We start from the raw sequence: 55522 nt of genomic DNA, 5'->3' as shown, positions 1-55522 counted from the left end.
CGTGCTGCACAACCCGGCCAAGCAGGGCTCGTTCCCGGTGGAGCGGCGCCTGGACCTGGTGCGCCGCTCCCTCGAGCCGGACCTGGCCGACCGCGTCCGGGTCGAGGCCTTCGCCGACACCCTCCTGGTCGACGTGTGCCGTCAGGTCGGGGCCGGAGCCGTCGTCAAGGGGCTGCGCGGCGGCACCGACTTCGCCTACGAGCTGCCGATGGCCCGGATGAACCGGCACCTCAGCGGCGTGGAGACCGTCTTCCTCCCCGCCGACCCGACCCTGGAGCACGTGTCCAGCTCCCTGGTCAAGGAGGTGCACCGCTACCGGGGCGACGTCGCCGGGCTCGTCCCCGACGTGGTCCTGGCTGCCCTCGAGGAGCTCGCGCGCGCCGCCGACGGGTGAGCACGGCCCCCGCTGCGGGCCTGGTGACCCGGCCGGCGTCACGTGCCTGGCAGACTTGGTCGCACGGGCGCCGCTCCGCTAGTCTGGTGCGTCGGTCCGTGTCCACGTCGTGGAAACCGGGCCGTTCCCACCACCGCGAACGAGGACGAAGGATCATGGCTGCGCACGAGCAGGACGGCCCCTGGGTGCTGGACACCCGCGAGCTGGTCCGCCGCCCGGGCACCATGCGTCGGGCCTCGTGGACCGTGGAGGCACCCGAGCGCATCGGCTCCGACGTCGTCGCGATCCCGCCCGGCCGTGAGGTCGAGCTGGACCTGCGGCTGGAGTCGGTCGTCGAGGGCGTGCTGGTGTCGGGGACGGTCAGGAGCTCGACGAGCGGGACGTGCGTGCGGTGCCTGGACCCCGTCGAGGAGAACCTCGAGGTGGAGCTCCAGGAGCTGTTCGCCTATCCCGAACGGGCGGCCCACCACCAGCAGGTGGCCGGGACGTCCGGACGGGACGACGAGACCGAGGACGAGGAGCAGTACGTGCTCGACGGCGACCTGATGGACCTCGAGGAGGTCGTCCGGGACGCCGTCGTGACCGCGCTGCCCTTCCAACCGGTGTGCCGGGACGACTGTCCAGGACTGTGCTCCCAGTGCGGGGCGCGCCTGGCGGACGACCCGGACCACCATCACGACGTGATCGACCCCCGGTGGTCGGCGCTGGCCTCCCTGGCCGCACCGACCGACGACGACGAGAAGAGGAACTGACGTGGCCGTCCCCAAGCGGAAGATGTCGCGCTCGAACACCCGGAGCCGCCGCTCCCAGTGGAAGGCCGCGCCGATCGCGCTGAGCACCTGCCCGCAGTGCGGTTCGGTGCGCACCCCCCACCAGGCCTGCCCCAGCTGCGGCACCTACGGCGGCCGCCACTACGCGGCTGCCGAGCGCACCGAGCACCAGGACTGACGATCCTGCGCCGACGCATGCGCCCCGTCGCCGAGCTCAACGACTACCTCGCGCAGGTCGTCGGGCAGCCCTGCGACGAGGCGCTGCTTCTGCGTGCCCTGACGCACCGGTCCTACTCCTACGAGAACGACGGGGAGCCGCACAACGAACGCCTGGAGTTCCTGGGGGACGCGGTGCTGGGCGTCATCGTCACCGACACCCTCTACCGGACCCACCCCGAGCTCCCCGAGGGGCGGCTGGCCAAGCTCAGGGCCGCGGTCGTCAACTCCCGGGCGCTCGCCGAGGTCGCCCGGGTCGTCGACCTGGGCGACTTCGTGCGCCTCGGCAAGGGGGAGCAGAGCACCGGTGGCCGGGACAAGGACTCGATCCTGGCGGACACCACCGAGGCGGTCATCGGGTGCGTCTACCTCTCCTCCGGCATGGTCGCGGCCGACGCCTTCGTCCACCACCTGCTCGACCCGCTGCTGCGGCGCAGCGCCGCTCTGGGGGCGGCCCTGGACTGGAAGACGAGCCTGCAGGAGGTCGCGGCGACGGCCGAGCTCGGCATGCCCGAGTACCGGGTGCAGTCCGAGGGGCCCGACCACGACAAGAGGTTCACCGCCCGGGTCCTCGTCGACGAGGAGGTCGTCGGCACCGGGGAGGGCCGCTCGAAGAAGGCCGCCGAGCAGCAGGCCGCCGAGGCCGGGTGGCGCACCCTCACCGAGCGGGCGGCCCGCGTGGTGGAGGTGGCCCCCGCCGCCGGCGGCGCCCCTGCGGCCGACGGGAACGACCCCGACGGCAGCGGTGCCTGAGCTGCCCGAGGTCGAGGTCGTCCGGCGGGGGCTGGAGCAGCACGTCCGGGGGCGCACGGTCGCCGAGGCCGTCCTCTCCGGGTCCCGGGTGGCACGCCGCCATCCGGCCGGCCCGGCCGACCTCGCGGCCCGGGTGGCCGGCGCGCGGGTCGAGCAGGTCGACCGCCGGGGCAAGTACCTGTGGCTGGTGCTCCGTCCTCCGCACGACGACCCCCAGGCGCTCGTCGTGCACCTGGGGATGAGCGGGCAGCTGCTCGTGGAGGCCCCGGACGCACCGCGGGAGAAGCACCTGCACGCCACCTTCGACTTCACCGACGCAGGGCCGCAGCTGCGGTTCGTCGACCAGCGCACCTTCGGGGGCCTGGCGCTCGCCGAGCTGCACCCGGACCCGCACGGGGGTCCGACCCATCCCCACGGCATACCCGCGCCCGTGCTGCACATCGCGCCCGACCCCCTCGACCCCGTCTTCGACCGGGCAGCGGCGGTGCGGCGGATGAAGGCCAGCAGCAGCGAGGTCAAGCGGGTGCTGCTCGACCAGCGGGTCGTCAGCGGGATCGGCAACATCTACGCCGACGAGGCGCTGTGGCGCGCCGGGGTCCACGGCCGTCGACCGGCCTCCGCCCTCACCCGTCCGGCGCTGGGCCGGCTGCTGGACCACGCCACCGACGTGATGCGAGCGGCCCTGGGCCAGGGCGGGACCAGCTTCGACGCGCTCTACGTCAACGTCAACGGCGCCAGCGGCTACTTCGACCGGTCGCTGGACGCCTACGGACGCACCGGTCGCCCGTGCCGCCGGTGCGGCACGCCGATCGTGCGCGAGGAGTTCATGAACCGCTCCTCCCACTCCTGCCCCCGGTGCCAGGTCCGGCCGCGCAGCCCCCGTCCCTGACCGTCGACAGGGCTGAGCGCCTGAGAGCGCCGCGCGGGGGATCCTGCTCCGACCCGCGTGCCCGCCTCAGGGTGTGGGTCCACCGTCCTGCGACGCGTCCGTGCCCCCGTCCGTGCCTCCGTCCCGGGGCGGCCGCCGACGGCGCGACTGCTCGTCCACGGCCCGTCCCAGCCGGTCCGCCCGCTCCCGGCCGGCCCCCAGGAACAGCCCCAGCCCGGCACCGACGCGGTCGAGGAGGTAGACGGGCGTCCAGCGGCGCGGGGGGAGCCGGTCCACCGGCGGGGTGGCCAGATGGCCCAGCAGGGCCAGCGCCAGGACGGCGCCGACCGAGAAGAGGAGGAGCTCGGTCATCGGCCCAGTCTGCCCCACGCTCAGGTGTGCAGCGGTTCGTCCTCCTGCGGGTAGCGCACCCCGAGCTCGCGCCGGGCCGACTCCAGGATGGTCATGACCGCCACCGTGTCCGCGTGCGGCACGACGGGGGACTCCAGCAGCCCCGCCGCGAGGCAGCGGTGCACCTCCTCCACCTCGTGGACCAGCCCTCGCCGGTCGCCGGTCACCAGCTCGCCCTCGGGCTCCCGGCCGCGGTAGACGGTGAAACCCTCCGGGTCGTTCACCGGCCCGTGCACCTCGATCCACCCCTCGGTCCCGCGCACGACGGTCCGGCTGGCGCCGCTGCTGCGGGAGTCGCACAGCACCTGGGCCACCGCCCCCTCCCGCGTCATCCACTGCAACCCCACGAGGTCGTCGGCACCGGTGGGCACGCGCGAGCCCAGCACCTGCACGTCCGTGGGGTGACCCAGGAGCAGGTGGGCCAGGGTGACCGGGTAGATCCCGATGTCGAGCAGGGCGCCACCGCCGTTGTCCAGGTCGAAGACCCGGTGGCCCTCGTCGTACTCGAACGGCACGGTGAAGGCGGCGGCGAGGCTGCGGGCCGTGCCGATCTGCCCGTCGCGCACCCGGCCCACGAGGTCCTGGACCAGGGGCATGCACCGGGTCCACATCGCCTCCATCGCGAACCGTCCGCTCTGGCGGGCCGCCTCGAAGACCCGCTCGGTGTCCCTCACCGTCAGCGCGGTCGGCTTCTCCACGACCACGTGCCGACCGGCCCGCAGGGCGGCCACGGCCTGGTCGGCGTGGAAGGGGTGGGTGGAGGAGATGTAGACCACGTCCACCTCCGGGTCCGCGAGCAGCTCGGCGTAGTCGCCGTAGGCGCGCGGCACGCCCAGGTCGTCGGCGAACGCCTGGGCACGGCCCGCGTCGCGGGCGGCCACGGCGACGACCTCGCCCCCCTCCGCGGCCGCCACGGCCTGGGCGAACGCCCGGGCGATGCGTCCGGCGGCCAGCAGGCCCCAGCGGACGGGACGGTCGGTGATCGGGGGGTATGCGGTGCTGCTCGGCTCGCTCACGGGTCCCACCGTAGTCTCGGAGCCATGGAGCGTGCACTGGTCTACGTCCGCGGCCGCGTCCAGGGGGTGGGGTTCCGCTGGTGGACCCGGGCCCGGGCCCTCGAGCTGGGGCTCGTCGGGCACGCCCGCAACCTGCCCGACGGTCGGGTGGAGGTGCAGGCGCAGGGGGAGCGGGACGACGTCGACCGCCTCCTGGAGCTGCTCTCCGAGAAGGTCTCGGTGCGCAGCCGCCCCGGCCGGGTCGACACGGTCACCGTGCAGTGGCACACCCCTCGGGACGGGCTCACCGGCTTCTCCGAACGCTGAGCCTGCCGGGCCCGCGACCGGCACGCGGGTATCGTGACGGCACCACCGCCCGTCGACCGTGAGAAGCCTGCCCGCGTGTACGTCAAGAGCCTGACCCTCAAGGGGTTCAAGTCGTTCGCCTCGACGACCACGTTGCGCCTCGAGCCGGGGATCACCTGCATCGTGGGCCCGAACGGCTCGGGCAAGTCCAACGTGGTCGACGCGCTCGCCTGGGTGATGGGGGAGCAGGGGGCCAAGAGCCTGCGCGGCGGCAAGATGGAGGACGTCATCTTCGCGGGCACCTCCGGCCGTCCGCCGCTGGGACGGGCCGAGGTGTCGATGACGATCGACAACACCGACGGTGCGCTGCCGATCGACTACTCCGAGGTGACGATCACCCGGACGATGTTCCGCAGCGGGGGCTCGGAGTACGCCATCAACGGCACCGGCTGCCGGCTCCTCGACGTCCAGGAGCTGCTCTCCGACTCCGGGATCGGCCGCGAGATGCACGTCATCGTGGGCCAGGGCCAGCTCGACGCCGTGCTGCGGGCCACGCCCGAGGAGCGGCGTGGCTTCATCGAGGAGGCGGCCGGGGTCCTCAAGCACCGCAAGCGCAAGGAGCGCGCCCTGCGCAAGCTGGAGACGATGGAGGGCAACCTGACCCGGCTGGCCGACCTCGTCGCCGAGATCAGGCGCCAGCTGGGACCGCTGGGACGGCAGGCCGAGACGGCGCGGCGGGCCGCCACGATCCAGGCGGAGGTCCGGGACGCCCGGCTGCGGCTGCTGGCCGACGACCTCGTCCAGCTGACGAGCGCCCTGGAGCAGGAGCTGGCCGACGAGGAGGCCCTGCTGCGCCGCCGGGAGGCCGTGCAGCAGCAGGTGGGTGACGCCGAGCGCGAGGTCGCCGGCCTGGAGGAGACCGTCGCGACGGCGGCGCCGGTGCTGCAGCAGGTGCAGGACCGGTGGTACACCCTCTCCTCCCTGCTCGAACGGGTGCGGGCGCTGGCCGAGCTCGCCCGGGAACGGGTCCGCCTGCTCGGCGCCGAGGAGGAGGACCTGCGGGGCGAGGAGACCGGCTCCGGGCGGGGCCGCGACCCCGAGCGGCTGCGGGACCAGGCCCGGCAGGTGCGGGTCGAGGAGGACGCGCTGCTGGCCCGGGTCGCGGAGCTGACCGAGGCGCTCGCCGCCGCCGAGCAGGCCCGGGCGGAGACCGAGCAGGCCCACGCCCGGGAGCAGGACCGCCTGGCGCGGCTGGCCCGGGCCGCCGCGGACCGGCGGGAGGGGCTGGCCCGGCTCTCCGGCCAGGTGGCCGCGCGCCGCTCCCGGCTCGAGGGAGGTGAGGAGGAGATCGCCCGGCTCACCGCCGCGGCCGCCGCCGCGGTCGAGCGCGCGTCGGCGGCCGAGCAGGAGTATGCCGCCCTCGAGGGCACCGTGCTCGACGTGGAACGGGGGGGAGGAGGACCTCGACCAGGCTTCGAGACGGCGGAGCGGGGCCGTGACGAGGCGCGTGCCGAGGTGGAGCGCCTGGCCGAGGAGCTGCGGCAGGCCCAGTCCGAGCAGGGCGCGCTGGAGGCCCGGGTCGAGGCCCTCGCGCTCAGCCTGCGCCGGACCGACGGAGCCTCCGCCCTGCTGGCCACCGACGAGGTCACCGGGCTGCTGGGACCGCTGACCGATCACGTCCAGGTGGAGCCGGGACGCGAGGCCGCGGTCGCGGCCGCCCTCGGCTGGGCGGGGGAGGCCCTCGTCGCCGACGGGCACACCACCGCCGCGGAGGCCCTGGCCTGGCTGCGCGCCCAGGACCAGGGCCGGGCAGGCCTGCTGGTGCCCGGCCAGGGGCAGGTCCCCCCGGCCGGGCGGCCCACGCTGCCCGCCGACGCCGTGTGGGCGGTCGACGTCATCGGCCCGGCCGAGGAATCCGTGGGGCTCCTGCCGGCCCTGGCCGCCCTCCTCGACCGGGTCGCCCTGGTCGACGACGCCGACGCCGCGCTGCGGCTCGTCGAGGAGCTGCCCCCGACGACCGCGGTCACCCCGGAGGGGGACGTCTACGGCCCCGGGTGGGTGCGAGGCGGCTCCAGCGCGGCCCCGAGCCTGCTGGAGCTGCAGTCCGCCCTGGACGAGGCCCGGGCGGGGGCCGGCGCGGCGACCGGCCGGGCGGAACGGCTGACCTTCGAGCTCGCGGGCGCCCGGGACCGGCTCTCGGCCGCCGAGGCGGAGGCCGAGGCCGCCCTCGACGCCCTCCACGACTCGGACGCGCGGATGACGGCCGTCGCCGAGCAGCTGGCCCACCTGGGGCAGGTCGTCCGGGCGGCCCGGGTCGAGCACGACCGGCACACCGCCGCCGTGCGGACGGCGGAGGAGGCCCTGGCGGCCACCCGGGCCGAGCTGGCCGAGCTGGAGCAGCGACTGGCCGACGCGGAGGCCACCACCGAGGGGCAGCCCGAGGAGCCCGACACGGGGGAGCGTGAGCGGCTGGCCGAGGCGGCCGCCCGGGCCCGCAGCGCCGAGACCGAGGCGCGGCTGGCGCTGCGCACGCAGGAGGAGCGGGCCCGGGCCCTCAGCGGCCGCGCGGATGCCCTGGAGGCGGCCGCCCGCAACGAGCTGGCCGCACGCGAGCGGGCCGCCGCCCGTCGCCGCCGCCGGGCCCAGGACCGGGCGACCGCCGACGCCGTCGCCGCGGGAGCGGCATACCTCTCGGGTCGGGTGGAGCACCTGCTCGCCGGGGCCGCCGAGGAGCGCGACCGGATGCGGACGGAGCAGGCCGACCGGGAGCGGTCCCTGGCGCAGGCCAGGGCCAGGGCGCACCAGCTGGTCGGGGACCTGCGTGAGCTGACCGACTCGGTGCACGCCGACGAGATCGCCCGGGCCGAGCAGCGGCTGCGGATCGAGACGCTGCAGGCACGGGCCATGGACGAGCTGGGCGTGGACCCGGCCGTCCTCGTCGACGAGTTCGGCCCCCACCTGCCCGTGCCGGTGCTGGACGACGCCGTCGCGGACGGGGGGAGCGGGCAGGACACGGACGAGGACGCCGGCCCCCGCACGGTCCCGTTCGTGCGGGCCGAGCAGGAGAAGCGCCTGCGGCGGGCCGAGCGTCAGCTCTCCGCCCTGGGGCGGGTCAACCCCCTGGCCCTGGAGGAGTTCGCCGCGCTGGAGGAGCGCCACCAGTTCCTCACCGAGCAGGTCGAGGACCTGCGCCGCTCCAAGGCCGACCTGCTCGAGATCGTCAAGGAGGTGGACGAGCGGGTGGAACGGGTCTTCTCCGAGGCCTTCCGGGACACCGCCGCCCAGTTCGAGCGGGTCTTCGCCAGGCTGTTCCCCGGCGGCGAGGGCAGGATCACGCTCACCGACCCCGACGACATGCTGACCACCGGCATCGAGGTGGAGGCGCGTCCGCCCGGCAAGAAGATCAAGCGGCTCTCCCTGCTCTCCGGCGGGGAGCGATCCCTGACCGCCGTGGCCCTGCTCGTCGCGATCTTCAAGGCCCGGCCCAGCCCGTTCTACATCATGGACGAGGTCGAGGCCGCCCTGGACGACACCAACCTCGGACGGCTGATCACCCTCTTCGAGGAGCTGCGCGACTCCAGCCAGCTCATCGTCATCACCCACCAGAAGCGCACCATGGAGGTGGCCGACGCGCTCTACGGGGTGTCCATGCGCGGGGACGGCGTCACGACGGTCGTCAGCCAGCGCGTGCGGGACGTCGCCCCCGCCGGTGCCACCGGTCCGGAGCACGTCGACGCCCCGGCCTGAACGGGTCGCCCCCGACGCAGCACGGCCGTCTCCGGGGACCGCGGGCCGCCGGTTGTGAGACCGGTCACGATCGGCACCCTGCGTGCGGACACGCGCGCCGCCGGTTGGGTCGTCCCGCCCCGTGCACGGCACACTGGGAGACATGTTCGCTCTCGTCCTCGCCATGCTCATGTGCGTCGCCCTCGGCGCCGGGGTCGTCGGCTACGTCATGCTCGAGGCCCGTCGGGAGGGCCGGGGCGAGTTCTGGACGCCCGAGGGCGAGGAGCTGCTCGCCGGTGCGCGGCGCACCGGCCAGAAGGTGGTCACCCGCAGCGAGCAGCTCGCCGGGTCCGCCTCGCAGCGGACCCAGGCCCTCCGGTCCCGGGTCGGCGAGCGCGAGGTCCGCACCGCCCGTCAGGCCCCGGCCCGCGGGTCGTCGGACGGGTCGGACCGCGAGGACGACGACCGCCTGCGTCCCGCCAGCTGACGGTCGGGACCTCGGCGCCGCCCGTCGGTGCCGTTCGGTCGGCGGCCCGGCGTCTGGGAGACTGGCCGGGTGGGACCGATCAATGAGCTCTGGGAGATCCTGACCCTCGTCAGCGTCGTCGTCATCGGCGCGCTCGTCGCGCTGGTGGCGCTGGTCCGTGGCCGCGGGGGAAGGTCCACGACCCTGCCCCGCACGCCGGGGCGTGCGGGCGAGCGGCGCACCGAGGGGGACGTCCTCACCGAGGAGCCGCCCGCCGGCACCGAGGTGGAGGACCGCGGTGGCGGTGTCGCGGTGGAGCCCGGGGCGGGCCCCGCCGCGCCGACCCTCGAACGGCCCGAGTCGGCCCGGGGCCGCCTGCAGCGGCTGCGGGCCCGGCTGGCGAGGTCCAACACGGCCATCGGCAACGCCCTGCTCGCCCTGCTGTCCCGCGGAGGGCTCGGCGAGGAGGACTGGGAGGAGGTCGAGGACACCCTGCTGGCCTCCGACCTGGGCGTGGAGGCCACCGAGGAGCTGGTGGCCTCGCTGCGCCGTCAGGTGGCGGTGGACGGGACCTCGGACCCCGTCCAGGTCAAGCAGTGGCTGCACGACGACCTCCTGGCCCTCGTCGACCCGAGCATGGACCGGCGGATCGCCGCCAGCCGCACGGACGGCCTTCCGGCCGTGATCCTCGTCGTCGGGGTCAACGGCACGGGCAAGACCACCACCGTCGGCAAGCTCGCGCGCGTCCTGGTGGCCGAGGACAAGGACGTGCTCCTGGGGGCGGCCGACACGTTCCGGGCCGCCGCCGCCGACCAGCTGCAGACCTGGGGCGAGCGGGTCGGCGTCCCGGCGGTCCGCTCCGACCAGGAGGGTGCGGACCCCGCCTCGGTGGCCTACGAGGCGACGAAGGCCGGCATCGAGATGGAGTCCGACGTCGTCATCGTCGACACGGCCGGCCGCCTGCACACCAAGCGTGGGCTGATGGACGAGCTCGGCAAGATCAAGCGGGTGGTCGAGAAGCTGGCCCCCGTGGGCGAGGTCCTGCTCGTCCTGGACGCCACGACGGGGCAGAACGGCATGCGCCAGGCCGAGGAGTTCGCCCGGGAGGTGGCCATCACCGGCATCGTGCTGACCAAGATGGACGGCACCGCCAAGGGCGGCATCGTCGTCAACGTCCAGCGCAAGCTCGGCGTCCCCGTCAAGCTCATCGGCCTCGGCGAGGGACCGGACGACCTGGCACCCTTCGACCCGGAGGCCTTCGTCAGCGCCATCGTCGGCTGACGCACCGGCGAGGACCCGCAGCGCGGCGAGGACCGGAGCCGGTGGCGGAGGCCGACCGAGGTGATCGTCGGCTGAGACCCCTCAGGACCGCGAGCCGGCCGGGACCTGCGAGCTGCCCGCCCGGTTGCGGGGGTCTGTCGGGTCCCCGAGCGCCCACCGGACCGCGGCCGTGCCCAGCCGGCCCAGGGGCGCGGCGACGAGTCCCAGCACCAGGTCGTCCGCCCGGCGCAGCGGCCCGGGCAGATGCAGGTCGAGCATCCCGCGGGCGTACGGCGGCAGCAGCTCCACCGCCCCGGCGGCCAGCATCCAGAAGCCTGGACGTGCCGGCCACGGCAGCGGTGGCTCGGCCAGCAGGAAGCGCGCCACGTCGCGCGCCCCCGCCGTGGTGCGCAGCTCGGGGCGGAAACGGTCGAGCTCGGCCCGCAGCTGCGCCGTCGTCGTCGGCGGGTCGACCACGCCCAGGCGGGCGGCGACGCTCCCGGCCTGGGCGACGTAGCGGTCGGCCTCCGCGGGGGTCAGCGGGCGACGCGCGTAACGCTGGTGGGCGACGAGGAAGCTGTCGATCTCGGCGACGTGCACCCACCGCAGCAGGTGCGGGTCCGTGGCCGCGTACGGCCGCCCGTCCGGGGCCGTCCCGGCGACGGTGGTGTGCACGCGGTTGATCCGCTCGACCACGCGGTCGGCCAGCTCCACGGGGCCGAAGGTCGTCGCCGCGAGGAACTCGCTCGTGCGCTGCAGCCGCCCCCACGGGTCGCCGCGGTAGCCGGAGTGCTCCCCGACGCCGGCCATGGCCAGCGGATGCAGCGACTGCAGCAGCAGCGCCCGGATCCCGCCGACATACATCGCGGCGTGCCCCTGGACCCGGCAGATCGGGTCGTCGGGCGCGAAGCGACGGGGTCCCGGCGCCAGCCAGATCGCCTGCGCACGTCGCTCGGCGTCCGGCCCGGCGACCCGGTCGCGCAGGGCCCTCGCCAGCCGGCGGCGGGCTGGTTCGAGCGCGGAGGGCAGGTGGTCCACGCCGCCAGTATGGCGCGGGCCGGGAGCCCGCCTCAGCCGTCCCGTCGGGCGGTGGTCCCCGGGGCCGGCCCGGCCGCACGTATCCTTGCGGGGTGTTCAACTCCCTCTCCGACCGACTGACGCTGACCTTCAAGAACCTCAAGCGCAAGGGCACCGTCACCGAGTCCGACCTCAACGCGACGATCCGGGACATCCGGATCGCGCTGCTGGACGCCGACGTCGCGCTGCCGGTGGTCAAGCAGTTCACGGGGCGGATCCGTGAGCGGGCCCTCGGGACGGAGGTGCACCAGGCGCTCAACCCGGCCCAGCAGGTCGTCAAGATCGTCAACGAGGAGCTGGCCGGGATCCTCGGCGGGGAGACCCGCCGGCTGCGGCTGGCCAAGAACCCCCCGACGGTGATCATGCTGGCCGGGCTGCAGGGCTCGGGCAAGACGACCTTCGCCGGGAAGCTCGGCCGGTGGCTGGCCGACCAGGGGCACACGCCCATGCTCGTGGCCGCCGACCTGCAGCGCCCCAACGCCGTCACCCAGCTCGAGGTCGTCGGGCAGCGGGCCGGGGTCCCGGTGTTCGCCCCGGAGCGGGGCAACGTCCACGGCCACGACGCCGCGCTGGCGAGCGGGGAGGGGACCCGCTCCTTCGGGGACCCCGTCGACGTGGCGGTGGACGGCGTCGAGGAGGCCCGGCGCAAGGGCAACGACGTCGTCATCATCGACACCGCGGGGCGTCTGTCCATCGACGTCGACCTCATGCGTCAGGCCAGCGACATCCGGATCGAGACCAACGCCCACGAGGTGCTGTTCGTCATCGACGCGATGATCGGTCAGGCCGCGGTCGAGACGGCCAAGGCCTTCTCCGACGGCGTCGGCATCACCGGGTCCGTGCTGACCAAGCTCGACGGCGACGCCCGGGGTGGCGCGGCCCTGTCGGTCGCGACCGTGACCGGGCAGCCGATCCTGTTCGCCTCCACCGGTGAGGGCGTCAAGGACATCGAGCTGTTCCACCCCGACCGGATGGCCTCGCGCATCCTCGACATGGGGGACGTGCTCACCCTCATCGAGCAGGCCGAGCGCGCGTTCGACCAGGTCCAGGCCAAGGAGATGACGCGCAAGTTCCTCTCCGACGAGGACTTCACGTTCGACGACTTCCTGGACCAGATGGCCGCCATCAAGCGCATGGGGTCGCTCAAGCAGATGCTCGGGATGATGCCGGGCATGCAGGGCATGCGGGCCCAGCTCGACTCCCTCGACGAGCGCGAGTTCGACCGGGTCGAGGCGATGGTCCGGTCGATGACCCCGTTCGAGCGCAACCACCCCAAGCAGATCAACGGCTCCCGCCGGGCCCGGATCGCCCGCGGTTCGGGCACCTCGGTCTCGGAGGTCAACCAGCTGCTGGAGCGCTTCGGCGAGGCGCAGAAGATGATGCGTCAGCTCAAGAAGGGCGGCGGCATCCCCGGGATGCCCGGGATGCCGGGAGCGGGTGGCCCCGGCGGCGGCAGGCGGGGCAAGCCGGCCCCGAAGAAGAAGAAGGGCAAGTCCGGCAACCCGGCCAAGCGGGCCCAGCAGGAGCAGGAGGCGGCCCGGAAGGCGCAGGAGGCCCGGACGGCGTCCTTCGAGAACGCCTTCGGCGCGGGCGCCCCGGGCATGGGGGAGGGGCAGGCCGACCCCTCCGCCGACGACCTCGCGGGGCTCAAGCTGCCTCCCGGCTTCGAGAAGTTCCTGGACGGGGGCAAGAAGTAGCCGGGGAACAGTCCGGCTCCTCATATCGTTGACGGTTCAACAAACGATGGAGGAGGACCCGGGATGACCGTGGAGCTGGGGCTGGACACCTTCGGCGACGTCAGCGTGCGCGAGGACGGCACGCCCGAGACGGCGGCGCAGGTGCTGCGCCACGTCGTCGAGCAGGGGGTGCTGGCCGACGAGGTCGGGGTCGACGCCCTCGGGGTGGGCGAGCACCACCGGCCGGACTTCGCGGTGAGCGCCCCGGACGTGGTGCTGGCCGGCCTGGCGACCAGGACCACGCGGATCCGCCTCGGCTCGGCGGTGACCGTGCTCAGCTCCGACGACCCGATCCGGGTCTTCGAACGGTTCTCCACGATCGACGCCCTGTCCGGCGGGCGCGCCGAGGTCGTCCTGGGGCGGGGGTCGTTCACCGAGTCGTTCCCGCTGTTCGGGTACGACCTGCGGGACTACGAGACGCTGTTCAGCGAGAAGCTCGACCTGTTCAGCCGTCTCCTCGAGGAGCGGCCGGTGAGCTGGGAGGGCACGACTCGCCCGCCCCTGGTGCAGCAGGAGGTCTGGCCCCGCACCGGGTCCGGCCGGCTGGCCACCTGGATCGCGGTGGGCGGCTCGCCGCAGAGCGTCGTCCGGGCCGCCTCCTACCGGCTCCCGCTCATGCTGGCGGTCATCGGCGGACCCGCCGAGCGGTTCGCTCCCTTCGCCGACCTCTACCGACGCCTCCTCGCCGACGGCGGAGGCCCCGTCCTGCCGGTCGCGGTGCACTCGCCCGGCCACGTCGCCGAGACCGACGAGCTGGCCGCGACGCAGCTCTACCCGCACTTCAAGGCCAACCGTGACCGCATCGGGGCCGAGCGCGGGTGGGGCCCGCTGACCCCGCAGGACTACCGCGCGGAGATCGCGCAGGGCGCGCTCTACGTCGGTTCCCCGGAGACGGTCGCCCGCAAGATCGCCGCGACCGTCCGGTCCCTGGGTCTGTCGAGGTTCGACCTCAAGTACGCCAACGGGCCGATGCCGCACGGGCAGCTGATGCGCTCCATCGAGCTCTACGGCACCCAGGTCGCCCCCCGGGTCCGCGAGCTCCTCGCCGAGGGCTGAGCGCTCCGTCCCACCGGCGGGGTGTCGGTGCGCCGTGCCAGGGTGCGGGTATGTCGTTCCCGCGCTGCTCGATCATCCCGCCCCACGTGCTGCAACGGCTCCTGGCGGCCGAGCCCGGGATGCGACCGGCCGTGGAGTTCACCCTGCGGGACAGCACGCAGGTCCGCCACCGGCGCGAGGTCCTGGCCACCCGGTGGCCCGGGGGACACCCCCCGGCCGGTCAGGGCATCATCACCAGCCCGCTCCAGCAACGGGCTGCGCCCACCGCGCCGGCCACCGACGCCGTTCCCGCCGGGGTGCCCGCGGCGGCGACGCCCCGACGGTCGGTGCACGACGCGGGGCACGGCACGTCCCTGCCCGGGACGCTCGTGCGGTCCGAGGGTGAGGACCCCTCCGGGGACGTCTCGGTGGACGAGGCGTACGACGGGCTGGGCGCGACCTGGCAGCTCCTCGCCGACGTCTACGACCGGGACTCCCTGGACGGCCGCGGTCTGCCGCTCGTGGCCACCGTGCACTACGCGCGCGACTACGACAACGCCTTCTGGGACGGTCGGCAGATGGTCTTCGGCGACGGCGACGGGGTCTACTTCGACCGGTTCACCCGCAGCGTCGACGTCGTCGCCCACGAGCTGGCCCACGGGCTCACGCAGTACACCGCCGGTCTGACCTACGTGGGCCAGCCGGGCGCGCTCAACGAGTCCGCCTCCGACGTCTGGGGCTCGCTGGTCCGGCAGTGGGTGCGGGGTCAGACCGTGGACGAGGCGGACTGGCTCATCGGCGCCGAGCTGTTCACCGACCGGGTCCAGGGGGTGGCGCTGCGGTCGATGGCCGCACCGGGCAGCGCCTACGACGACCCGGTCCTGGGCCGCGACCCGCAGCCGGCGCACATGGACGACTACGTCGTGCTGCCGCACGACGCCGACAACGACAACGGTGGCGTGCACGTCAACTCGGGGATCCCCAACAAGGCGTTCCACCTGTTCGCCACCGCCCTGGGCGGTCACTCCTGGGAACGGGCGGGGCAGGTCTGGTACGACACCATGACGACGCGGGGCCTCGTGCCGCGCGACGTGGACTTCGTCCGGTTCGCGGACGCGACCCTCGCCGCGGCCCGGCGACGCTACGGCGACAGGGCCGAGGGCGAGGAGGTGACGCGGGCCCTGCAGGCCGCGTGGGCCGGCGTGGGGGTGCCGGTCGGATGACCCGACGGTTCACCCGCGCCGAGCTGGAGGGCTTCCGGGACGCCGAGGTCCCCGACCTGCTGCCGTCCGACGGTCGCGTACGGCTGCTCTTCGTGGGCATCAACCCGGGACTGTGGACCGCGGCCACGCAGACGCACTTCGCCCACCCCGGCAACCGGTTCTACCCGGCGCTGCACCGGGCGGGGATCCTGCCCGGGCCGGTCGACCCCGCCGCCGGCCTGGACGACGCCCAGCGCGAGACCCTGCTCCGTCGAGGGCTGGGGATCACCAACCTCGTCCGCCGCGCCACCGCCCGGGCCGACGAGCTGACGGCGTCCGAGCTGCGGGAGGGCGGCGCCCGGCTCCGTGCGCTCGTCCGGCGCGCGCCGCCCGTCGTCGTGGCGGTCGCGGGCATCACCGCCTACCGGACCGCCTTCGGCGAACGCCGGGCGGTCGTCGGCCGGCAGCCGGAGGACCTCGAGGGGGCGCAGCTGTGGGTGGTGCCCAACCCCAGCGGGCTCAACGCCCACGAGACGGTGGACACGCTCGCCACCGCCTACGCGCGGGCCGCCCGGGCCGCGGGGGTCCTCCCCGCCTAGACCACGGGCCGCAGGCGCGACGGCTTCCACAGCTGCTCGCTGCCCAGCGGTACGAACCCGTGCCGCAGGAAGAACCGCAGCGAGCGGGCGTTGCCCGGCGTGACGGAGGCCACGAGGACATCCCCGGCGGGCAGCCGGCCGAGGATGCCCTCCAGGAGGACGTCGGCATCACCGCCCTGCGCCTGGATGCCGACCTCGGGCAGCCCGCCGATCCCCAGGGACAGGGTCGCCAGCGCCGTGCTCGCGGGGTCCGGAAGTCCGTAGACGTCCACATGGTCGCGCCACTCGCCCGCATGGACGGCCCGGTCGGTCTCGGCGAGGTCGGGCCGGTGCACCAGGGGACCGCCCCGACCGGTGCCCCGGCCCACCAGGAGCACGTCGAGCACGTTGATCGGCCCGTCGCCGGCCAGGGCGACGGCGACGCGAGGGTCGTGCGCACCGCCGAACCCGTGGACGCCCAGGGCGGCCAGCTGACCGTCGGTGACGTGCTCGTCCACCACCATCACCGCGTGGCCGGTCAGGGCGACCGCGGCCTCGACCCCCGGCACCCAGGGCGTCGACCGGGAGAAGCCGCCGTCCGCCGCCGGGAAGCGACCCTCCGCCGCGTCGCGGATCAGCTCCCCCAGGTCGACCCGCGGGACCTCCAGGGAGGCACGGGAGGGCGGCGGCTGGGCGGGCTGGTGGGGTCCGGGCACGAGGGTCCAGTCTACCCGGGCCGGGTGCACCGATAGCCTGACCGCACGGCATACCCGCGAGGAGGCGAGGCGCAGATGAGTTCACCGGTGCTGCACGTCAAGGGCCAGGTCCTGGTCGGACCCGAGGAGGTGCTGGACGAGGTCTGGGTGGTCGACGGGCGGTTCAGCCTGAGCGCGCCCACCGGCGGCGACGTGGAGACGGTGCACGGGTATGCCGTCCCCGGGCTCGTCGACGCGCACTGCCACGTCGGGCTCGAGGCGCACGGCGCCGTGGACGATGCCCGCGCCGAGGAGCACGCGCTCGCGGAGAGGGACGCCGGGGCCCTGCTGCTGCGGGACGCCGGCAGCCCGGCCGACACGCGGTGGGTCCAGGAGCGCGAGGACCTGCCGCGCCTGATCCGTGCGGGCCGGCACATCGCGCGCACCAGGCGCTACCTGAGGAACTTCGCCTGGGAGATCGAGCCCGAGGACCTGGTCGAGTACGTGCGGCAGGAGGCCCGCAACGGCGACGGGTGGGTCAAGCTGGTCGGCGACTGGATCGACCGCGAGACGGGCGACCTCGGCGTGTGCTGGCCGGTCGACGTCCTGACCGAGGCGATCGCCGCGGCCCACGAGGAGGGGGCACGCGTCACGGCGCACTGCTTCGGGGAGCAGTCCCTCGTCGACTTCGCCGCCGCCGGGACCGACTGCATCGAGCACGCGACGGGTCTGACCGACGAGACGATCGAGACCTTCGCCCGGCAGCAGATCGCGATCGTCCCGACCCTGGTCAACATCGACAACTTCCCGGCGTTCGCCGAGGCGGGACGGGGCAAGTTCCCCACCTACGCCGACCACATGATGGACCTCTACGAGCGACGCTACGAGACGGTCGCCAAGGCCCGGGAGGCGGGCATCCCCGTCTACGTGGGCACCGACGCCGGCGGGCAGCTGCCCCACGGCTGGTGGCCCAGGAGGTGGAGGCGCTGACCCGGACCGGGATGACCGCCCTCGAGGCCATCGGGGCGGCCACCTGGTCCGCCCGCGCCTGGCTGGGCCGCCCGGGCATCGAGGAGGGCGAGTCGGCCGACCTGGTCGTCTACCGCGAGGACCCGCGTGCGGACGTGCGCACGATGGCCGCGCCGGACAAGGTCATCCTGCGGGGCGTGAGCCACCGGCACTCCGGCGCACGCGGCTGACCGGCCCGACGCCGCCGGTCGCCCCGGTCGGCCTCAGGCGGCCGACCCGCCCTCGAGAGACCCGGCGGACCGGGAGACGGCGAGCAGGACCTCGTAGGCCTGCACGGACAGGAACGCGGGCGGCTCCTCGGCGACGACGGCGTCCCGCAGGAGCCGCACGGCGTGCTGGAGCAGGTCCTCCCGGGCCCCCCGCCGCCGGATCAGCGCGACCTCGTCCTCGAGCACGCGGTCCAGCAGACGGGTCGACATCGTCGGTCCCTCGGCGAACCGGGTCTCGTGGGCGAGCCACTGCCACAGCTGCATGCGGGCCAGCTCGACGGTGCCGAAGTCCTCGATGTGGCCGGCGATCACGGCGGTGCCCTCACCCGCGAGCCACCCGGTCAGGTACGTCAACGACGAGCGCAGCGCCGTCCGCATGCCGGTGAGCGTGGCCGTGCCGGGCAGGGCGCTGACGTCGCGCAGGGCCTCGGGGTCCACGACCACCTGGGGCTCGTCCTCCCCCTGCGCCCGCCACCGGCCGGTCGCGTCCGCGCCCGCCAGACGGTCCCGTTCCTCGAACGGCGCCCGGGCCACCGGCACGAGGGCCGGGTGGAGGGTCCAGGCGCCGTCGAAGCCCTGCTTGGCCTCGCGGGCCTTGTCCCGGTGGACCCGGGCGTGGGTCATCGCGACCGACTCGTCGAACGGACCGCTGGCGGCCAGCGCGATGGGGCCGCCGATGGCCTGCACGCCCCGCCGGTGGCAGGTGCGGACGATGACCTCGGTGTAGGTCCGCAGGAAGCGGGTGTTCATCGTGAACGCGTCCCGGTCGGGCAGCGTGTGGTCCGGGCGGTGGCCGTAGGTGCGCAGGTGGGAGAAGACGTAGTCCCACCGGCCGGCGGCCAGCCCGGTGACCCGGTGGCGCAGCGCGTGCAGGATCTCCTCGAGCTGGTAGACCGCCTGCACGGTCTCCACCAGCACGCTGACCCGCGTGCACCCTGGGGGCAGCCCGAGGGCCCCCTCGCTGCGGGTCAGCAGGTCGTCCCACCAGGCGGCCTCCTCGCCCGTCTCCAGCTTGGGCAGGTAGAGGTAGGGGCCGGTGCCGTTGTCCAGCAGGCCCTGCCCGCACCGGGCGAGGAAGGTGACCACGTCGGCGACGGGTGCGCTCACCGGCTCGTCGTCCACCAGCAGGTGCGCCTCGGGCAGGTGCAGGCCGCGCGGGCGGACCATGAGGGTCGGCACCCTCGGCTCGGGGTCGCCGGCGCGGGAGCCGGCCACCTCGGCGATGACCTGGTGGGCGGCGGTCAGCCGGGCCGGGGTGGGGACCAGCATGTCCTCCAGGTCGGCCACCCAGACGTCGGTACCGGCACCCAGGGCCCCCTTGGCGGCCTCGGCGGTGGCGGGCGTGGCCAGCTCGACGAGGCGGTAGGTCAGGTCGGGCGGAGGGGGGGAGACCCGCCAGGTGGAGTCCTCCCGCACGGCCCGTGTCGCCTCGTCCAGCGCCAGGTCCTCCCCGGCCTGCACCCGCCGGCTGAGGTCCTTGCGGGTCCTCATCAGACGCAGCCGCTCGGGCCGGGTCGAGCGCTCCACGGCGGCCAGCGCCGTCAGTCCGTCGTCGTCCAGCAGGTCGGTGAGGTAGCTGTCCATCGGGCTGTCCTTGCCTCCGGGGCGGTTCTGCGGTCGGGGACGGTGGGCACCGGCCCGTCGAGGTCACGACGGTCCGGCGTGGCCCCGCGGGACGGCGGCACCCGGTGGCCGGCGACGAGGTCGCCGTCGGCCACCGGGTGCACCGTGGTGGGGTCGCTCAGTGCTGGAACTGCTCGGTCTCGGTGGAGCCCGACAGCGCCGTGGTCGAGGACTCCGGGTTGACCGCGGTGCTCACAGCGTCAAAGTACCCGGTGCCGACCTCGGACTGGTGACGCACGGCGGTGTAGCCCCGCTCGGCGTCGGCGAACTCGGCCTCCTGCAGCTCCACGTAGGCGCTCATCCCGGTCCGGGCGTAGCCGTGGGCCAGGTGGAACATCCCGTGGTTGAGCGAGTGGAAGCCCGCCAGGGTGATGAACTGGAAGGCGTAGCCCAGCTCGCCCAGCTTGTCCTGGAACTCGGCGATCTCGGTGTCGGACAGGGCGGCCTTCCAGTTGAAGGAGGGCGAGCAGTTGTAGGCCAGCTTCTGGTTCGGGAACTCCTTGTGCAGCTCCTCGGCGAACTCCCGCGCCAGGCCCAGGTCGGGCGTGCCGGTCTCGACCCAGATCAGGTCGGCGTAGGGGGCGTAGGCCTTGGCCCGGGCCAGCACCGGCTCGATGCCGTTGCGCACGCGGTAGAACCCCTCGGAGGTGCGCTCCCCGGTGATGAACGGCTGGTCGACCTCGTCCACGTCGCTGGTCAGCAGGTCGGCGGCGAGGGCGTCGGTGCGGGCGATGACGACGCTGGGCACGTCCAGGACGTCGGCGGCCAGGCGGGCGGAGTTGAGGGTGCGCACGTGCTGGGAGGTCGGCACGAGGACCTTGCCGCCCAGGTGGCCGCACTTCTTCTCGGAGGCGAGCTGGTCCTCCCAGTGCACGCCGGCGGCGCCGGCGGCGATCATCGACTTCATCAGCTCGAAGACGTTGAGGGGGCCGCCGAAACCGGCCTCGGCGTCGGCCACGATCGGCACGAAGTAGTCGGTGTCGGTCTCGCCGTCCATCCAGGCGATCTGGTCGGCCCGCTTGAGCGCGTTGTTGATCCGGCGCACGACGGCCGGCACCGAGTTGGCCGGGTACAGGCTCTGGTCGGGGTAGGTCTCGCCGGCCAGGTTGGCGTCGGCGGCCACCTGCCAGCCGGAGAGGTAGATCGCCTCGAGGCCGCCCTTGACCATCTGGACCGCCTGGTTGCCCGTCAGCGCGCCGAGCGCCCGGGTGAACGGCTTGGTCTCCAGGGCCTCCCACAGACGCTCGGCGCCACGGCGGGCCAGGGTGTGCTCCTCCACGACCGACCCGCGCAGCCGGACCACGTCTTCGGCCGAGTAGCGCCGCTGGACGTCGGCCCACCGGGGGTCGGAGGCCCACTGCTGCTCGAGCTCGACGGCCATCTCGGCCGGGGAGAGGCGGGTGTCGTTCGTCCGGGTGGTGGTGGTCATCGTTGAACCCCTGTCTGTCGTGGTGATCGGTCCGTGTTGACAACTGTGCCGCACCACTGGCCCCGCTGCACCCCCGAGGTGGTGTGAACTTTCGCACTTCTTTCGCTATCGTGCACAGATGACTACCGTGCACGAGCGGGTGCTGCCGTTCACCCCGTCCGCCCGGCTGGAGGGGACCGCGGACGGGTCCACGGCCGGCTCGGGGGATCCCGTGGCCCTCGGCCGACGCCTGCGCCACCACCGGCGGGAGGCCGGCCTGACCCTCGCCGCGCTGGCCGGGCGCACCGGGCTGTCGGCCTCGGCCCTGTCCCTGATCGAGAACGGTCGGCGCGAGGCCCGGGTGTCGACCCTCACGGCGCTGGCGCAGGCCCTCGGGGTCGAGGCCGACCAGCTGCTGGCCGGAGCGCCCCCCAGCAGGCGGGCGGCCCTCGAGGTGCGGTGGGAGCGGGCCCAGCGCTCGCCGGGCTTCGAGAGCCTGGGCATCCCCGAGGTGCGGGTCGGCCCGGGACTGCCGGACGACGCCCTGGAGGCGCTGGTGGGGATGTACGAGACGGTGGTCGGCCTGCAGCACCACCGGACGGCCACGCCCGAGTACGCGCGGGCCGCGAACGCCGAGCTGCGTCGGCTCATGCGGGAGGCGGACAACTACTTCCCCCTCATCGAGGAGCGGGCCGCCGAGCTGGCGGCGGTGGTCGACCACACCCACGGCCCCGTCACCCGGGAGGCGGTCAACCGCATCGCCCGGCACGTCGGCTTCACCATCGAGCCGGTCACCGACCTGCCGTCCTCCACCCGCACCGTGACCGACCTGGAGCACCGGCGCATCTACGTCCCCGTCCGTGGCGGCCACGACCTCCGGCGACCGCGCTGCAGGCGCTGGGCCACACCGTGCTGGGGCACGAGCCCCCGCGCGACTACGCGGAGTTCCTCGCCCAACGGGTGGAGATCAACTACTTCGCCGCCGCGGTCCTGCTCCCGCGCTCCAGCGCGGTGCCGTTCCTGCAGCGGGCCAAGCAGGACCGCGACATCGCCCTCGAGGACCTTCGGGACGCCTACGGGGTCTCGTTCGAGACGGCGGCCCACCGGTTCTGCAACCTGGCCACCCGCCACCTGGACCTGCGGGTGCACTTCATGCGGACCAGCGCCGACGGGGTGGTCTACAAGGCGTACGAGAACGACGGGATCCGCTTCCCGATGGACGCCTCGGGCGCATCGAGGGTGCCCGGGTGTGCCGGTCCTGGACCGCCCGCGTGGTCTTCGAGCAGCCGACGGGGGAGGTGTACCACCAGTACACCGACACCGGTCGCGGCACGTTCTGGTGCACGGCCGTGGCGGAGCAGACCCCTGCCGGCCGGTTCTCCGTCGCCGTCGGCGTGCCCTTCGACCAGGTGCGCTGGATGCGTGGCCGGGACACCACCCAGCGGCGGGTGTCGGGGTGTCCCGACCCGCGCTGCTGCACCCAGCCACCGCCGGAGCTCGCCCGGCGCTGGCAGGGCAAGGTGTGGCCCAGCGCCCGGGCCCACTCGCACCTGCTGGCGGTCATGCCTCCCGGCGTCTTCCCGGGGGTCGACGACACCGAGGTCCTCGGGTTCGTCGCCGAGCACGCCCGGCAGTGAGGTCCCGCCGGGCGGTTGGGGAAGACGTCGGTGTCTGGCACAATGGACCGCTGTACCCGTCCGGTCGCCCCGGCTGGACCGGACGCCTACACACCGGGCCACGACTCCCCGCAGTGATTCGCCTGCGGTCTCGCCGTGCCCACAACCCAGAACAGGAGACACCCCACACGTGGCTGTCAAGATCCGCCTGAAGCGCATGGGCAAGATCCGTGCACCGTACTACCGCGTCGTCGTCATGGACTCGCGCACCAAGCGCGACGGCCGTGCGATCGAGGAGATCGGCAAGTACCACCCCACCGAGGAGCCCTCGCTCATCGACATCGACTCCGAGCGGGTGCAGTACTGGCTCGGCGTCGGCGCCCAGCCGACCGAGCAGGTCGCCGCCCTGCTCCGGGTGACCGGTGACTGGCAGCGGTACAAGGGTGAGCCCGGCGCGGAGGGCACCCTGAAGGTCAAGGAGCCCCGGCCCGACAAGAAGGCCCTGTACGAGGCGGCCCTCGCGGCCGCCGACCAGGACGACGCCGACGCCCCGGCCACCAAGCGCCGCAGCAAGAAGGACAAGGCCGAGGAGCCCAAGGCCGACGAGGCGAAGGCCGAGGAGCCCAAGGCCGAGGAGACCGCGCCCGCCGCGGACACCGACTCCTCGGCGGCGTCCACTTCCGGCGACGAGGCGGCCGAGCAGACCGAGCAGGCCTGACCGTGCTCGAGGAGGCGCTGGAGCACCTGGTCAAGGGCATCGTGGACCACGACGGCGACGTGACCGTCCGGACCCGCGGCGCCCGGCAGGGGGACATCCTCGAGGTCCGCGTGCACCCGGACGACCTCGGCCGCGTCATCGGCCGCCGAGGTCGCACCGCCAGCGCGCTGCGCACGGTGGTGGGCGCCCTGGCCGGCGGTCAGAAGGTCCGGGTCGACATCGTCGACACCGACCGTCAGCGCTGAGCCCACGCCCGCTCCAGCACGGCCCGCCCGGCGCACCTGCGCCCGGCGGGCGTGCTGCGTCCGGCCCCACCCCATACCCTGCAGTTCCCCCACAAGGGAGGTAGCCCATGGTCCAGGACCGGCCGGAGATCGTCGCCGCACGCGTCGGGAGGCCGCACGGCCTCCGCGGGGAGGTCACCGTCCAGGTGCACACCGACGAGCCCGGACGGCGCTTCGTGCCGGGGGCCGAGTTCGCCACCGACCCCGTCGAGGCCGGTCCGCTGCGGGTGCGGTCGGTGCGGGTCCACCAGGGCATCTACCTCCTCGGGTTCGAGGGGCACCCCGACCGCACCGCCGCCGAGGCGCTGCGGGGCACCCGCCTGCTCGTTCCCGACGAGGACGCCGGGGACGACGAGGCCTGGCGCGAGGAGGAGCTGCTCGGCCTGGCCGTCGTGCTGCCGGACGGGACCCCCCTCGGCACCGTGACCGCCCTCCACCTGCGGCCCGCCCAGGACCTGCTCGAGGTCGACACCGGGAGCGGCAGCGTGCTCGTGCCCTTCGTCGAGGAGCTGGTCCCGGAGATCGACGAGGAGGCCGGGAGGGTCGTGGTCGACCCGCCGCCGGGCCTGCTCGAGCTGGGGGAGGGGAGGTGACCCTCCGGATCGACGTGGTGACGATCTTCCCCGACTACCTCGCGCCGCTGGACCTCTCGCTCATCGGCCGCGCCCGGCGCGACGGCCTGGTCGAGGTGCACGTCCACGACCTGCGGACGTGGACGCACGACCGGCACCGGACGGTCGACGACACCCCTTACGGCGGTGGCGCGGGCATGGTGATGCGGCCGGAGCCCTGGGGGGAGGCGCTGGACGAGATCTGCTCCGCCGTGCGCGGCCGGACCCCCCGGATCGTGGTCCCCGGTCCCGGCGGGGAGCCGTTCACCCAGGCCGAGGCCCGGCGGATGGCGTCGGAGGAGGACTGGCTCGTCTTCGCCTGCGGCCGCTACGAGGGCATCGACGAACGGGTCTACGAGGAGTTCGCCGGGCGCTACCCCCTGTCGGTCCTCAGCCTGGGCGACTACGTGCTCAACGGGGGCGAGGTGGCCGCGCTGGCGATGACCGAGGCGGTCGTCCGACTGGTCCCGGGGGTCGTGGGCAACGAGGCCTCCCTCGTCGAGGAGTCCCACGAGGACGGTCTCCTGGAGTACCCGGTCTACACCAAGCCGCCCGTGTGGCGGGGGCGTGAGGTCCCGGCCGTGCTGCTCTCCGGGCACCACGGGCAGATCGCCCGGTGGCGCCACGAGCAGCGGGTCGAGCGCACCGCGCAGCGCCGGCCGGACATGCTGGACCGCCGCGCCGCCGGCGACGGGCCTCAGCGGCCGACGATCTCCGCCTCGGAGTAGCCCTGCAGGTACAGCAGCGCCGTGAGGTCCCCGTGGTCGACCCGGACGTCGCACTGCTCGGCCACGACCGGCTTGGCGTGCAGCGCCACCCCGGTGCCGGCCAGCCCCAGCATCCCCAGGTCGTTGGCCCCGTCGCCCACGGCGATCGCGTCCCGGGGCCGCAGCCCGAGCCCGGCCGTGATCTCCCGGAGCGCCGCGACCTTGGCCTCCGCGCCGAGGATCGGCTCCTCCACCTCGCCGGTGAAGACCCCGTCCTGCTCCTGCAGCACGTTGGCGCGGTGCTCGTCGAACCCCACCCGTGCCGCTGCCTCGGCGGTGAACGGGACGAAGCCCCCCGAGACCAGGGCCGTACGGGCCCCGTGGGCGCGCATGGTGGCGACCAGCTCGCGGGCCCCGGGGGTCAGCGTGATCCGTTCGGTCAGGACGGTCTCCACGACCGAGGTGGGCAGGCCCGCCAGCAGCGCGACCCGGGCCCGCAGCGCTGGGCGAAGTCCAGCTCGCCGTTCATCGCGGCCGCGGTGATCGCGGCCACCTCCTGCCCCACCCCCGCGTGCGCGGCCAGCTCGTCGACGCACTCCTGCTGGACGATCGTGGAGTCCATGTCGGCGAGCAGCACCCGACGCCGCACGACCTCCGGCTGGACCACCGCGTCCACGCCCCGGTCCGACCAGGCCGCGCGCAGGTCGCGGAGCTCGTCGTCCGCGACGCGGCCCGCGAGCGGGACCTGCACCGCCACCCCGGTGGCCAGCCACCGGGGCTCCCCGGCGTCCCACGCCACCGGCAGCCCCTCCGCCGCGGTGCGGGGGAGGCGGGTGCGGGCGGGGTCGGTGAGGAGCGTCAGCACGGGCACGCGCCGATCGTAGGCCGCCGGTGACGGACTTGGACGCCCGGCCGGGGTCTGGCAGACTTGACCCTTGCGTCCCGGTCCGGTTCGCCGAAAGCCTCGCGCCCCTGCCACAGGGGGAGCCGCGCGGGGGACCCGGCCCGCGCGACACCCACCGACACCGTCCGTGCCGGCCCCCGGGCCCGGCGGACCAGAGTGCCGTGGCCGACCTGTGGCGGCCATGAGCAGCAGGAGACGAACCATGCACCAGCTCGACGACGTCAACGCCGCCAGCCTGCGGACCGACCTGCCCGACTTCCGGGCGGGCGACACCATCGACGTCCACGTCCGGGTCATCGAGGGCACCCGCTCCCGGATCCAGGTCTTCAAGGGCGTCGTGATCCGCCGCCACGGTTCCGGGGTGGGCGAGACCTACACCGTCCGAAAGGTCTCCTTCGGCGTCGGCGTGGAGCGCACCTTCCCGCTGCACTCGCCGAACGTGGAGAAGATCGAGGTCGTCAGCCGTGGCGTCGTCCGGCGCGCCAAGCTCTACTACCTGCGCGACCTGCGCGGCAAGGCCGCCAAGATCCGCGAGCGTCGCGAGTCCGGCCCCGCGCCGAAGAGCGCCGCGAAGGCCGCCGCCACGGCCCAGAAGGCCGACGAGCAGGCCTGACCCGCCCGCGCACCGCATACCCGATCCCCCGCCCGGCACCGACCGGCGGGGGATCGGCGCTCTCCCAGCCCGGCGGGTTAGGGTCGTCCCGGCCCCGGCGCCCCGGTGCCGCGGGGGAGGATCCCCGCCGACGAGATGAGGACCACGCAGGTGAGCGACCGCACCAGCCACGACGCGCAGCCGCACGCCGCCGGGGCCGGGCCCTCCCGCACCGGCGGGTTCTGGCACGGCGTGCGCGAGGTCGTCCTCATCGCGGTGACGGCCCTGGTCATCTCCTTCGTGGTCAAGACCTTCCTCGCCCAGGCCTTCTACATCCCCTCCGGGAGCATGGAGGACACGCTCGCCGTCGGGGACCGGGTCATGGTGAGCAAGGTCCAGGCGGGCCCCCTGGCCGTGGACCGGGGCGACATCGTCGTCTTCGAGGACCCGGGAGGCTGGCTGGGCCCGATGCCCCGGACCGAGCGCGGACCGGTCGTCGAGACCGTCCTCGACGTGCTGCGGTTCGTGGGGGTCGCCCCCGCCGACGAGGGCAACCACCTCATCAAGCGGGTGGTCGGGACGCCGGGGGACGAGGTCGTCTGCTGCGACGACCAGGACCGGATCACCGTCAACGGGCAGGCCCTCGAGGAGGACTACCTCTTCCCGGGGGACGTGCCCAGCACCACCCCGTTCCAGGTGACCGTCCCCGAGGACCACGTCTGGCTCATGGGCGACCACCGCTCCAACTCCCGGGACTCCCGGGCGCACGACGACGGCACCGGCGAGGGCGCGGTCCCCCTGGACCACGTGGTCGGGCAGGCGTTCGTGCTGCTCTACCCCTTCGACCACGCCACCTGGTTCACCGTCCCCGACACCTACGCCGACGTCCCGGAGCCGGAGGGGCGATGACGTCCACGACGGCCCGACCCCGCCGGGGTGCCGGCACCTCGGGACGACCGAGCCTGCGCGTGGAGCGGTCCCTGCACCGGGAGGGGTATGCCGTGCTCGCGGGCATGGACGAGGTCGGACGCGGGGCGCTGGCCGGGCCGGTCACGGTCGGGGTCGTGGCCGTCGACCCGCTCTGCCGCAGCGCGCCTCCCGGGGTGCGCGACTCCAAGCTGCTGACCCCGGCGGCTCGGGAACGGCTGGTCCCGGCCATCCGGCGGTGGTGCGTGGCCTGGGGGGTGGGCCACGCCACCGCCCAGGAGATCGACGCCGTGGGCATCATGTCGGCGCTGCGGCTGGCCGGCGAGCGGGCGCTGGCCCAGCTGCTCACCGGTGTCGACCTCGTCCTGCTGGACGGCAGCCACGACTGGCTCACCGACCCCGGCCGGGACGGGCTGCTCGGCCTGCTGGACGACCGGCCCGCGCCGCCGCCGGTGCGCACGATGGTCAAGGCCGACCTGCGCTGCTCCTCGGTGGCCGCGGCGTCGGTCCTGGCCAAGGTGGAGCGGGACGCGATGATGGTGCAGATGGCCGAGGAGCACCCCGCCTACGGGTGGGACCACAACAAGGGCTACGCCGCCCGCGACCACCAGGAGGCGCTGCGGCTCCTGGGGCCGTGCGCGCAGCACCGCCGCACCTGGCGGCTGGCCGGCTCGGACCTGGACGAAGGGAGTGCGCGATGAGCGCGGAGGACCTGGAGAAGTACGAGACCGACATGGAGCTGGCGCTCTACCGCGAGTACCGCGACGTCGTCGGGCTGTTCTCGCACGTCGTCGAGACCGAGCGGCGGTTCTACCTGGCCAACGAGGTGGACGTGCAGGTGCGTACCGGCGGCGGGGAGACCTGGTTCGAGGTGACGATGGCCGACGCCTGGGTGTGGGACGTGTACCGCCCGGCCCGTTTCGTCAAGCAGGCCCGGGTCATCACCTTCAAGGACGTCAACGTCGAGGAGCTGGCCAAGTCCGACCTCGAGGTGCCCAAGGAGCCCCCCTTCGGGCGGTAGCCCCGACCGGCCCTCCACATCGTCGGGGCCCGTCCCGTCCCGGTCCCCAGGGGGCGCTCGCCCGGTGGTCCGCCGCGGGTCCGCCGCGTTGACTGACGCCACGGCGCCGCGGTCGGCGGGGCCGGTGGACGCGAGGAGGGGTGCATGTCCGGTGGGGGTATGCCGTGGCGGGAGGCCCGGCGGGTCGGGGACGACGGGGAGGAGCTGGCCCGCCTCCACCTGGAGGGGCTGGGCTGGCAGGTCGTGGACCGCAACTGGCGGTGCCGGCACGGGGAGCTGGACCTCGTGGCCAGGGACGAGCAGGGCGAGCTCGTCTTCTGCGAGGTCAAGACCCGACGCTCGGCCCGGTTCGGCAGCCCGGTCGAGGCGGTCGACGACGCCAAGGCCCGGCGGCTGCGGCGGTTGGCGTGGGCCTGGCTGGCCGAGCACGGGAGCAGGTCGGCCGCCTTCCGCATCGACCTGATCGGGATCCTGGCCCCGGCCGGAGCGCCGCCCCGCCTCGAGCACCTGCGGGCGGTGGCCTGATGAGCCTGGCACGCACCTGCGGCACCACGCTGGCGGGCGTCGAGGGGCAGCTGGTCACCGTCGAGGCGCACGGCGCCGACGGGCTGCCGACCTTCGTCATGAGCGGGCGCCCGGACAGCGCCTGCCGCCAGGGGCCCGACCGGATCAGGGCCGCCTTCCGCAGCCTCGACCTGGAGCTGCCTCTGCGGCGGTGGACGATCAACCTCTCCCCGGCGGCGGTGCCGAAGGTCGGCAGCGGACTCGACCTGGCCGTCGCCGCGGCGCTGCTCGCGGCCCAGGAGCACGTCCCGGCCGCCGTCGTCGACCGGGTCGCCCACGTCGGGGAGATCGGGCTCGACGGGACGGTCCGCCCGGTGCCGGGGGTGCTGCCCATGGTGGTCTCCGCCGCGGCCTCGGGGGTCCGGGAGGTGCTCGTGCCCGTCGACAACGCCCGCGAGGCCGCGTTGGTGGAGGGCGTCGACGTCCACCCGGTCCGCACGCTGCTCGACGTCGTCCACCACCACCGGGCCCGTGCGGCCGGAGGGACCGCGGACCTGCCCGGCCCCGGCCCGGCACGGCACCAGGACCAGCGGCTCCCCGACCTGGTCGACGTGGCAGGACAGGCCCAGGCGCGGGCCGCCCTGGAGGTGGCCGCGGCCGGTGGTCACCACCTGCTCATGGTCGGCCCGCCGGGAGCGGGCAAGACGTTGCTGGCGGAGCGGCTGCCGGGGATCCTGCCCGCGCTGACCCCTCAGGACGCCCTCGACGTCTCGGCCGTGCACTCCGTGCTGGGCGCCCTGCCGGCGGGAGGCGGCCTGCTGACCAGGCCGCCGTTCGTGGCGCCCCACCACAACGCCTCGATGGCCGCGGTGGTGGGAGGTGGGTCCGGGACGGTCCGACCCGGGGCGGTGTCCCGCGCCCACCGCGGAGTCCTCTTCCTGGACGAGGCGCCGGAGTTCCGGCGCGACGTCCTCGACGCCCTGCGCCAGCCGCTGGAGTCCGGGGAGGTGGTCGTCGCCCGGGCCGACCGGCACGTGCGCATGCCCGCCAGGTTCCAGCTCGTGCTTGCCTGCAACCCCTGCCCGTGCGGTGAGACCGGTGGCCGGTGCAGCTGCCCGCCCGCCCGGCGGGCGGCCTACTTCTCCCGGCTCTCGGGGCCGCTCCTGGACCGGGTCGACGTCAAGGTGCGGCTGGGCGCGGTGACCAGGGCCGACCTGTCCCGGGGGCCTGGTGAGCCCAGCGAGGCGGTGGCCGCCCGGGTGCAGGCCGCCCGGGCACGGCAGCGGGACCGGTGGGCCGGACTGCCCTTCACCGTCAACGCCCAGGCGCCGGGAGCGTTCCTGCGCGACGGCCGGTGGCGGCTGCCGGGCCCCGACCGCCGTCCCCTCGACCAGGCTCTCGACCGCGGCCAGCTTACGCTGCGCGGCTTCGACCGCTGCCTGCGGATCGCCTGGACCCTGGCCGACCTCGCCGGTCTGGAGCGACCCGGTTACCCGCAGGTGCGGCAGGCGCTCCACCTGCGTGACGCGGTCGGGGTGAGGGCGGCGTGAGCGCCCGGCCCGCCCCGTGGTCGCTCGACGAGCGACGGGCCCGTGTCCTGCTCGCCCGGTCCGCCGAGCCCTACGACGAGAAGGTCCAGGCGCTGGTGGCCGACCTCGGTCCGGTCGACCTGGTGGGTCATGCGCTCAGGGACGGCCGCACCCCGGGCGGGGTCGGCCTGGAACGGCTCGCCGCCCGGCTGCCCCGGGCGGCCGAGCTGGACGAGGACCGGGTCTGCCGCACGCTGGGCGCACGGCTGCTCGTCCCGGGCGACGCCGAGTGGCCGGTCGCCCTCGACGCCCTCGGCGCGCCACCGTGGTGCCTGTGGGTGCGTGGCCCGCTGGCGCTCGACGAGGTCGGGGAGCGCAGCGTCGCCGTCGTCGGGGCGAGGGCCAGCACGGCCTACGGGGAGGAGGTGGCCGTCCGGCTGTCGTTCGCGCTGGCCGAGCGGGGGTTCACCGTGGTCTCGGGCGCCGCCTACGGCATCGACGGCGCCGCCCACCGGGCTGCGCTCTCGGCCGACGGCCCGACCGTGGCGGCGCTCGCCGGCGGGGTCGACGTGCCCTACCCCCGGGCCAACGCCGACCTCATCGCGCAGATCGGGGCGCGCGGTCTGCTGCTGAGCGAGACGCCGCCCGGAGGGGCACCGGCGCGGATGCGCTTCCTGGCCCGCAACCGGCTCATCGCGGCCCTGGCCGCCGGCACCGTCGTCGTCGAGGCGGGGCTGCGCTCCGGCGCGCGCTCGACCGCCCGGGAGGCCCGTGAGCTGGGCCGGCACGTGATGGCGGTCCCCGGCCCGGTCACCAGCGTCATGTCGGCCGGCTGCCACGAGGAGATCCGGGCGGGCGCACCCTCGTCACCGACGCGGCGGAGGTGGCCGAGCTGGTCGGCCGGGTCGGTGCCGACCTCGCCCCGGTCAAGCGCGGCCAGGTCCTGCCGGAGGACGCGCTGCCCGACGAGCAGCGCCGTGTCTGGCAGTGGCTGCGGCCGCGCAGCAGCGTCGACGTCGACGAGCTCGTCGTGCGGTCGGGGCTCGAGCTGGGGGAGGTGCTCGTGGCGCTGGGGGAGCTGGAGGACCTCGGGCTGGCCGAGCAGCTCCTCGACGGCTGGCGACGGGCGCCCGGTGGCGGGCACGGCGCCGGCGGACGGCGGGGCCGAGGATGAGACGTCACGGCCCGGCGGCGTCCGCCCTGTGCGCGCTCCTCGTCGCGGTCCTGCCCCCGCCGGCCGGGGGCGTCCCGACGGATGAGCCGGTGCCGCCGCCCCCGGCTCCGGGGGTCGCAGCACCTGCGGACGGGGCGTGGACCACCCCGCCGCCAGGGGACGCCGTCCTGGCCGGTCCCCGGGACCGCCGACCCCCGTGGGAGTGGCCGACCGTCACCGTCCGGGCCGTCGCCCGGCCCTTCGACCCGCCCGCCCGACGGTGGCTCCCTGGGCACCGCGGGGTCGACCTGGTCGGGGTCCTGGGCGAACCGGTCCGTGCGGTCGACGACGGGGTCGTCAGCTTCAGCGGCACGATCGCGGGGGTGGGCGTGGTGAGCCTGACCCACGCGGACGGCCTGCGCAGCACCTACCAGCCGGTCTCGCCCTCGGTGGCCGCCGGGGTGACGGTCGCGCGGGGCCAGCAGATCGGCGACCTGGACGCGGGCGGCCACTGCCTGCTGCTGCACTGCCTGCACCTGGGGGCCGTGCGTGGGCGCGACAGCTACCTCGACCCGGCCCTGCTGCTCGGGCAGGTGCGGCTCACCCTGCTGCCGTCCTCCGGGACGGCCGGGTGACCGGCCCGGGCCGCGCGGACCCGGGGGGGGGAGGGGATGGGACGGTTCCCGGCGCGCGCCCCCGACGGGGGGTGTCAGGCGCGGGGGTGCGCCTGCTCGTAGGCGGCGCGCAGCCGCTCCACGGACACGTGGGTGTAGAGCTGGGTCGTCGCCAGGCTGGAGTGACCGAGGATCTCCTGCACCGCCCGCAGGTCGGCACCCCCGTCCAGCAGGTGGGTGGCGGCGCTGTGCCGTAGGCCGTGGGGGCCCATGCTCGCCGTGTCGGGGAGGTGCTCCAGGAGACGGTGCAGGGCGGCCCGCACCTGCCGCTGGTCCACCCGCCGCCCCCGGCGGCCCAGGAACAGCGCCGGCCCGGACGCCGGTGTCACCAGGCGGGGCCTCCCGCTGCCCAACCAGTGCTCGAGCGCCTCCGCCGCGGGCGCACCGAACGGGACGATCCGTTCCTTGTCGCCCTTGCCCAGGACCTTGGCCGTGCCGGCCGGCAGGTCGAGGTCGTCCACGTCCAGGCCCGTCAGCTCGCCGACCCGCATGCCCGAGGCGTAGAGGAGCTCCAGGGCGGCCCGGTCCCGCAGGTGGAGGGGGTCGTCGTCGTCCGCCGCGACCGCCGCGAGGTCCATCAGCTGCTCCGCCTGGCGGGACCGCAGCACTCCCGGCAGCGAGGAGTCGCGGCCCGGCGCCACGAGCCGCAGGGCAGGGTCCGTGGACGTCCGGCCGGTGCGCCGGGCCCACGCGAAGAAGGTCCGGGCGGTCGCGGCCCGACGGGACACGGACGACCGTGCCGCACCCGCCGAGCCCAGCGAGCCCAGCCAGGCGCGCAGGTGGGCCAGCACGACCTCGTCGAGGTGCCCGACCCCCCGCCCGGCCAGGAACCCGTCGAGGGCGCGCAGGTCGCCGAGGTAGGCCCGGACGGTGTGGGCGGAGCGCCCCTTCTCGACCCGCAGATGGTGCTCGAACGCCGCCAGCAGCTCGGGGTCCACGGGCCCGGCCATCCTCACCACCCCTGCCCCGCCGCGACCGGTCCGGCCGGCTCCGACGCCCTGCGCTCGACCCTGGTCCCGGCCACCCGGTCGTGCAGCCCCCGGCCGCCCACGAGGGAGGGGACGGCGCACGCCGCGGCGAGGGCCAGCGAGGCCACCACCATGGCCACGGCCCAGCCGTGCTGGACGTCCAGGACGGCCCGGCTGACCCCGAGGTGGGCCAGCTGCCACGGGGCTGCCTTGACGAGGTTGCGCAGCCACACCGCCGTGACCGTCGCCCGGCCGCCGTCCTGGCCCGCGACCACGAGGTGGTTGACCCGCTTGCCGAGCGTGGCCCGCACCCCCGAGGTCTCGGTCAGGACCAGGTAGAGCACGTAGGGCAGCACGGTGCCCAACGTCACGAGCAGGTCGGTGGCGAGCAGGGCCCCCGCGGTGGGGGTGGCCGTGGCGCCGGCCGTCCACGAGCCACGGGTGAGGAACGCGACGAGGGTGAGCGCCGCGAGCCAGACCCCGACGACGAGCCAGTCGACCAGCCACGAGGCGACCCGCGGCCCTGGCGACGGGTGCCACCGATGGCGCTCCGGCGCAAGGGCACCGACCGGTGGGGTCGTGCCGGAGGTCTCGGCGGACGTCATGCCGTCAGCGTCTCAGCCCCGGCCGAGGACCTGGAGGCGGCTCGCCGCCTCCTGCAGCACCTCGTCGCGCTTGCAGAAGGCGAACCGGACCAGCGAGGACACCGGGGCGGGGTCGCTGCAGAACACCGACACCGGGACCCCCACCACGCCCAGCTCCACCGGCATCCGCCGGCAGAAGTCGACCGCGTCCTCGACGCCGTGACCGGCCAGGTCGGCGACCACGAAGTAGGTGCCCTCGCTGGGCGCGACGGGGACGCCCACCCGGGCCAGCGCCTCCACGAGCAGGTCCCTCTTGACCTGGAGCTGGGCCGCGAAGCCGGTGAAGAACTCCGTCGGCAGACGCAGGCCGAGGGCGACCGCCGGCTGCACGTGCGTGACCCCCACGAAGGTGAGGAACTGCTTCACCGCGGCCACGGCCGACACCGCCTCCTCGGGACCGGTCACCCACCCCGTCTTCCAGCCGGTGAGGGAGAAGGTCTTGCCCACCGACGAGATCGTCAGGGTGCGCCCGGCCATCTCCGGCAGCGTCGCGATCGGCACGTGCGTGCGGCCGTCGAAGACCAGGTGCTCGTAGACCTCGTCGGAGACGACCCACAGGTCGTGCTCCCGGGCGATCGAGGCCAGCCCCTCGAGCTCCTCCGTCGTGAACACCTTGCCGGTGGGGTTGTGCGGCGTGTTGAGCAGCAGCACCCGGGTGCGGGGGGTGACGGCGTCGCGGACGGCGTCCAGGTCGAGGTGCAGGTCCGGGAGGCGCAGCGCCACGGACCGGCGCACGCCGCCGGCCAGGGCGACGGCGGCGTCGTAGGAGTCGTAGGCGGGCTCGATCACCACGACCTCGTCCCCGGGCTCCACCAGCGCCAGCAGCGCCGCGGCGATGCCCTCGGTGGCCCCCACCGTCACCAGCACCTGGGTGTCCGGGTCCAGCGGTATGCCGTAGAAGCGCCGTTGGTGGTCGGCCACGGCCTGCCGGAGCACGGGCAGCCCCCTGGCCGGGGCGTACTGGTTCAGGCCGGTCCGCAGGCCCTCGGCCGCCGCCTCCAGCATCTGCGCCGGGCCGTCGGTGTCCGGGAAACCCTGCCCGAGGTTCACCGCGTCGTGCTCCAGCGCCCGCTGGGTCATCTCGGCGAAGATCGTCGTGCCGAACGGGCGCATCCTGGACACCAGTGGCGAGCTCATGGCCCCCACCGTAGCCGCGCCCGGGAGATTGGGCCGGGCACCCGCACTGGCGTATCATGCTGGCACGTGTGGTGTGCCCTGCCCGCATCGCGGTCGGAGCCGCCACACGAATTCGCGCCCGGGCGCGGCCGACGGACCGGTGACGGTCGAGGTCGGCGGCGCACCCCGCGGTCCCGTGCCGACGATCAGCACGGGTGGGGCACGTCCCCGGGCCAGGACCCCAACTGCACCTTCGACAGAGAGCGAGACCACGGCATGGCCGTCGTCACCATGCGCCAGCTCCTTGAGAGCGGCGTCCACTTCGGGCACCAGACCCGTCGCTGGAACCCCAAGATGAAGCGCTTCATCATGACCGAGCGCAACGGCATCTACATCATCGACCTGCAGCAGTCGCTGACCTACCTCAACGAGGCCTACGACTTCGTCAAGCAGACGGTCGCCCACGGCGGCACGATCCTGTTCGTCGGCACCAAGAAGCAGGCCCAGGAGTCGGTTGCCGAGCAGGCCACCCGCGTCGGCATGCCCTACGTGAACCACCGCTGGCTCGGCGGGATGCTCACCAACTTCCAGACGGTCTCCAAGCGGCTGACCCGCCTCAAGGAGCTCGAGGAGGTCGACTTCGACGACGTGGCCGGCAGCGGCCGCACGAAGAAGGAGCTCCTCATGATGCGCCGCGAGTACGACAAGCTGGCGCGCACCCTGGGCGGCATCCGGGACATGCAGAAGGTCCCCTCGGCCATCTGGGTCGTCGACACCAAGAAGGAGCACCTGGCCGTCACCGAGGCCCGCAAGCTCGGCCTGCCGGTCATCGCGATCCTCGACACCAACTGCGACCCCGACGAGGTCGACTACAAGATCCCCGGCAACGACGACGCCATCCGGTCGGTCACCCTGCTGACGCGGGTCGTCGCCGACGCGGTCGCCGACGGCCTGATCGCCCGCTCGGGCGGCGGGTCCGCCGACGAGCCCGCCGCGGCCGAGCCGATGGCCGAGTGGGAGCGTGAGCTCCTCGCCGGCGCCGAGGGTGCGCAGGACCCGGCCGCCGCGCAGCCGGCCGCCACCGAGAGCGCGGCCCCCACGTCCGAGGACGCCGCCGTCCCCGAGGACGCGCAGGCGCCCGCCGAGAGCCCGGTCGAGGCCGTCGGCACGTCGTCGGACGACGCGGAGACGGTGCAGGTCGAGGCCCAGGAGGCCGTGGCCGAGCAGTCGCCCGCCGCCGACGACGAGTCCGTCCAGTCCTGACCCCCAGCGATCCACTCCCGAAGGAGCGAAACCCTAGCTATGGCGAACTACACCGCCGCTGACATCAAGGCGCTGCGCGAGTCCACCGGCGCCGGCATGATGGACGTCAAGAAGGCCCTCGACGAGGCCGACGGCGACCTGTCCAGGGCCACCGAGATCCTGCGCGTCAAGGGTCTGAAGGGCGTGACCAAGCGTGAGGGCCGCTCGGCCTCCAACGGCCTGGTCCGTGCCCACGTGGACGGAGGGGTGGGCACCCTCGTCGAGGTCAACTGCGAGACCGACTTCGTGGCCAAGAACCCCAAGTTCGGCGAGCTGGCCGACCAGCTGCTCGACCAGGCCGTCGCCGTCGGGGCCACCGACGCCGACGCGCTGCTGGCCTCCGAGCTCGACGGCAAGACCGTCAAGGAGGTCGTCGACGAGGCCAACGCCGGGCTGGGCGAGAAGATCGAGGTCCGCCGGGTCGCCCGGGTCGAGGCGCAGGAGGGCGGGCACGTCGTGTCCTACCTGCACAAGACCAACCCGGACCTGCCGGCCCAGATCGGCGTCCTCGTGGCGGCCACCGGCGGCGACGCCCAGGTCGCCCGCGACATCGCCATGCACGTGGCCGCGTTCGCGCCCTCGGTCCTCTCGCGCGAGCAGATCGACGCCGAGACGGTCGAGAAGGAGCGGCGCATCGCCGAGGAGACCGCCCGCGAGGAGGGCAAGCCCGAGCAGGCCCTGCCCAAGATCGTCGAGGGGCGCGTCAACGGCTTCTTCAAGGAGAACGTCCTGCTGGACCAGGCGTTCGCCAAGGACAACAAGAAGTCGGTCGCCCAGGTCGCCCAGGAGGCCGGCACCACCGTCACCGGGTTCGCCCGGTTCAAGGTCGGCGTCTGACCCACGCCCTCTCCGGAGCCACGGGCCCGCAGCCGCACGGCTGCGGGCCCGTGGCCCGTCCTGGCCCGGGGCAGGACGGTGGCCCGGAACGGGCGGCGAGGTGGGTCGCCCCCGTCCGGGTGTGGCAGGATCGAGCGACCGCCCACCGCGTAACCCCGGAGGATCTCCGCATGCCGACCAGCGCCGCGCCCGCCACCGTCCAGACCCCGACCTCCCCGGCCGCCGGCGACGAGGAGCACTCCGGGCGCGGGTGCTGCTCAAGCTGTCGGGGGAGGCCTTCGGCGGTGGCGCCGTCGGCCTGGACCCGGACGTGGTCAAGGGCATCGCCCGCCAGATCGCGGCCGCGCACCGCACCGGGGTCCAGATCGCCGTGGTCATGGGCGGCGGCAACTTCTTCCGCGGGGCCCAACTGCAGCAGCGTGGCATGGAGCGTGCCCGCGCCGACTACATGGGCATGCTGGGCACGGTGATGAACTGCCTAGCGCTGCAGGACTTCCTGGAGAAGGAGGGCGTGGACACGCGGGTGCAGACCGCGATCACGATGGGCCAGGTCGCCGAGCCGTACATCCCGCGCAAGGCCATCCGTCACCTCGAGAAGGGCCGGGTCGTCATCTTCGGCGCCGGTGCCGGCATGCCCTACTTCTCCACCGACACCGTCTCGGCGCAGCGGGCCCTGGAGATCAAGTGCGACCAGGTCCTCATGAGCAAGCACGGGGTCGACGGCGTTTACACCGCCGACCCGCGCACCGACGACGGGGCCGTCAAGCTCGACGAGCTGACCTTCTCGGAGGCCCTCTCGGGCAACCTGCGGGTCGTCGACGCCGCCGCCTTCAGCCTGTGCATGGACAACGAGCTGCCCATGCTCGTGTTCGGCATGGACGACGAGGACGCGATCACCCGGGCGATCACGGGTGAGAGGATCGGCACGATGGTCACCGCCGGCTGAGACCGGGGGAGCGCCGGCCGCGGCCGGCAGACCGACCAGCACGCAGCACGACCGACCACCCACACACGAAGGAGCGGTACCGAGGATGTCCGAGGTCATCGAGCTGGCCCTCATGGAGGCCGAGGAGAAGATGGACAAGGCGCTGGAGGTGGCGCGCGAGGACATGGCCTCGATCCGCACCGGCCGGGCCCACCCGGGGATGTTCGCCAAGCTGGAGGTGGACTACTACGGGGCACCGACACCGATGCAGCAGCTGGCCTCGTTCACGGTCCAGGACGCCCGCACCCTGCTCATCACCCCGTACGACAAGGGGGCGATGTCGGCCATCGAGAAGACGCTGCGCGACTCGGACCTGGGCGCCAACCCCAGCAACGACGGCAACGCCATCCGCATCGTCATGCCCCAGCTGACGGAGGAGCGACGACGGGAGTACATCAAGCTGGCCCACACCAAGGGCGAGGACGCCAAGGTGTCGGTGCGGCACGTGCGCCGCCACGCCAAGGACGCCATCGACAAGGCCGTCAAGGACGGGGACATCGGCGAGGACGAGGGCACCCGCGCGGAGAAGGAGCTGGAGAGCCTGACGCGGCGGCACGTCGAGGCCGTCGACGAGATCCTCAAGCACAAGGAGACCGAGCTGCTCGACGTCTGAGCGGCCGGTCCACCCCGACCCACCGTGAGCCAGGAACCGACGACCCAGGAGCCCGGTCCGTCCTCCCGCAGGGCCTACCGGGCCCGGGCAACGGCGCGCCCGCCCTCGGGGGACAAGAGGCCCCCCGGGAAGGCCGGGCGCAACCTGCCGGCCGCGACCGCCGTGGGGCTGGGCCTGATCGCGCTCATCGTCGTCCTGCTCCTGTTCTCCCCGCCGGCGTTCGTCGGACTGGTCACGTTGGTGGCCGCGATCGGGGTGTGGGAGCTGGACCACGCCCTGCGGCAGGGCCGGATCACCCCGCCGCTGGCACCGATGCTGCTCGCCGCCGGCCTGGTCCCGCTGGCCTACCTGACCGGTCCGGAGGGGCTGGCCCTGGGCTTCGCCGCGGTGGCCTGCCTCGTGCTGCTGTGGCGCTCCGTCGGCCCGCCCCAGGACGCGGTCCGGGACATCGCCGGAGGGGTCTTCGTCGTCGCGTACGTCCCCGTCCTGGCGGCGGTGACCTCGCTCATGCTCGCCGAGCCGGACGGGGCCGGGCGGATCATGACCTACGTCCTCGTCACGGTGGCCAGCGACACCGGGGGGGTATGCCGTCGGCGTGCTGAAGGGGCGCACCCCGATGGCCCCGTCGCTGTCGCCGAAGAAGTCCTGGGAGGGCTTCGCCGGGTCGGTCGCGACCAGCGCGGTCGTCGGGATGCTCGCGTGGTGCTCCTCCTGGACGGACCATGGTGGGCCGGGCTCCTCGTCGGGGCCGTCGCGGCCTGCTTCGCCACCGTCGGCGACCTGGCCGAGTCCTCGATCAAGCGGGACCTGGGCATCAAGGACATGGGCCACCTGCTCCCGGGGCACGGCGGGATCATGGACCGGCTCGACTCCCTCCTGGTCACGGCCCCCGTCTGCTGGGCCCTGCTGCGCGTCCTGGTCTGAGCCAGGATCCTGCGACAATGGCAGGGATGACCACCGAGCTGCCGACCCCGTCCACCCGTCCCGCCTCGGGGACGCTGACCTTCAGCGCGCCGCGCCGGGGCAAGGCGCCCCAGCACCTCGCCGACCTCGACCTGCCCGGTCGCAAGGCCTGGGCCGGCGAGCTGGGGGTCCCGGGCTTCCGGGCCGACCAGGTCTCGCGCCACTACTTCGAACGGCTGGTCACCGACCCGGACCGGATGACCGACCTGCCCGGCGCGGGCCGGGACGAGCTGGTGGGCACGCTGCTCCCCGAGCTGCTGACCCCCGTGCGCACGCTGTCCGCCGACGAGGGCGCCACGCTCAAGCAGGTCCACCGGCTGCACGACGGGGCGCTGGTGGAGTCGGTCCTCATGCGCTACCCGGGCCGGGTGACCATGTGCATCTCCAGCCAGGCCGGGTGCGGGATGAACTGTCCCTTCTGCGCCACCGGCCAGCAGGGACTGACCCGCAACCTGTCGACCGCGGAGATCGTCGAGCAGGTCGTGGCCGCCGCGCGGGCGCTGCGGCACGGGGAGCTGCGCGCCGGGACCGCGGTGGAGGCCGGGGCCGAGGAGACCGCCGGGCAGAGCGTGGAGCAGACCCTGCGCGTCTCCAACGTGGTCTTCATGGGGATGGGGGAGGCCCTGGCCAACTACCGCCGGGCCGTCGACGCGATCCGGCGCCTGGTGGACCCCCCGCCCCACGGGCTGGGCATGTCCGCCCGGGGCATCACGATGTCGACGGTCGGCCTGGTCCCGGCGATCGACAAGCTCGCGGCCGAAGGCATCCCGGTGACCCTGGCCCTGAGCCTGCACGCCCCCGACGACGAACTGCGCGACGAGCTGGTGCCGATCAACACCCGGTGGAAGGTGGACGAGGCGCTGGACGCCGCCCGCCGTTACTTCGACACGACCGGGCGCCGGGTCAGCATCGAGTACGCCCTCATCAAGGACGTCAACGACCACGCCTGGCGGGCCGACCTGCTGGGGGAGAAGCTCACGCCCGCGGCCGTGGCTGGGTGCACGTCAACCCGATCCCGCTGAACCCCACCCCCGGCTCGAGGTGGACCGCGTCCCGTCCCGGGGTGGAGCAGCAGTTCGTCGAGCGTCTCCTGGCCCACGGGGTCCCCACGACCGTGCGCGACACCCGCGGCTCGGAGATCGACGGGGCCTGCGGGCAGCTGGCCGCCGTCACCGACTGACCGCGGTCGCGTCCACGACCACCCCGACCGCCTCGTCGACCGTGTCCACCAGGTGGACGGCGCGGCCCATCGTCCGGTCCCGCCCCAGCGCACGCAGGAGCTGGTGCACGGGCAGGTGCGCGGTCCAGTGCTGCCGGTCGACCAGGACGAGTGGGGGCAGCGGCCGGCCGTCCCCGTCGACCTCGTAGTAGAGCCTGGTCGCGGCCTGGAAGATCTCCTGCACCGTCCCCGCCGCGCCGGGGAGCACCACGAGCCCGGCCCGGGAGTGCGCCAGGAGCAGGTCCTCCCGCAGGCGTTGGAGAAGAACTTGGCGACCAGCTGGGCGAAGGCGTTGGGCGGCTCGTGGCCGTAGAACCACGTCGGGATGCCCAGGCTGCGGAGGCGGTGCGGTCCCCCGGTCGGTGTCTCCCGGCGCAGCCGCAGGGCCGGGGCCACCCAGGCGGCGACGTCCGGCGCGAAGTCCGGCACGGCCGCGACCTGCTCCAGCGCGTGGGTCAGCGTCTCCTCGTCCGCGGCCCAGGCCCCCAGGTTGGCGGCCTCCATCGCTCCCGGCCCGCCCCCGGTGACCACGAGCATCCCGGCCGAGGCGAGCCGGTGCCCGAGCACGGCCGCGGCCGCGAACTCCCCGGTCCCGCGGCGCAGCGCGTGCCCGCCCATGACCCCGACCACCCGGCGGCCGGCGACCACCGCGGCCAGCGCGTCCGACATCGCGTCGTCGTGGATCGCCCGGAGGGCGGTGACGTAGGCGTCGTGCTGCACGGACGCGTCCCGGGACCAGGCGTAGGCCCGCGCGTCCACGGTGTGCCCGTAGCCGTCGTCGTCCAGGCCGGCGTAGAGCTCCTGCGGCGTGTACAGCCGCGCCCGGTAGGGGTCCACCGGCGCCCGGGGGTCGGCCGGGAAGACGATCGAGCCGTGCGAGCGCAGGTGGTCCTCGACCTCGTCGTCGAGCCGTCCGCCCAGCACGACGATGTCGCTGAGGTCCTCCCGGGCCAGCAGCAGGTCCCGGTGCTCGCGCAGGTCCAGGCCCTGCAGACGCAGGTTGTGCAGGGGGCCGGGGGCGCGCAGGGCCCGCTCCCAGGCGTGCTGGTCCTCGATCTCCCGGCTCCCGCCGGCCCGGAGCCCCTCCGCCCGCCCGTAGCGGACCTCGCCACCGGTGGGCCCGCCCGGTGCCGTCCCACCGCCCCGGGTGGAACCCTGCCCGGCGGAGGTGTCGCTGCTCTGCATACCCTGAGGGTAGTCACCGACCTCATCCCGACCCGGGTGGCGGCGGTGCGGAACGATCGGATGGAGAAGCCATGGACAACGACGCCCGGCAGAGCTACCGAGAAATGGTCGCCGCGAGCATCGCGGACCCGGAGACGTTCTGGGGGGAGGCGGCCGGCCTCATCGACTGGGTCACGCCGCCGCGTCAGGTGCTCGACGACAGCAACCCGCCCTTCTACCGGTGGTTCGCCGGGGGGCGCCTCAACGTGTGCTTCAACGCCCTGGACCGGCACGTGGTCCACGGGCGGGCCGACCAGACGGCGCTGATCTACGACAGCCCGGTCACCGGGACGCAGCGCCGCTACACCTACGCCCAGCTGCTCGACGTGGTCGCCCGGTTCGCCGGCGTGCTGCGTGACCTGGGCGTGGGCAAGGGCGACCGGGTCGTCGTCTACATGCCGATGGTGCCCGAGGCCGTGGTGGCCATGCTGGCCTGCGCCCGGATCGGGGCGGTGCACTCGGTCGTCTTCGGCGGCTTCGCCCCGGCCGAGCTGGCGGCCCGGATCGAGGACGCCGAGCCCACGGTGGTCGTCTCGGCCAGCTGCGGGATCGAGCCGAGCCGCACCGTGCCCTACAAGCCGATGCTCGACGAGGCGATCGAGCGCTCGGCGCACAAGCCGGACCACTGCGTGATCCTCCAGCGCGAGCAGCTCACCTGCGAGATGGGGGAGCGCGACCTCGACTGGGACCAGCTCATGCACCCCGACGCGGTCGCGCCCGCCGCGTGCGTGCCGGTGGAGGCCACCGATCCGCTGTACGTCCTCTACACCTCGGGCACCACCGGGAAGCCCAAGGGCATCGTGCGCGACAGCGGGGGGTATGCCGTCGCCCTGCGGTGGTCGATGACCAACCTCTACGGCGTGCAGCCCGGGGAGACGTGGCTGTGCGGGTCCGACGTCGGGTGGGTGGTCGGCCACTCCTACATCGTCTACGCGCCGTTGCTCACCGGCGCCACGACCGTGCTCTTCGAGGGCAAGCCGGTCGGCACCCCCGACGCCGGCACCTACTGGCGTCTCGTCGACGAGCACGACGTCGTCGCCGTCTTCACCGCCCCCACGGCGATCCGGGCGATCAAGAAGCAGGACCCGGACGCCACGCTCCTGGCCGGTCACGACATCTCCTCGCTGCGCACCCTGTTCCTGGCCGGGGAGCGGCTCGACCCCGACACCTGGCGGTGGGCCACCGACCACCTGGGCGTCCCGGTCGTGGACAACTGGTGGCAGACCGAGACCGGGTGGCCGATAGCCACCAACCCGGTGGGCCTCGCCCCGTTCGAGATCAAGCCGGGCAGCCCTACCCTGCCGACGGTCGGCTACGACGTGCGGGTCCTGGACGAGACCGGCCGGGAGGTGGGGCCCGGGACCGAGGGGGCCATCTGCCTGAAGCTGCCGATGCCCCCCGGGACGCTGCCGACGTTGTGGCGCGACGACGACCGCTACGTCTCCTCCTACCTGTCCGCCTTCGAGGGCTACTACCTCTCCGGGGACGGCGGGTACGTCGACGAGGACGGCTACGTGTTCGTCATGGGCCGCACCGACGACGTCCTCAACGTCGCCGGCCACCGGTTGTCCACCGGCTCCCTGGAGGAGGCGCTGGCCGGCCACCCCGCGGTCGCCGAGTGCGCGGTCATCGGCGTCAGCGACCCGCTCAAGGGCCAGGTGCCGCGGGCGTTGGTCGTGCTCAAGGCCGGTATCGACCCGGACGAGCAGGGCCGGGAGCAGCTCGCCGCCGAGTTGGTGCAGCGGGTGAGATCCGAGGTGGGTGCCGTGGCGGCCCTGCGCCAGGTCGACATCGTCGAGGCGCTCCCCAAGACCCGCTCGGGCAAGATCCTGCGCAAGACGATGCGCCAGATCGCCGACGGGCAGGAGGCTCTCGTGCCCTCGACGATCGAGGACGTCTCCGTCCTCGACGACCTCGGACCCGTGCTGCGGGGCCGCTGACCGGCAGCCGGCCGGCACGGCACCCGGCGGGGTGCCCTGTGGACGACGGGCGCCCGCGCGGCGCCGTCGGTCCTACCCTCGCACCAGGTCGTCCCGGACGTCGGTCCGGGAGGGAAGGAGGGGTGGACCGATGGGAGACCGGATCGGGGTCGACGTGGCGGCGGTCGAGGCCCTCGCCGACGGGTACGACCGCGGCGTGCGGACGCTGGAGGACGTCCTCGGTGCGCTCGGGCCCGCGTGGGCACGGGCCGGCGACGTCGCCGGCGCCGCGGTCCTGCGTGCGGCCGTCACCGAGGCGGGCGAGGACTGGACGCGGTATGCGGTGGCGCTCGGGAGCGCGCTGGACGCCCTCGGCCGGGCGACCCGGGAGAGTGCCCGGGCCTACGCCGAGGTCGAGGACCGCGTGGCGGCCAGCTGGGAGGCTCCGCCCCAGGGGTGGGCTGCGTGAGCCCCGGGGCGCCCGTGCCGGCGTCCGGGGCGGAGGAGCTGCGGGAGGTCGCCGACGGCCTGCGGGCCGCCTCGTCGGAGCTGCGGAGGCTGCCGGACGAGGTCCGGGGCCCGGGGGCCGGTCCGTCCTGGGTGGGTCTGGCGGCCCTGGAGCAGGCCGCCCGTGCCGAGGCGACCGCCCGCCTGCTGGCCGCGCTCGCGGACCCGCTGGAGCACATGGCGGGGGTCCTGCGCGGTGTGGCCGACGCGACCGACGACGCCCGGCAGGAGACGGCCCGCTGGCAGCACCGGGCCGACCAGGCGGTCGAGGAGCTGGCGCGTCTGCGGGCGGCGGTCCCCACGGCCGAGCCGGCGGTCCAGGGGCTCGTGGCCTCCCGCATCGAGCAGCTGGAGCTGGAGGTCGTGCGGGCCGCGGAGCGGATGCGCCGGACGGAGGAGGAGCTGGAGACGGTCCGGCTGGTGGCCTCGCGGGCGCTGCGGGAGGCCGTCTCACCCCTGCGTGCCCTGCTGGAGCAGGTGGTCACGCTGGGCCTGGCCGGCCACAAGCTGGTCAAGGCCCACCGGCCCGTGCGGCGGGCCGTGGTGGCCGCGGCCGGCCTCACCACGGTGGCCCGCGCCAGCTGGGCCCGGGACGCGGCGGCGCGGGCGGCCGCCCGCGCCGGCTGCGGGACGCGCCCCGTCGGTGGGCGCAGCTGCGGCAGCAGCCCTCGCCCGGCAGGCTGGTCCCGCCACGCTGCGCGGCCCCGTCGCCCTCCTGGGCCGTCTCTCCCCGGCCTGGACCTGGTTCGGCGCCCTCTCCGACCTGGTGGACGGGGGAGGCCGCACCGGCTGGCGCGCGGGGGCGACCCGGGCCGTGGCCGCCGGCGCGGTGCTCGGGGTGCCGGCGCTGGCCCTGGCCACGGTCCTGCCGCCCGTGGGCCTGGCCGGGATGGTCGCGGTGGGCGCCTACACCGCGTGGACCACCGGGTCCTGGCTCTACGACCACCGAGAGGCCATCGGCCGGGCGGCCGGGGCCACCTGGTCGCGGGCCCGGAGCGGCGGTGCCCGGGCAGGACGGTGGGTCCAGCGGGCCGGCGGGGACGCCGCGCGCCGGGCCAGGGACCGCGCCCGCCGCGGGCTGCAGCGGCTGGCGCAGACCCGGCGGCTCGTCGGTGCCGGCGCCACCCGGGTGGGGACCGTCACGGGCCGGTGGGCCCTCGAGCTGCGCCGGACGGTGGGCGCCGGCCTGCCCGACCCGCCGGCCGGACGCGGCGGGGCGGTGCCGACGCCCTCCCCAGGAGGGTCGTGGTGAGCGCCGTCGTCCCCTTCGTCACGCTCACCGACGTCGAGCTGGCCGTGCTCGAGGAGGCGCACCTGCGGTCCCTGGGGGAGGCGGAGGACCGGGCCCGGCAGGACCCGAGGTCCGACGGGGAGGTGCGGCGCAGCCTGCGGGCCCGCGGGCTGCTGACCGCCGACGGCGGGCTCGTCGCCGGCACCGACCAGGGCGACGGGCCGCCCGACCTGGCCGGCGTCGTCGGTCTCGCGCTCGACGTGCGGCTGGCGGCCGACCTCGTCGTCGTCGCCCACCGCCTGCTCGGTCCGCAGGCGGTCGGCTCGGCCCGGGTGCTGCACCTGACGGGTGACGGCGCCTGCGTCGAGGACCTCGACGAGGACGGGCTGGTCTCGCTGTCGCTGGCGACCGACCCCGGGCAGGTGGCCGGGTCGCTCGTGGAGGCTCTCCTGCCTCCGGACGCCGTCGACGGGACCGGGGAGCCGGTGCCGGTCCGGCCGGACGCGCTGGGGACCCTCCCCGCGGCGCTGCGCGGTCCCACGGTCCTCGCCGAGCTGACGGTCCTCGTGCCCGGAGAGCCGGCGCCCGTCGCCCCCACCCGGGTGCTGCTCGCCCTCGGGCCGGGCGGCTGCTGGGCCGGCCGGGCCGGGGCGCCCGGCGACGGGGAGGTCCTCCTCCACCCGGTCCCGGCGTCCTGGCTGGCCGACCGCGCGGCGCTGACCGTCGAGGCCGCCATGGGCGCCCCCGGACCAGGCCCGGGGGACGGCACAATGGAGCGGTGACGTCCCGTTCCGTGACCCTGCTCGGCTCCACCGGCTCCATCGGCACCCAGGCGGTCGAGGTGATCGACGCCCACCCCGGCCGGTTCGAGGTGAGGGCGCTGGCGGCCGGCGGCAGGGACCTGGCTCAGCTGGCCCGGCAGGCCGTCCACCTGCAGGTGGAGCAGGTCGCCGTGTCCCTCCAGGGGGCGGACGTCCGGGACCGGGTGGAGGAGGCCCTCGACCACGCCGCCAGGGAGGCCGGGCTCACCGCATACCGTCCCGAGGTGATCACCGGGCCGGACGCGGCCACCACCGTGGCCGGCAACGGCGCCGACGTCGTCCTCAACGGGGTCACCGGCAGCATCGGGCTGCGACCGACGCTGGCCGCGCTCGCGGCCGGCAGCACGCTGGCGCTGGCCAACAAGGAGTCCCTCATCGTCGGCGGGCCGATCGTCCGGGCCGCCGCCGCCCCCGGGCAGATCGTCCCCGTCGACTCCGAGCACAGCGCCATCGCCCAGTGCCTCCGCGGCGGGCGGCGCGAGGAGCTGCGCCGGCTGGTGGTGACCGCCAGCGGCGGTCCCTTCCGCGGCCTGACGCGGGAGCAGCTCCGCGACGTCACCCCGGAGCAGGCGCTGGCCCACCCGACCTGGGACATGGGCCGGGTCGTGACGACCAACTCGGCCACCCTGGTCAACAAGGGTCTGGAGGTGATCGAGGCCCACCTGCTCTTCGACGTGCCCTTCGACGACATCGAGGTCGTCGTCCACCCGCAGTCCGTGGTGCACTCCATGGTCGAGTTCGTCGACGGCTCCACCCTGGTGCAGGCGTCCCCGCCGACGATGCACATCCCGATCGCCCTGGGGCTGTCCTGGCCCGACCGGCTGGCCGACGTGGCCGCCCCGTGCGACTGGAGCAGCGCCTCCACCTGGGAGTTCCTCCCCCTCGACCACGAGGCCTTCCCCGCGGTGCGGCTGGCGGAACGGGTCGGCCGGGCCGGCGGCACCTTCCCGGCCGTCTACAACGCCGCCAACGAGGAGTGCGTCGACGCCTTCCACGAGGGGCGGCTGCGCTTCCCCGACATCGTCGACGTCGTGGCCCGGGTGGTGGACGACCACGCCGGCGGGAACGGATCCGACGCCCCGGGAGTTGACCTCTCCGTGGACCAGGTCCTGGCGGCCGACGCCTGGGCCCGTCGGGCGGCGTCGGACCGCATCGCCGGGGCGGCCCCGGACCGGCCCCACCCGTGACCACGCCCACGCCGGACGACCAGGAGGACCAGCCGTGATGTACCTGCTCGGCGTGCTCGTCATGGTGGTCGGCATCGCGCTGTCCATCGCCCTGCACGAGGTGGGGCACCTGCTGCCAGCGAAGCGGTTCGGCGTCAAGGTCACCCAGTACATGGTCGGCTTCGGCCCGACCCTGTGGTCGCGCCGCCGCGGCGAGACGGAGTACGGCGTCAAGGCCGTCCCCCTCGGGGGCTACGTGCGCATGATCGGCATGTTCCCCCCGCGGGCCGCCGACGGCGGACGGCTGCGCCGCTCCTCGTCCAACCCCTTCCACCAGATGATCGAGCAGGCACGCACCGACTCGCTGGACGAGGTCGAGCCCGGGGAGGAGCACCGCACCTTCTACCGGCTCCCGGTCTGGCAGCGCCTGGTGGTCATGGCCGGTGGTCCCTTGATGAACCTGGGGATCGCGGCCGTGCTCGTCACCCTGCTGCTCACCGTGCACGGGGTGGGCACCCTGACCCCCACCGTCTCCGCCGTCGCCGAGTGCGCCAACACCGACGTGGCCGACGACAGCTGCGAGGGCCAGGACCCCTCCCCGGCGCTCGCCGCAGGGCTCCAGGCCGGGGACACCATCGTGGCCGTCGACGGGACCCCGGTGAGCACGTGGTCGCAGACCACCTACGCCATCCAGAACGCCGGTGACACCGCCGTGTTCACCGTGGAGCGGGACGGCGGACGGCGCACCCTGGAGGCCGACCTCGTGCTCCGCGAGCGGCCGCTGATGACCCCCGACGGGCAGTACCAGGTGGACGAGGACGGCGAGCTGGTCCTGGGGCAGGTCGGCTTCCTGGGAGCCAGCCCGACCTTCGTCTACGAGCCGCAGCCGATCACCGCGGTGCCCGGCTTCGTCGGCGACATGTTCACCGGCACCGCCCGGATCGTGCTCACGCTTCCCCAGCGGATGGTGGACGTGGCCCAGACGGTCGCGGGCGTGGAGGAGCGCGACGCGGAGGGACCGATGTCGGTGGTGGGCGTCGGCCGCGTGGCGGGCGAGGTCGCCGACGGGGCGCTCGGCGACGCGGGCGACTCGTTGACGGACCGGTTCTGGATCCTGCTGTCCCTCGTGGCCTCGCTGAACATGGCCCTGTTCGTCTTCAACCTCATCCCGCTCCTGCCGCTCGACGGTGGCCACATCGCCGGGGCGCTGTGGGAGGGCCTGAAGAAGGCGTGGCACCGGGTGCGCGGCCTGCCCGCCCCCGCCCCGGTGGACACCGCCAAGGCGCTGCCGGTGGCCTACGCCGTCGCCGTCGGCCTGCTCGGCATGACCGCGCTGCTCATCTACGCCGACATCGTCACCCCGATCCGGCTCACCTGACCCCGACCCCGACCCCGACCCCGACAGGAGGTCACCGCCCCTGGCGGTGAGACAATCGATCCCATGACTGCAGGCACCCCCATCTCGCTCGGCATGCCGTCCGCACCCCCGCCGGTCCTCGCGCCGCGGCGTCCGACCCGCAAGATCAGGGTGGGCAAGGTCGAGGTCGGCGGCGACGCCCCGATCTCGGTCCAGTCGATGACGACTACCCCGACGACCGACATCAACGCCACGCTGCAGCAGATCGCCGAGCTGACCGCCTCCGGCTGCGACATCGTCCGGGTGGCCTGCCCCAGCCAGGACGACGCCGACGCGCTGCCGGCCATCGCCCGCAAGTCCCAGATCCCGGTCATCGCCGACATCCACTTCCAGCCCAAGTACGTCTACGCGGCGATCGACGCCGGGTGCGCCGCCGTCCGGGTCAACCCGGGCAACATCCGCAAGTTCGACGATCAGGTCAAGCAGATCGCCCAGGCCGCCAAGGACGCCGGGGTCTCGATCCGCATCGGCGTCAACGCCGGCTCCCTGGACAAGCGAATCCTGGACAAGTACGGCAAGCCCACCGCCGAGGCCCTCGTGGAGTCGGCGGTCTGGGAGGCCAGCCTGTTCGAGGAGCACGACTTCCACGACTTCAAGATCTCGGTCAAGCACAACGACCCCGTCGTCATGGTCCGGGCCTACGAGATGCTCTCCGAGCGGGGGGACTGGCCGCTGCACCTGGGCGTCACCGAGGCCGGGCCCGCCTTCCAGGGCACCATCAAGTCGTCCGTGGCCTTCGGTGCGCTGCTGTCCAAGGGCATCGGCGACACCATCCGCGTCTCGCTGTCCGCGCCGCCCGTGGAGGAGGTCAAGGTCGGCAACCAGATCCTGCAGAGCCTCAACCTGCGGCCGCGCAAGCTGGAGATCGTCTCCTGCCCGTCCTGCGGCCGTGCCCAGGTCGACGTCTACACGCTGGCCGACGAGGTGACCGCGGGCCTGGAGGGCATGGAGGTGCCGCTGCGGGTGGCCGTCATGGGATGCGTGGTCAACGGGCCCGGGGAGGCCCGCGAGGCGGACCTGGGGGTGGCCTCCGGCAACGGCAAGGGCCAGATCTTCGTCAAGGGCGAGGTCATCAAGACCGTGCCGGAGTCGCAGATCGTGGAGACGCTCATCGAGGAGGCCATGCGGATCGCCGAGGAGATGGAGTCCCGCGGCGAGCTGGAGGACAGCGGCGGGTCCCCCTCGGTCCAGGTCGGCTGACCCGGGGCCCCGGCACCCGGTAGCGTGCCGTCATGGCCCCGGACCCGATCAGCCCCGACACCGCCCGGAGGTCGACCTGGGACGACGGGTGCACCGTCTGGCACCTCGTGGACCGGTCCGACCTGTCGGTGGTGCAGGAGTCCCTCGCCGCCGGCAGCGCGACCCGCACCCACGCCCACGACCGCTCCCGGGAGTACTTCCACGTGCTGTCCGGCCGGGCCGTCGTCGCGGTCGGGCCCCGGACGACCGAGGTGACGGCCGGGTCCGGCATCGAGATCCCGCCCCGGGTGCGCCACCAGATCCGCAACGAGACGGACGAGGAGCTGCTCCTGCTGGTCGTCTCCGCGCCCAAGGTGACCTCCGGGCGCCACGCCCACCGGGCGCGGCCGTTGCGGCGCGACTACGGCGGTGTCGTCGTCGGGTCCTACCTGCGCCCCACCAGGCCGGGTGACCTGGACACGGTCGTGGAGATCGAGAGCGCCCAGGACACCGGGCAGTGGCTGGGCGAGGGCGGCCGCGAGTGGCACGAGCAGGTGCTGCAGGCCCCGGACAAGGAGCACTGGGTGCTGGTGGACCGGCTGGACCGGGTCGTGGCCTTCGGCATCCTGGCGGCCCTCGACCGGCCCGACGAGGTCGAGCTGCGCCGGATGGTCGTGGCCCCCGAGGGACGGGGCCAGGGTCTGGGGCGGCTGCTGCTGCGCCAGCTGCTGGAGCATGCCGCGGGGCGCCCGCACGTGCGCCGGGTCTGGCTCGACGTGGGCGCCGACAACGCCCGTGCCCGCAGCCTCTACCGGGCCTCGGGTTCGTGGAGCGGGAGGCTCCGCCCGGGGCGGTCCTGCTCGAGAACGGCCTCTACATGGAGTGGTGCCCGGACGGCCGCTGAGGTCGGCGCGGGCCCCGGGTGCCCGGCGCCACCGCATACCCTGAGGACATGGCCCCGCCCGCCCCGCCCGTCCGCCAGCTCGTGCTCGTGGACCTGCTCTCCCTCATGCTGGCGACCGGTCCGGGGCGACGGGTCGTCGTGGCCGTCGACGGCCCGGACGGGGCGGGCAAGACCCACCTCGTCCACGAGCTGGTCGCCCTCGCCGAGCACGTGGCGGGACGTCAGGTGCTGGCCGTCTCGGTCGACGACTTCCACCACCCGCGGGCGCTGCGCTGGGCGATGGGCCGGGACGCCCGGACCCACTACGAGGACGCCTTCGACTACGCCGCCCTGCGGGAGCGGGTGCTCCGGCCGTTCCGGGACGGTGGACCCGTCGTCCCGGCCTCCTGGGACCTGGCCCAGGACCGGCCGCTCGACCCCGACCCCGTGCACCCGGGCGAGGACGCGCTGCTGCTCGTCGAGGGGGTCTACCTGCGCCGCCCCCAGCTGGTGGGGGAGTGGGACGCCACCTGCCTGGTGACCGCCCCCGCCCGGGTCACCGTCCCCCGCGGCAACGCCCGGTTCCCGGACCGACGGTCCCCGGGGACGACGACCCCGCCCACCCCGCGAACGCGCGCTACACCGGGGGCCAGGCGCTCTACCGGCAGCAGTCGCGGACGGCCCCGCCGACGTGGATCGTCGACAACACCGACCTGGCGCGGCCCGAGATCATCGTCCCCGACCCCGACGAGCCGCAGTGGTTCGAGCAGGGGTGAGCCGCCGGGTCAGCCCTGCCCGCCGCGCGGCTCCAGCTGCTCGGTGTCCTCGTCGACCCAGTCGAAGGTGCGGGTGACGGCCTTCTTCCAGGTCCGGAACAGCCGCTCCCGGTGCTCCGCGGGCATCTGCGGGCTCCACCGGTGGTCCTCCCGCCAGCGGGACGCCACGTCCTGCGTCCCCTCCCAGAACCCGACGGCGATGCCCGCGGCGTAGGCCGCCCCGAGCGCGGTGGTCTCGGTCACGGCCGGGCGCACCACGTCCAGGCCGAGGATGTCGGCCTGGAACTGCATGAGCAGCTCGTTGCCCACCATGCCGCCGTCGACCCGCAGCTCGGTGACCGGGGTGGCCGCGTCCGCGTCCATCGCCTCGACCACCTCCCGGGTCTGGTATGCCGTCGCCTCCAGCGCGGCCCGCGCCAGGTGGTGCCGGGTCACGTAGCGGGTCAGGCCCACGATCGCGCCGCGCGCGTCGTCGCGCCAGTAGGGGGCGAAGAGGCCGGAGAAGGCCGGGACGACGTAGCAGCCGCCGTTGTCCCCCACCTCGGCGGCCAGCTCCTCGATCTGCGCGGACTCGGCGATCAGCCCCACGTTGTCCCGCAGCCACTGCACGAGCGACCCCGTCACCGCGATCGACCCCTCGAGGGCGTACACGGGGTCCTGGCCCTCGAACTGGTAGCAGACCGTGCTCAGCAGCCCGTGCTCGCTGGGCACGATCTGCGGGCCGGTGTTGACGAGCAGGAAGTTGCCGGTGCCGTAGGTGTTCTTGCTCATCCCCGGCTCGAAGCAGGCCTGGCCGACCATGGCCGCGTGCTGGTCGCCCAGCAGCCCGGCGATCGGCACGCCCAGCTTGTCGCTGGTGCCGTAGACCTCCGAGGAGGTGCGGATCTGCGGCAGCATCGGCAGCGGCACCCCCATCGCGTCCGCGACCTCCTCCGACCAGGTCAGGGTGCGCAGGTCCATGAGCATCGTGCGCGAGGCGTTGGTGACGTCGGTGACGTGCACCCCGCCGTCGGGCCCGCCGGTGAGGTTCCACACGAGCCAGGAGTCCATGGTGCCGAAGAGCAGGTCGCCCGCCTCCGCCCGCTCGCGGGCACCGGGCACGTGACGCAGGATCCAGGCCACCTTCGGGCCGGCGAAGTAGGTGGCCAGCGGCAGCCCGCAGATCTCCTTGAACCGGTCGGCCGCGCCGGGCTCGTCGGACCCGGCCAGCTCGGCGACCAGGCCGGCGGTGCGGGTGTCCTGCCAGACGATCGCGGGGTGCACCGGCTCGCCGGTGTGCCGGTCCCACACCACCGTGGTCTCGCGCTGGTTGGTGATGCCGATGGCCGCGAGGTCCTTCCCGGTGAGGTTGGCCCTGCCCAGCGCCAGGCCGATCACCTCGCGGGTGCTGCTCCAGATCTCGACCGGGTCGTGCTCGACCCAGCCGGCCCGCGGCAGGATCTGCCGGTGCTCCTTCTGGCCGACGGAGACGATGCGTCCCCCGTGGTCGACGACCACGGCCCGGGTGCTCGTCGTGCCCTGGTCGACCGCCAGCACGTGCCCGGCGGCGGCCCCGCTCACGACGACCCGCCCGCGGTGCCCGGCGTGGCCGCCGCCGGCTCGCCGCGCAGCACCCGGTCCCGGGCGGCCAGCGCGGACAGGTCGTCGGGCTGACTCGCCGCGGCCTCGTCCGCCCGGACCCGCCGTTCGTAGTCCGCGAGCTCGCGGGCCGCCTTGTCCTCGCCCCAGCCCAGCCACTGGACGGCGATGTCGGCGATCTCCGCGGCCGCGGCCAGCCCCTTGCCCGCGGCCTCGTAGTAGAGCCGGGTCCGGCGCATCATGATGTCCTCCAGGTGCAGCACACCCTCGCTGATGCAGGCGTAGGCGATCTCCGCCCGCAGGTAGGCCGGGGCGTGCTCGAGGGGCAGGGCCAGGGAGGAGTCCTCGGCGATGAGGTCGAGCAGCTGCTCGACGAGGGAGCCGTAGCGGTGCAGGAGGTGGTCGGTCATCTGCTCGTCCCAGCCGAAGCGGTCGCGCAGGGCCGGCATGCGCCGACGCATCGCGCCCTCGCCCACGGCGCCCACGAGCGGGATCTGGGTGGTGATCGAGGGCAGGTCGGCGGCCCGGTCGCCCAGCGAGAGGTCGACCGCGTCCGCCGCCACCACCCGGTAGGTCGTCAGCTTGCCGCCGCCGACCACCGTCAGCCCGGGCACGGGCGAGACGACGGTGTGCTCCCGGCTGATCTTGGCCGAGTCGGGCTCGCCCCGGGTCCCGGGCTGGAGCAGCGGCCGCAGCCCGGCGTACCAGCCCAGCACGTCGTCGCGGGTCAGCCGCGTCGTCAGCACGGTGTTGGCGTGGTCGAGCACGTAGTCGATGTCGGTGGCCGTGGCGACCGGATGGCGCAGGTCGCCGTGCCAGGGGGTGTCGGTCGTGCCGATGATCCAGTATCGCGACCACGGGATGAAGAACAGCACCGAGCGCTCGGTCTGCAGGAACAGCCCCTGCGACCCGCCGATGCGGTCGCGGGGCACGACCAGGTGGATCCCCTTGGACGCCATCACCCGCAGCCCGCCGTCGGCACCGGCCAGGCCGCCCACCTCCTCGGTCCAGACCCCCGTCGTGGAGATCACCTGGTGGGCGCGCACGTCGACCTCCTCCCCGGTCTCCTCGTCGCGCACGCGCGCCCCCACGACCCGGTCGTCCTCGCGCACCAGGTCCAGGACGCGGCTGCGGCTGGCCACCTGCGCGCCGTAGGTGTGCGCCGTGTGCACGATGGTGGTGACCAGGCGGGCGTCGTCGACGGTGGCGTCCCAGTAGCGGACCGCACCCACCGCCCGGCCGCCGCGCAGGTCGGGGAAGGCACGGTGCAGGCCGCGCCGGGTCGTGTGCTGGTGCACGGGCAGGGCGCGCTGGCCGGGGAGCACGTTGGCGAGCAGGTCGTAGAGGGTCACCCCGGCGCCGTAGTAGAGACGCTGCCACCAGCGGTGCTCGAGGGGGATGAGGAAGGGCATCGGCTTGACCAGGTGCGGCGCCAGCGTGCGCAGGAGCAGACCGCGTTCGGTGAGCGCCTCGTGGACCAGGTGCAGGTCGAGCATCTGGAGGTAGCGCAGGCCGCCGTGCACCAGCTTGGTCGACCACTGCGACGTCCCCGAGGCCCAGTCCTCGGCCTCCACGAGGACCGTGGACAGGCCGCGGGTGGCGGCGTCCAGGGCGGTGCCGGCACCGGTGACCCCGCCGCCGACGACAAGGACGTCGACGGCCCGACCGGGACGCCCGCTGTCCCGCAGGACCTGCCACGCCTCGTCGCGCGACCGTCCGGTGAGGGCCTTCGGCTGCATGGGACCACCTTCTCCTGGGTCTGGGGCACCACTTTCTCACCCCGCGCCGACGCACCGTCCACCCGGGCCCGCCGTCCCCGGGCGGGTCCCCCTCGCCCGGCGGCACGGCATACGGCACGCTGGGGGGCATGTTGCGCGGCCTGTCCCCCGTGCGGGCCTACGGCAGGTCCGACGTCCAGGCTGCCCTCGAGGTGTGCGCGCAGGACCCGGTGACCAACGTCTTCGTCGCCGCACGCATCCAGGAGACCGGTCTGGCCGGGACGCGGGGACCCCTGTTCGGCTACGAGACGGGCGGGGAGCGCGCGCTGTGCTGGTGCTCGGCCAACGTCGTGCCCGTGGAGGCCGACGGGCGGGCGATCGCGGCCCTGGCCGGCAAGGTGGTCAAGCGCCGCACCTGGGCCAGCTCGGTGTTCGGGCCGGCCGACCAGGTGCTCGACC

Annotated in this window: 55 protein-coding genes and 6 pseudogenes (2 of these 61 running past the window's edge); 47 read left to right on the top strand and 14 right to left on the bottom strand. The window is 74.5% G+C overall.

The genetic code is table 11. The features are described 5' to 3' along the window. The 5 genes from coaD to mutM form a co-directional block, all read left to right on the top strand. A protein-coding gene (gene coaD / locus BJF81_RS11435; RefSeq protein WP_075958439.1) for a pantetheine-phosphate adenylyltransferase crosses the window boundary here: on the top strand, positions 1 to 394 show its 3' portion. It extends 113 nt beyond the left edge of the window; 394 of the gene's 507 nt are visible here — the last part of the coding sequence; its start codon lies off the left edge, out of view; its stop codon occupies positions 392 to 394. A gap of 155 nt (positions 395 to 549) precedes the next feature. After that, complete coding sequence (locus tag BJF81_RS11430) at positions 550 to 1146, top strand: YceD family protein (RefSeq protein ID WP_075958438.1); 597 nt, start codon at positions 550 to 552, stop codon at positions 1144 to 1146. Position 1147: 1 nt separating this feature from the next. After that, entirely contained in the window at positions 1148 to 1342 is a 195-nt protein-coding gene (gene rpmF / locus BJF81_RS11425) for a 50S ribosomal protein L32 (protein WP_075958437.1), read from the top strand. A gap of 17 nt (positions 1343 to 1359) precedes the next feature. Next, complete coding sequence (rnc, locus tag BJF81_RS11420; RefSeq protein WP_075958436.1) at positions 1360 to 2133, top strand: ribonuclease III; 774 nt, start codon at positions 1360 to 1362, stop codon at positions 2131 to 2133. After that, complete coding sequence (mutM, locus tag BJF81_RS11415) at positions 2126 to 3022, top strand: bifunctional DNA-formamidopyrimidine glycosylase/DNA-(apurinic or apyrimidinic site) lyase (protein ID WP_075958435.1); 897 nt, start codon at positions 2126 to 2128, stop codon at positions 3020 to 3022. The genes rnc and mutM overlap by 8 nt, the downstream gene beginning before the upstream one ends. Positions 3023 to 3088: 66 nt before the next feature. Here the strand turns inward: mutM and BJF81_RS18065 are convergent, their stop codons facing one another. Further along, complete coding sequence (locus tag BJF81_RS18065) at positions 3089 to 3373, bottom strand: hypothetical protein (RefSeq protein WP_141337514.1); 285 nt, start codon at positions 3371 to 3373, stop codon at positions 3089 to 3091. A 20-nt stretch (positions 3374 to 3393) separates the two neighbouring features. Further along, positions 3394 to 4428: a Gfo/Idh/MocA family protein gene (locus tag BJF81_RS11405; protein ID WP_158068669.1), complete on the bottom strand. Its 1035-nt coding sequence runs from the start codon at positions 4426 to 4428 to the stop codon at positions 3394 to 3396. A 24-nt stretch (positions 4429 to 4452) separates the two neighbouring features. On the opposite strand from BJF81_RS11405, the gene BJF81_RS17590 reads away from it, so the two are divergent. From BJF81_RS17590 to ftsY, 4 genes are all read left to right on the top strand, one after another. Beyond that, the gene (locus BJF81_RS17590; RefSeq protein ID WP_075958433.1) at positions 4453 to 4734 is read left to right on the top strand and encodes an acylphosphatase; all 282 of its coding nucleotides are present in this window, start codon (positions 4453 to 4455) and stop codon (positions 4732 to 4734) included. A 75-nt stretch (positions 4735 to 4809) separates the two neighbouring features. Then, positions 4810 to 8460 carry a chromosome segregation protein SMC gene (gene smc, locus BJF81_RS11395; protein WP_075958432.1) on the top strand — a complete coding sequence of 1217 codons (3651 nt, stop codon included), beginning with the start codon at positions 4810 to 4812 and terminating at the stop codon, positions 8458 to 8460. Positions 8461 to 8602: 142 nt separating this feature from the next. After that, entirely contained in the window at positions 8603 to 8926 is a 324-nt protein-coding gene (locus tag BJF81_RS11390; protein WP_075958431.1) for a hypothetical protein, read from the top strand. A gap of 69 nt (positions 8927 to 8995) precedes the next feature. Beyond that, positions 8996 to 10186: a signal recognition particle-docking protein FtsY gene (gene ftsY, locus BJF81_RS11385; protein ID WP_075958479.1), complete on the top strand. Its 1191-nt coding sequence runs from the start codon at positions 8996 to 8998 to the stop codon at positions 10184 to 10186. An 81-nt stretch (positions 10187 to 10267) separates the two neighbouring features. Here the strand turns inward: ftsY and BJF81_RS11380 are convergent, their stop codons facing one another. Then, the gene (locus tag BJF81_RS11380) at positions 10268 to 11203 is read right to left on the bottom strand and encodes an oxygenase MpaB family protein (protein WP_237770202.1); all 936 of its coding nucleotides are present in this window, start codon (positions 11201 to 11203) and stop codon (positions 10268 to 10270) included. Positions 11204 to 11295: 92 nt separating this feature from the next. Here BJF81_RS11380 and ffh point away from each other — a divergent pair, with 92 nt between their 5' ends. From ffh to BJF81_RS11360, 4 genes are all read left to right on the top strand, one after another. Beyond that, a complete protein-coding gene (gene ffh, locus BJF81_RS11375) occupies positions 11296 to 12939 on the top strand; it encodes a signal recognition particle protein (RefSeq protein WP_075958430.1) in 1644 nt (547 codons plus the stop codon). A 63-nt stretch (positions 12940 to 13002) separates the two neighbouring features. After that, positions 13003 to 14034, top strand: coding sequence for an LLM class flavin-dependent oxidoreductase (locus tag BJF81_RS11370; protein ID WP_075958429.1), 1032 nt, complete (start codon positions 13003 to 13005; stop codon positions 14032 to 14034). 50 nt (positions 14035 to 14084) lie between these two features. Then, positions 14085 to 15236, top strand: a complete 1152-nt coding sequence (locus BJF81_RS11365; RefSeq protein WP_075958428.1) for a M4 family metallopeptidase — start codon at positions 14085 to 14087, stop codon at positions 15234 to 15236. Then, the gene (locus BJF81_RS11360; RefSeq protein WP_075958476.1) at positions 15233 to 15814 is read left to right on the top strand and encodes a mismatch-specific DNA-glycosylase; all 582 of its coding nucleotides are present in this window, start codon (positions 15233 to 15235) and stop codon (positions 15812 to 15814) included. The genes BJF81_RS11365 and BJF81_RS11360 overlap by 4 nt, the downstream gene beginning before the upstream one ends. Here BJF81_RS11360 and BJF81_RS11355 read toward each other — a convergent pair. Next, entirely contained in the window at positions 15811 to 16509 is a 699-nt protein-coding gene (locus tag BJF81_RS11355; protein ID WP_083664172.1) for a hypothetical protein, read from the bottom strand. The two genes, BJF81_RS11360 and BJF81_RS11355, sit on opposite strands and share 4 nt — an antisense overlap. Positions 16510 to 16584: 75 nt before the next feature. On the opposite strand from BJF81_RS11355, the pseudogene BJF81_RS11350 reads away from it, so the two are divergent. Beyond that, positions 16585 to 17687, top strand: a pseudogene (locus BJF81_RS11350) (amidohydrolase family protein). A 33-nt stretch (positions 17688 to 17720) separates the two neighbouring features. Here the strand turns inward: BJF81_RS11350 and BJF81_RS11345 are convergent. Both BJF81_RS11345 and aceA read right to left on the bottom strand, forming a co-directional pair. Beyond that, on the bottom strand, positions 17721 to 19310 hold the full coding sequence (locus BJF81_RS11345; protein WP_075958427.1) for an aldolase/citrate lyase family protein: 1590 nt from the start codon (positions 19308 to 19310) through the stop codon (positions 17721 to 17723). 157 nt (positions 19311 to 19467) lie between these two features. Next, positions 19468 to 20730 (bottom strand): isocitrate lyase, encoded by a 1263-nt coding sequence (gene aceA, locus BJF81_RS11340; protein ID WP_377465521.1) that lies wholly within the window; start codon positions 20728 to 20730, stop codon positions 19468 to 19470. Between the two features lie 166 nt (positions 20731 to 20896). On the opposite strand from aceA, the pseudogene BJF81_RS21095 reads away from it, so the two are divergent. The 7 genes and pseudogenes from BJF81_RS21095 to trmD all read left to right on the top strand — a co-directional run. Then, a pseudogene (locus tag BJF81_RS21095) lies at positions 20897 to 21124 on the top strand (helix-turn-helix domain-containing protein); the annotation flags it as partial. Between the two features lie 92 nt (positions 21125 to 21216). Beyond that, a pseudogene (locus tag BJF81_RS21090) lies at positions 21217 to 21804 on the top strand (hypothetical protein); the annotation flags it as partial. 200 nt (positions 21805 to 22004) lie between these two features. Beyond that, entirely contained in the window at positions 22005 to 22394 is a 390-nt protein-coding gene (locus BJF81_RS21085; RefSeq protein WP_342447138.1) for a hypothetical protein, read from the top strand. 169 nt (positions 22395 to 22563) lie between these two features. Continuing rightward, positions 22564 to 23091, top strand: coding sequence for a 30S ribosomal protein S16 (gene rpsP / locus BJF81_RS11330; RefSeq protein ID WP_075958425.1), 528 nt, complete (start codon positions 22564 to 22566; stop codon positions 23089 to 23091). Positions 23092 to 23093: 2 nt separating this feature from the next. Next, a complete protein-coding gene (locus tag BJF81_RS11325) occupies positions 23094 to 23336 on the top strand; it encodes an RNA-binding protein (protein ID WP_075958424.1) in 243 nt (80 codons plus the stop codon). Between the two features lie 107 nt (positions 23337 to 23443). Beyond that, positions 23444 to 23968: a ribosome maturation factor RimM gene (gene rimM / locus BJF81_RS11320; protein WP_075958423.1), complete on the top strand. Its 525-nt coding sequence runs from the start codon at positions 23444 to 23446 to the stop codon at positions 23966 to 23968. After that, positions 23965 to 24675 (top strand): annotated as a pseudogene (trmD, locus tag BJF81_RS11315) (tRNA (guanosine(37)-N1)-methyltransferase TrmD); the annotation flags it as partial. The gene rimM and the pseudogene trmD, both read left to right, overlap by 4 nt. A gap of 8 nt (positions 24676 to 24683) precedes the next feature. Here the strand turns inward: trmD and BJF81_RS18655 are convergent. Beyond that, complete coding sequence (locus BJF81_RS18655) at positions 24684 to 25163, bottom strand: HAD family hydrolase (protein ID WP_237770211.1); 480 nt, start codon at positions 25161 to 25163, stop codon at positions 24684 to 24686. Next, positions 25133 to 25564, bottom strand: coding sequence for a hypothetical protein (locus BJF81_RS19720; protein ID WP_237770201.1), 432 nt, complete (start codon positions 25562 to 25564; stop codon positions 25133 to 25135). Before BJF81_RS19720 ends, BJF81_RS18655 begins: the two co-directional genes overlap by 31 nt. Positions 25565 to 25799: 235 nt before the next feature. Between BJF81_RS19720 and rplS the strand changes: the two genes are divergently transcribed. The 8 genes from rplS (at position 25800) to BJF81_RS11270 (ending at position 31958) form a co-directional block, all read left to right on the top strand. Next, a complete protein-coding gene (rplS, locus tag BJF81_RS11305; protein ID WP_075958421.1) occupies positions 25800 to 26210 on the top strand; it encodes a 50S ribosomal protein L19 in 411 nt (136 codons plus the stop codon). 150 nt (positions 26211 to 26360) lie between these two features. After that, on the top strand, positions 26361 to 27098 hold the full coding sequence (gene lepB, locus BJF81_RS11300; RefSeq protein ID WP_237770200.1) for a signal peptidase I: 738 nt from the start codon (positions 26361 to 26363) through the stop codon (positions 27096 to 27098). Next, the gene (locus tag BJF81_RS11295; protein ID WP_075958420.1) at positions 27095 to 27817 is read left to right on the top strand and encodes a ribonuclease HII; all 723 of its coding nucleotides are present in this window, start codon (positions 27095 to 27097) and stop codon (positions 27815 to 27817) included. The genes lepB and BJF81_RS11295 overlap by 4 nt, the downstream gene beginning before the upstream one ends. Further along, positions 27814 to 28137 (top strand): DUF2469 domain-containing protein, encoded by a 324-nt coding sequence (locus BJF81_RS11290; protein WP_075958419.1) that lies wholly within the window; start codon positions 27814 to 27816, stop codon positions 28135 to 28137. Before BJF81_RS11295 ends, BJF81_RS11290 begins: the two co-directional genes overlap by 4 nt. Positions 28138 to 28281: 144 nt before the next feature. Then, positions 28282 to 28662, top strand: a complete 381-nt coding sequence (locus tag BJF81_RS11285) for a YraN family protein (protein ID WP_237770199.1) — start codon at positions 28282 to 28284, stop codon at positions 28660 to 28662. Next, positions 28662 to 30191 (top strand): YifB family Mg chelatase-like AAA ATPase, encoded by a 1530-nt coding sequence (locus BJF81_RS11280; protein ID WP_075958417.1) that lies wholly within the window; start codon positions 28662 to 28664, stop codon positions 30189 to 30191. Before BJF81_RS11285 ends, BJF81_RS11280 begins: the two co-directional genes overlap by 1 nt. Further along, complete coding sequence (dprA, locus tag BJF81_RS21575; protein ID WP_446740557.1) at positions 30188 to 31429, top strand: DNA-processing protein DprA; 1242 nt, start codon at positions 30188 to 30190, stop codon at positions 31427 to 31429. The genes BJF81_RS11280 and dprA overlap by 4 nt, the downstream gene beginning before the upstream one ends. A 4-nt stretch (positions 31430 to 31433) precedes the next feature. Then, positions 31434 to 31958: a M23 family metallopeptidase gene (locus tag BJF81_RS11270; RefSeq protein ID WP_237770198.1), complete on the top strand. Its 525-nt coding sequence runs from the start codon at positions 31434 to 31436 to the stop codon at positions 31956 to 31958. Between the two features lie 74 nt (positions 31959 to 32032). Here the strand turns inward: BJF81_RS11270 and BJF81_RS11265 are convergent, their stop codons facing one another. From BJF81_RS11265 to BJF81_RS11255, 3 genes are read right to left on the bottom strand one after another with little or no spacing between them, the layout of a single operon-like run. Continuing rightward, complete coding sequence (locus BJF81_RS11265; protein WP_075958415.1) at positions 32033 to 32947, bottom strand: tyrosine recombinase XerC; 915 nt, start codon at positions 32945 to 32947, stop codon at positions 32033 to 32035. A gap of 2 nt (positions 32948 to 32949) precedes the next feature. Then, positions 32950 to 33570 carry an RDD family protein gene (locus tag BJF81_RS11260; protein ID WP_075958414.1) on the bottom strand — a complete coding sequence of 207 codons (621 nt, stop codon included), beginning with the start codon at positions 33568 to 33570 and terminating at the stop codon, positions 32950 to 32952. 12 nt (positions 33571 to 33582) lie between these two features. Next, positions 33583 to 34746 (bottom strand): pyridoxal phosphate-dependent aminotransferase, encoded by a 1164-nt coding sequence (locus BJF81_RS11255; RefSeq protein ID WP_075958413.1) that lies wholly within the window; start codon positions 34744 to 34746, stop codon positions 33583 to 33585. Positions 34747 to 35001: 255 nt separating this feature from the next. On the opposite strand from BJF81_RS11255, the gene rpsB reads away from it, so the two are divergent. From rpsB to rlmN, 7 genes and pseudogenes are all read left to right on the top strand, one after another. Beyond that, entirely contained in the window at positions 35002 to 35988 is a 987-nt protein-coding gene (gene rpsB, locus BJF81_RS11250) for a 30S ribosomal protein S2 (RefSeq protein ID WP_075958412.1), read from the top strand. Between the two features lie 39 nt (positions 35989 to 36027). Next, positions 36028 to 36864 (top strand): translation elongation factor Ts, encoded by an 837-nt coding sequence (gene tsf / locus BJF81_RS11245; RefSeq protein ID WP_075958411.1) that lies wholly within the window; start codon positions 36028 to 36030, stop codon positions 36862 to 36864. Positions 36865 to 37114: 250 nt separating this feature from the next. Then, complete coding sequence (gene pyrH / locus BJF81_RS11240; RefSeq protein WP_075958410.1) at positions 37115 to 37810, top strand: UMP kinase; 696 nt, start codon at positions 37115 to 37117, stop codon at positions 37808 to 37810. Positions 37811 to 37895: 85 nt separating this feature from the next. Then, the gene (gene frr, locus BJF81_RS11235; RefSeq protein WP_075958409.1) at positions 37896 to 38462 is read left to right on the top strand and encodes a ribosome recycling factor; all 567 of its coding nucleotides are present in this window, start codon (positions 37896 to 37898) and stop codon (positions 38460 to 38462) included. A gap of 24 nt (positions 38463 to 38486) precedes the next feature. After that, positions 38487 to 39029, top strand: a pseudogene (locus BJF81_RS21570) (phosphatidate cytidylyltransferase); the annotation flags it as partial. Between the two features lie 132 nt (positions 39030 to 39161). Continuing rightward, entirely contained in the window at positions 39162 to 39386 is a 225-nt protein-coding gene (locus tag BJF81_RS21565) for a phosphatidate cytidylyltransferase (protein WP_237770209.1), read from the top strand. Between the two features lie 26 nt (positions 39387 to 39412). Beyond that, a pseudogene (rlmN, locus tag BJF81_RS11225) lies at positions 39413 to 40605 on the top strand (23S rRNA (adenine(2503)-C(2))-methyltransferase RlmN). On the opposite strand, the gene BJF81_RS21080 reads toward rlmN, so the two are convergent. Beyond that, positions 40595 to 40855: a hypothetical protein gene (locus BJF81_RS21080; RefSeq protein ID WP_342447135.1), complete on the bottom strand. Its 261-nt coding sequence runs from the start codon at positions 40853 to 40855 to the stop codon at positions 40595 to 40597. The pseudogene rlmN and the gene BJF81_RS21080 overlap by 11 nt on opposite strands. 114 nt (positions 40856 to 40969) lie before the next feature. On the opposite strand from BJF81_RS21080, the gene BJF81_RS21075 reads away from it, so the two are divergent. The 10 genes from BJF81_RS21075 (at position 40970) to BJF81_RS11175 (ending at position 51767) form a co-directional block, all read left to right on the top strand. Beyond that, entirely contained in the window at positions 40970 to 41350 is a 381-nt protein-coding gene (locus tag BJF81_RS21075; RefSeq protein ID WP_342447134.1) for a hypothetical protein, read from the top strand. Between the two features lie 550 nt (positions 41351 to 41900). Beyond that, positions 41901 to 43808, top strand: coding sequence for a propionyl-CoA synthetase (locus BJF81_RS11215; RefSeq protein WP_075958408.1), 1908 nt, complete (start codon positions 41901 to 41903; stop codon positions 43806 to 43808). Between the two features lie 130 nt (positions 43809 to 43938). Then, on the top strand, positions 43939 to 44256 hold the full coding sequence (locus BJF81_RS11210) for a hypothetical protein (RefSeq protein WP_075958407.1): 318 nt from the start codon (positions 43939 to 43941) through the stop codon (positions 44254 to 44256). 681 nt (positions 44257 to 44937) lie between these two features. Continuing rightward, positions 44938 to 45546 carry a hypothetical protein gene (locus BJF81_RS11205; RefSeq protein WP_075958406.1) on the top strand — a complete coding sequence of 203 codons (609 nt, stop codon included), beginning with the start codon at positions 44938 to 44940 and terminating at the stop codon, positions 45544 to 45546. After that, positions 45543 to 46307, top strand: a complete 765-nt coding sequence (locus tag BJF81_RS11200; protein ID WP_143780808.1) for a hypothetical protein — start codon at positions 45543 to 45545, stop codon at positions 46305 to 46307. The genes BJF81_RS11205 and BJF81_RS11200 overlap by 4 nt, the downstream gene beginning before the upstream one ends. Then, complete coding sequence (dxr, locus tag BJF81_RS11195) at positions 46304 to 47533, top strand: 1-deoxy-D-xylulose-5-phosphate reductoisomerase (protein ID WP_075958404.1); 1230 nt, start codon at positions 46304 to 46306, stop codon at positions 47531 to 47533. The genes BJF81_RS11200 and dxr overlap by 4 nt, the downstream gene beginning before the upstream one ends. A gap of 37 nt (positions 47534 to 47570) precedes the next feature. Further along, complete coding sequence (locus BJF81_RS11190; protein ID WP_075958403.1) at positions 47571 to 48890, top strand: M50 family metallopeptidase; 1320 nt, start codon at positions 47571 to 47573, stop codon at positions 48888 to 48890. Positions 48891 to 48953: 63 nt separating this feature from the next. Further along, a complete protein-coding gene (gene ispG / locus BJF81_RS11185) occupies positions 48954 to 50129 on the top strand; it encodes a flavodoxin-dependent (E)-4-hydroxy-3-methylbut-2-enyl-diphosphate synthase (RefSeq protein ID WP_075958402.1) in 1176 nt (391 codons plus the stop codon). Positions 50130 to 50161: 32 nt separating this feature from the next. Further along, entirely contained in the window at positions 50162 to 51532 is a 1371-nt protein-coding gene (locus BJF81_RS11180) for a GNAT family N-acetyltransferase (RefSeq protein WP_075958401.1), read from the top strand. Further along, entirely contained in the window at positions 51510 to 51767 is a 258-nt protein-coding gene (locus BJF81_RS11175; RefSeq protein ID WP_075958400.1) for a hypothetical protein, read from the top strand. Before BJF81_RS11180 ends, BJF81_RS11175 begins: the two co-directional genes overlap by 23 nt. Positions 51768 to 51776: 9 nt before the next feature. Here the strand turns inward: BJF81_RS11175 and glpK are convergent, their stop codons facing one another. Together glpK and BJF81_RS18645 are read right to left on the bottom strand one after the other, a co-directional pair. Beyond that, positions 51777 to 53327, bottom strand: coding sequence for a glycerol kinase GlpK (gene glpK, locus BJF81_RS18650; protein WP_075958399.1), 1551 nt, complete (start codon positions 53325 to 53327; stop codon positions 51777 to 51779). Beyond that, entirely contained in the window at positions 53324 to 55084 is a 1761-nt protein-coding gene (locus BJF81_RS18645) for a glycerol-3-phosphate dehydrogenase/oxidase (RefSeq protein WP_075958398.1), read from the bottom strand. Before BJF81_RS18645 ends, glpK begins: the two co-directional genes overlap by 4 nt. 128 nt (positions 55085 to 55212) lie before the next feature. Between BJF81_RS18645 and BJF81_RS11160 the strand changes: the two genes are divergently transcribed. Further along, positions 55213 to 55522 carry the 5' end (the start) of a GNAT family N-acetyltransferase gene (locus BJF81_RS11160; RefSeq protein WP_075958397.1) on the top strand. The gene runs 533 nt beyond the window's last position, so the window shows 310 of its 843 coding nt (coding positions 1–310); the start codon lies at positions 55213 to 55215; its stop codon lies off the right edge, out of view.

The organism is Ornithinimicrobium sp. CNJ-824 (assembly GCF_001942405.1).
GTDB classification, from domain to species: Bacteria; Actinomycetota; Actinomycetes; order Actinomycetales; family Dermatophilaceae; genus Ornithinicoccus; species Ornithinicoccus kibberensis.
Note: the sequence above shows the minus strand (reverse complement) of the source record. Positions and strands in the feature narration are given on the sequence as shown.

Bases quoted from the DNA above. Each gene is read 5' to 3' on its own strand.
- BJF81_RS11280 (WP_075958417.1), top strand. From the start codon at position 28,662: ATGAGCCTGGCACGCACCTGCGGCACCACGCTGGCGGGCGTCGAGGGG.
- BJF81_RS11180 (WP_075958401.1), top strand. From the start codon at position 50,162: ATGGCCCCGGACCCGATCAGCCCCGACACCGCCCGGAGGTCGACCTGG.
- BJF81_RS11430 (WP_075958438.1), top strand. From the start codon at position 550: ATGGCTGCGCACGAGCAGGACGGCCCCTGGGTGCTGGACACCCGCGAG.
- frr (WP_075958409.1), top strand. From the start codon at position 37,896: ATGTCCGAGGTCATCGAGCTGGCCCTCATGGAGGCCGAGGAGAAGATG.
- BJF81_RS11295 (WP_075958420.1), top strand. From the start codon at position 27,095: ATGACGTCCACGACGGCCCGACCCCGCCGGGGTGCCGGCACCTCGGGA.
- BJF81_RS11260 (WP_075958414.1), bottom strand. From the start codon at position 33,570: ATGACGTCCGCCGAGACCTCCGGCACGACCCCACCGGTCGGTGCCCTT.
- BJF81_RS11390 (WP_075958431.1), top strand. From the start codon at position 8,603: ATGTTCGCTCTCGTCCTCGCCATGCTCATGTGCGTCGCCCTCGGCGCC.
- BJF81_RS18645 (WP_075958398.1), bottom strand. From the start codon at position 55,084: ATGCAGCCGAAGGCCCTCACCGGACGGTCGCGCGACGAGGCGTGGCAG.
- tsf (WP_075958411.1), top strand. From the start codon at position 36,028: ATGGCGAACTACACCGCCGCTGACATCAAGGCGCTGCGCGAGTCCACC.
- aceA (WP_377465521.1), bottom strand. From the start codon at position 20,730: ATGGCCGTCGAGCTCGAGCAGCAGTGGGCCTCCGACCCCCGGTGGGCC.
- BJF81_RS11290 (WP_075958419.1), top strand. From the start codon at position 27,814: ATGAGCGCGGAGGACCTGGAGAAGTACGAGACCGACATGGAGCTGGCG.
- rpsB (WP_075958412.1), top strand. From the start codon at position 35,002: ATGGCCGTCGTCACCATGCGCCAGCTCCTTGAGAGCGGCGTCCACTTC.
- BJF81_RS11285 (WP_237770199.1), top strand. From the start codon at position 28,282: ATGTCCGGTGGGGGTATGCCGTGGCGGGAGGCCCGGCGGGTCGGGGAC.
- BJF81_RS11210 (WP_075958407.1), top strand. From the start codon at position 43,939: ATGGGAGACCGGATCGGGGTCGACGTGGCGGCGGTCGAGGCCCTCGCC.
- BJF81_RS11345 (WP_075958427.1), bottom strand. From the start codon at position 19,310: ATGGACAGCTACCTCACCGACCTGCTGGACGACGACGGACTGACGGCG.
- BJF81_RS11215 (WP_075958408.1), top strand. From the start codon at position 41,901: ATGGACAACGACGCCCGGCAGAGCTACCGAGAAATGGTCGCCGCGAGC.
- rimM (WP_075958423.1), top strand. From the start codon at position 23,444: ATGGTCCAGGACCGGCCGGAGATCGTCGCCGCACGCGTCGGGAGGCCG.
- BJF81_RS21075 (WP_342447134.1), top strand. From the start codon at position 40,970: ATGCCCAGGCTGCGGAGGCGGTGCGGTCCCCCGGTCGGTGTCTCCCGG.
- ispG (WP_075958402.1), top strand. From the start codon at position 48,954: ATGACTGCAGGCACCCCCATCTCGCTCGGCATGCCGTCCGCACCCCCG.
- BJF81_RS18065 (WP_141337514.1), bottom strand. From the start codon at position 3,373: ATGACCGAGCTCCTCCTCTTCTCGGTCGGCGCCGTCCTGGCGCTGGCC.
- BJF81_RS11365 (WP_075958428.1), top strand. From the start codon at position 14,085: ATGTCGTTCCCGCGCTGCTCGATCATCCCGCCCCACGTGCTGCAACGG.
- BJF81_RS11190 (WP_075958403.1), top strand. From the start codon at position 47,571: ATGTACCTGCTCGGCGTGCTCGTCATGGTGGTCGGCATCGCGCTGTCC.
- BJF81_RS17590 (WP_075958433.1), top strand. From the start codon at position 4,453: ATGGAGCGTGCACTGGTCTACGTCCGCGGCCGCGTCCAGGGGGTGGGG.
- BJF81_RS11265 (WP_075958415.1), bottom strand. From the start codon at position 32,947: ATGGCCGGGCCCGTGGACCCCGAGCTGCTGGCGGCGTTCGAGCACCAT.
- BJF81_RS11255 (WP_075958413.1), bottom strand. From the start codon at position 34,746: ATGAGCTCGCCACTGGTGTCCAGGATGCGCCCGTTCGGCACGACGATC.
- rnc (WP_075958436.1), top strand. From the start codon at position 1,360: ATGCGCCCCGTCGCCGAGCTCAACGACTACCTCGCGCAGGTCGTCGGG.
- BJF81_RS11360 (WP_075958476.1), top strand. From the start codon at position 15,233: ATGACCCGACGGTTCACCCGCGCCGAGCTGGAGGGCTTCCGGGACGCC.
- rplS (WP_075958421.1), top strand. From the start codon at position 25,800: ATGCACCAGCTCGACGACGTCAACGCCGCCAGCCTGCGGACCGACCTG.
- BJF81_RS11370 (WP_075958429.1), top strand. From the start codon at position 13,003: ATGACCGTGGAGCTGGGGCTGGACACCTTCGGCGACGTCAGCGTGCGC.